The sequence below is a fragment of the Cohnella sp. SGD-V74 genome, assembly GCF_003001675.1.
In the GTDB taxonomy this organism is placed as follows: domain Bacteria; phylum Bacillota; class Bacilli; order Paenibacillales; family Paenibacillaceae; genus Cohnella.
This window is the reverse complement of record NZ_PVYW01000013.1, coordinates 115344-173014: the sequence shown is the minus strand read 5'-3', so window position 1 is coordinate 173014 and position 57671 is coordinate 115344. Positions and strand designations below refer to the sequence as shown.

Annotated in this window: 51 protein-coding genes (2 of these 51 cut by a window edge); 41 read left to right on the top strand and 10 right to left on the bottom strand. The window is 58.0% G+C overall.

The features are described from left to right. The 8 genes from B0G52_RS20185 to B0G52_RS20150 form a co-directional block, all read left to right on the top strand. A protein-coding gene (locus B0G52_RS20185) for an amidohydrolase family protein (RefSeq protein WP_094047251.1) crosses the window boundary here: on the top strand, window positions 1-1610 show its 3' portion. Its footprint begins 388 nt before the window's first position; only the last 1610 of its 1998 coding nucleotides appear in the window; its start codon lies beyond the left edge, outside the window; its stop codon occupies window positions 1608-1610. Between the two features lie 164 nt (window positions 1611-1774). Further along, the gene (locus tag B0G52_RS20180; RefSeq protein ID WP_094047184.1) at window positions 1775-2077 is read left to right on the top strand and encodes a MazG-like family protein; all 303 of its coding nucleotides are present in this window, start codon (window positions 1775-1777) and stop codon (window positions 2075-2077) included. Window positions 2078-2088: 11 nt separating this feature from the next. Next, window positions 2089-2991, top strand: a complete 903-nt coding sequence (locus B0G52_RS20175) for a DUF2232 domain-containing protein (protein ID WP_233162873.1) — start codon at window positions 2089-2091, stop codon at window positions 2989-2991. A 69-nt stretch (window positions 2992-3060) separates the two neighbouring features. Next, window positions 3061-5025: a DHH family phosphoesterase gene (locus B0G52_RS20170; RefSeq protein ID WP_094047182.1), complete on the top strand. Its 1965-nt coding sequence runs from the start codon at window positions 3061-3063 to the stop codon at window positions 5023-5025. After that, window positions 5022-5465, top strand: coding sequence for a 50S ribosomal protein L9 (gene rplI, locus B0G52_RS20165; RefSeq protein ID WP_094047181.1), 444 nt, complete (start codon window positions 5022-5024; stop codon window positions 5463-5465). Before B0G52_RS20170 ends, rplI begins: the two co-directional genes overlap by 4 nt. Before the next feature lie 4 nt (window positions 5466-5469). Continuing rightward, a complete protein-coding gene (gene dnaB, locus B0G52_RS20160) occupies window positions 5470-6846 on the top strand; it encodes a replicative DNA helicase (RefSeq protein ID WP_094047180.1) in 1377 nt (458 codons plus the stop codon). Between the two features lie 181 nt (window positions 6847-7027). Further along, window positions 7028-8314: an adenylosuccinate synthase gene (locus tag B0G52_RS20155; protein ID WP_094047179.1), complete on the top strand. Its 1287-nt coding sequence runs from the start codon at window positions 7028-7030 to the stop codon at window positions 8312-8314. A gap of 482 nt (window positions 8315-8796) precedes the next feature. Beyond that, the gene (locus tag B0G52_RS20150) at window positions 8797-9450 is read left to right on the top strand and encodes a hypothetical protein (RefSeq protein WP_094047178.1); all 654 of its coding nucleotides are present in this window, start codon (window positions 8797-8799) and stop codon (window positions 9448-9450) included. 255 nt (window positions 9451-9705) lie between these two features. Here B0G52_RS20150 and B0G52_RS20145 read toward each other — a convergent pair whose 3' ends face one another. Then, complete coding sequence (locus tag B0G52_RS20145) at window positions 9706-10269, bottom strand: GbsR/MarR family transcriptional regulator (RefSeq protein ID WP_094047177.1); 564 nt, start codon at window positions 10267-10269, stop codon at window positions 9706-9708. A gap of 268 nt (window positions 10270-10537) precedes the next feature. On the opposite strand from B0G52_RS20145, the gene proV reads away from it, so the two are divergent. The 6 genes from proV (at window position 10538) to B0G52_RS20115 (ending at window position 19472) form a co-directional block, all read left to right on the top strand. Beyond that, entirely contained in the window at window positions 10538-11746 is a 1209-nt protein-coding gene (proV, locus tag B0G52_RS20140) for a glycine betaine/L-proline ABC transporter ATP-binding protein ProV (RefSeq protein ID WP_233162854.1), read from the top strand. A 2-nt stretch (window positions 11747-11748) separates the two neighbouring features. After that, window positions 11749-12609, top strand: a complete 861-nt coding sequence (locus B0G52_RS20135) for an ABC transporter permease (RefSeq protein ID WP_094047175.1) — start codon at window positions 11749-11751, stop codon at window positions 12607-12609. Beyond that, on the top strand, window positions 12609-13511 hold the full coding sequence (locus B0G52_RS20130; protein ID WP_094047174.1) for a glycine betaine ABC transporter substrate-binding protein: 903 nt from the start codon (window positions 12609-12611) through the stop codon (window positions 13509-13511). Before B0G52_RS20135 ends, B0G52_RS20130 begins: the two co-directional genes overlap by 1 nt. Window positions 13512-13796: 285 nt before the next feature. Continuing rightward, on the top strand, window positions 13797-16829 hold the full coding sequence (locus B0G52_RS20125; RefSeq protein WP_094047173.1) for an efflux RND transporter permease subunit: 3033 nt from the start codon (window positions 13797-13799) through the stop codon (window positions 16827-16829). 220 nt (window positions 16830-17049) lie between these two features. Next, window positions 17050-17709: a hypothetical protein gene (locus tag B0G52_RS20120; RefSeq protein ID WP_094047172.1), complete on the top strand. Its 660-nt coding sequence runs from the start codon at window positions 17050-17052 to the stop codon at window positions 17707-17709. A gap of 410 nt (window positions 17710-18119) precedes the next feature. Continuing rightward, entirely contained in the window at window positions 18120-19472 is a 1353-nt protein-coding gene (locus tag B0G52_RS20115) for a M23 family metallopeptidase (RefSeq protein WP_158223798.1), read from the top strand. A 158-nt stretch (window positions 19473-19630) separates the two neighbouring features. Here the strand turns inward: B0G52_RS20115 and B0G52_RS20110 are convergent, their stop codons facing one another. Together B0G52_RS20110 and B0G52_RS20105 are read right to left on the bottom strand one after the other, a co-directional pair. Beyond that, window positions 19631-19876, bottom strand: a complete 246-nt coding sequence (locus B0G52_RS20110) for a type II toxin-antitoxin system prevent-host-death family antitoxin (protein ID WP_233162851.1) — start codon at window positions 19874-19876, stop codon at window positions 19631-19633. 200 nt (window positions 19877-20076) lie between these two features. Beyond that, the gene (locus tag B0G52_RS20105) at window positions 20077-20301 is read right to left on the bottom strand and encodes a helix-turn-helix domain-containing protein (protein ID WP_094047169.1); all 225 of its coding nucleotides are present in this window, start codon (window positions 20299-20301) and stop codon (window positions 20077-20079) included. A 113-nt stretch (window positions 20302-20414) separates the two neighbouring features. Here B0G52_RS20105 and B0G52_RS20100 point away from each other — a divergent pair, with 113 nt between their 5' ends. Together B0G52_RS20100 and B0G52_RS20095 are read left to right on the top strand one after the other, a co-directional pair. After that, window positions 20415-20687 carry a DUF6809 family protein gene (locus tag B0G52_RS20100; protein WP_094047168.1) on the top strand — a complete coding sequence of 91 codons (273 nt, stop codon included), beginning with the start codon at window positions 20415-20417 and terminating at the stop codon, window positions 20685-20687. A gap of 94 nt (window positions 20688-20781) precedes the next feature. Beyond that, window positions 20782-21588, top strand: coding sequence for an Rpn family recombination-promoting nuclease/putative transposase (locus B0G52_RS20095; protein ID WP_094047167.1), 807 nt, complete (start codon window positions 20782-20784; stop codon window positions 21586-21588). Window positions 21589-21727: 139 nt separating this feature from the next. Here the strand turns inward: B0G52_RS20095 and B0G52_RS20090 are convergent, their stop codons facing one another. Beyond that, a complete protein-coding gene (locus tag B0G52_RS20090; protein ID WP_094047166.1) occupies window positions 21728-22066 on the bottom strand; it encodes a type II toxin-antitoxin system PemK/MazF family toxin in 339 nt (112 codons plus the stop codon). Then, window positions 22059-22256, bottom strand: a complete 198-nt coding sequence (locus B0G52_RS20085) for a DUF2281 domain-containing protein (protein ID WP_094047250.1) — start codon at window positions 22254-22256, stop codon at window positions 22059-22061. Before B0G52_RS20085 ends, B0G52_RS20090 begins: the two co-directional genes overlap by 8 nt. A 252-nt stretch (window positions 22257-22508) precedes the next feature. On the opposite strand from B0G52_RS20085, the gene B0G52_RS20080 reads away from it, so the two are divergent. The 6 genes from B0G52_RS20080 (at window position 22509) to B0G52_RS20055 (ending at window position 28825) form a co-directional block, all read left to right on the top strand. Next, the gene (locus tag B0G52_RS20080) at window positions 22509-23090 is read left to right on the top strand and encodes an LOG family protein (protein WP_094047165.1); all 582 of its coding nucleotides are present in this window, start codon (window positions 22509-22511) and stop codon (window positions 23088-23090) included. Window positions 23091-23303: 213 nt separating this feature from the next. Then, window positions 23304-24044, top strand: a complete 741-nt coding sequence (gene yycF / locus B0G52_RS20075) for a response regulator YycF (RefSeq protein ID WP_094047164.1) — start codon at window positions 23304-23306, stop codon at window positions 24042-24044. Then, entirely contained in the window at window positions 24041-25864 is a 1824-nt protein-coding gene (gene walK / locus B0G52_RS20070) for a cell wall metabolism sensor histidine kinase WalK (protein ID WP_094047163.1), read from the top strand. The genes yycF and walK overlap by 4 nt, the downstream gene beginning before the upstream one ends. Then, window positions 25861-27174, top strand: coding sequence for a YycH family regulatory protein (locus B0G52_RS20065; RefSeq protein WP_094047162.1), 1314 nt, complete (start codon window positions 25861-25863; stop codon window positions 27172-27174). The genes walK and B0G52_RS20065 overlap by 4 nt, the downstream gene beginning before the upstream one ends. A 30-nt stretch (window positions 27175-27204) precedes the next feature. Next, a complete protein-coding gene (gene yycI / locus B0G52_RS20060; protein WP_094047161.1) occupies window positions 27205-27969 on the top strand; it encodes a two-component system regulatory protein YycI in 765 nt (254 codons plus the stop codon). A 55-nt stretch (window positions 27970-28024) separates the two neighbouring features. Further along, complete coding sequence (locus B0G52_RS20055; protein ID WP_094047160.1) at window positions 28025-28825, top strand: MBL fold metallo-hydrolase; 801 nt, start codon at window positions 28025-28027, stop codon at window positions 28823-28825. An 8-nt stretch (window positions 28826-28833) separates the two neighbouring features. On the opposite strand, the gene B0G52_RS20050 is transcribed toward B0G52_RS20055, so the two are convergent. Further along, window positions 28834-29034: a hypothetical protein gene (locus B0G52_RS20050; protein ID WP_094047159.1), complete on the bottom strand. Its 201-nt coding sequence runs from the start codon at window positions 29032-29034 to the stop codon at window positions 28834-28836. Window positions 29035-29246: 212 nt separating this feature from the next. Between B0G52_RS20050 and B0G52_RS20045 the strand changes: the two genes are divergently transcribed. Further along, on the top strand, window positions 29247-30572 hold the full coding sequence (locus tag B0G52_RS20045; RefSeq protein ID WP_369827099.1) for a S1C family serine protease: 1326 nt from the start codon (window positions 29247-29249) through the stop codon (window positions 30570-30572). Between the two features lie 50 nt (window positions 30573-30622). Then, window positions 30623-30790 carry a CxxH/CxxC protein gene (locus B0G52_RS20040; RefSeq protein ID WP_094047158.1) on the top strand — a complete coding sequence of 56 codons (168 nt, stop codon included), beginning with the start codon at window positions 30623-30625 and terminating at the stop codon, window positions 30788-30790. A 101-nt stretch (window positions 30791-30891) separates the two neighbouring features. On the opposite strand, the gene B0G52_RS20035 is transcribed toward B0G52_RS20040, so the two are convergent. Beyond that, a complete protein-coding gene (locus tag B0G52_RS20035) occupies window positions 30892-31545 on the bottom strand; it encodes a transposase (RefSeq protein WP_094047157.1) in 654 nt (217 codons plus the stop codon). Between the two features lie 818 nt (window positions 31546-32363). Here B0G52_RS20035 and B0G52_RS20030 point away from each other — a divergent pair. The 14 genes from B0G52_RS20030 to B0G52_RS19965 all read left to right on the top strand — a co-directional run bounded on the left by B0G52_RS20030 (window position 32364) and on the right by B0G52_RS19965 (window position 50113). After that, window positions 32364-34070, top strand: coding sequence for an AraC family transcriptional regulator (locus B0G52_RS20030; protein WP_158223797.1), 1707 nt, complete (start codon window positions 32364-32366; stop codon window positions 34068-34070). Window positions 34071-34160: 90 nt separating this feature from the next. Further along, entirely contained in the window at window positions 34161-34640 is a 480-nt protein-coding gene (locus B0G52_RS20025) for a helix-turn-helix transcriptional regulator (RefSeq protein ID WP_094047155.1), read from the top strand. A gap of 162 nt (window positions 34641-34802) precedes the next feature. After that, window positions 34803-36161, top strand: coding sequence for an aspartate aminotransferase family protein (locus B0G52_RS20020; protein WP_094047154.1), 1359 nt, complete (start codon window positions 34803-34805; stop codon window positions 36159-36161). A gap of 21 nt (window positions 36162-36182) precedes the next feature. Beyond that, window positions 36183-38093: an IucA/IucC family protein gene (locus B0G52_RS20015; RefSeq protein ID WP_094047153.1), complete on the top strand. Its 1911-nt coding sequence runs from the start codon at window positions 36183-36185 to the stop codon at window positions 38091-38093. Then, entirely contained in the window at window positions 38090-38935 is an 846-nt protein-coding gene (locus B0G52_RS20010; RefSeq protein ID WP_094047248.1) for an IucA/IucC family C-terminal-domain containing protein, read from the top strand. Before B0G52_RS20015 ends, B0G52_RS20010 begins: the two co-directional genes overlap by 4 nt. Window positions 38936-38981: 46 nt before the next feature. Then, a complete protein-coding gene (locus B0G52_RS20005; RefSeq protein WP_198960688.1) occupies window positions 38982-40244 on the top strand; it encodes an MFS transporter in 1263 nt (420 codons plus the stop codon). Continuing rightward, on the top strand, window positions 40198-42024 hold the full coding sequence (locus B0G52_RS20000; protein ID WP_094047152.1) for an IucA/IucC family protein: 1827 nt from the start codon (window positions 40198-40200) through the stop codon (window positions 42022-42024). The genes B0G52_RS20005 and B0G52_RS20000 overlap by 47 nt, the downstream gene beginning before the upstream one ends. After that, complete coding sequence (locus B0G52_RS19995) at window positions 42021-43973, top strand: IucA/IucC family protein (protein ID WP_094047151.1); 1953 nt, start codon at window positions 42021-42023, stop codon at window positions 43971-43973. The genes B0G52_RS20000 and B0G52_RS19995 overlap by 4 nt, the downstream gene beginning before the upstream one ends. 22 nt (window positions 43974-43995) lie before the next feature. Beyond that, window positions 43996-44613, top strand: a complete 618-nt coding sequence (locus B0G52_RS19990; RefSeq protein ID WP_094047150.1) for an RraA family protein — start codon at window positions 43996-43998, stop codon at window positions 44611-44613. 28 nt (window positions 44614-44641) lie between these two features. Next, entirely contained in the window at window positions 44642-45463 is an 822-nt protein-coding gene (locus B0G52_RS19985) for a helix-turn-helix transcriptional regulator (RefSeq protein ID WP_094047149.1), read from the top strand. A 47-nt stretch (window positions 45464-45510) separates the two neighbouring features. Further along, window positions 45511-46833 carry an LLM class flavin-dependent oxidoreductase gene (locus B0G52_RS19980; RefSeq protein WP_094047148.1) on the top strand — a complete coding sequence of 441 codons (1323 nt, stop codon included), beginning with the start codon at window positions 45511-45513 and terminating at the stop codon, window positions 46831-46833. Window positions 46834-46937: 104 nt separating this feature from the next. Next, window positions 46938-47966, top strand: coding sequence for an ABC transporter substrate-binding protein (locus B0G52_RS19975; RefSeq protein ID WP_369827097.1), 1029 nt, complete (start codon window positions 46938-46940; stop codon window positions 47964-47966). Between the two features lie 81 nt (window positions 47967-48047). After that, complete coding sequence (locus B0G52_RS19970) at window positions 48048-49073, top strand: FecCD family ABC transporter permease (protein ID WP_094047147.1); 1026 nt, start codon at window positions 48048-48050, stop codon at window positions 49071-49073. Beyond that, entirely contained in the window at window positions 49070-50113 is a 1044-nt protein-coding gene (locus B0G52_RS19965; RefSeq protein WP_094047146.1) for a FecCD family ABC transporter permease, read from the top strand. The genes B0G52_RS19970 and B0G52_RS19965 overlap by 4 nt, the downstream gene beginning before the upstream one ends. A gap of 3 nt (window positions 50114-50116) precedes the next feature. On the opposite strand, the gene B0G52_RS19960 is transcribed toward B0G52_RS19965, so the two are convergent. Further along, window positions 50117-50551: a threonine/serine exporter family protein gene (locus B0G52_RS19960; protein WP_094047145.1), complete on the bottom strand. Its 435-nt coding sequence runs from the start codon at window positions 50549-50551 to the stop codon at window positions 50117-50119. Window positions 50552-50570: 19 nt separating this feature from the next. Continuing rightward, entirely contained in the window at window positions 50571-51335 is a 765-nt protein-coding gene (locus tag B0G52_RS19955) for a threonine/serine exporter family protein (protein ID WP_094047144.1), read from the bottom strand. A gap of 552 nt (window positions 51336-51887) precedes the next feature. Between B0G52_RS19955 and B0G52_RS19950 the strand changes: the two genes are divergently transcribed. Together B0G52_RS19950 and B0G52_RS19945 are read left to right on the top strand one after the other, a co-directional pair. Then, entirely contained in the window at window positions 51888-53639 is a 1752-nt protein-coding gene (locus B0G52_RS19950) for an ABC transporter ATP-binding protein (RefSeq protein ID WP_094047143.1), read from the top strand. 7 nt (window positions 53640-53646) lie between these two features. Further along, on the top strand, window positions 53647-55686 hold the full coding sequence (locus tag B0G52_RS19945; RefSeq protein ID WP_369827096.1) for an ABC transporter ATP-binding protein: 2040 nt from the start codon (window positions 53647-53649) through the stop codon (window positions 55684-55686). Between the two features lie 637 nt (window positions 55687-56323). Here the strand turns inward: B0G52_RS19945 and B0G52_RS19940 are convergent. Further along, a complete protein-coding gene (locus tag B0G52_RS19940) occupies window positions 56324-56935 on the bottom strand; it encodes a class I SAM-dependent methyltransferase (protein ID WP_094047142.1) in 612 nt (203 codons plus the stop codon). A gap of 285 nt (window positions 56936-57220) precedes the next feature. Between B0G52_RS19940 and B0G52_RS19935 the strand changes: the two genes are divergently transcribed. Then, window positions 57221-57671, top strand: the beginning of a protein-coding gene (locus B0G52_RS19935) for a cache domain-containing sensor histidine kinase (RefSeq protein ID WP_094047141.1). 1373 nt of this gene lie beyond the right edge of the window; the window shows 451 of its 1824 coding nt (coding positions 1-451); it begins with the start codon at window positions 57221-57223; its stop codon lies beyond the right edge, outside the window.

The window sequence follows — 57671 nt, the reverse complement described above, 5'->3', positions numbered from 1 at the left end:
TTACCGATCGCAAGCTGAAGGGCAAGCGGGTCATCGACGCGACGGGACTCATCGTAGCGCCTGGTTTTATCGACAATCTATCCTATGATCCGAACCCGGTCGGCGTCTGGAACAAGATCGCCGACGGCGTGACGGCGAATATCGCCATGCACGGCGGAACAGCCAGCCCGGAGAAATGGTACCCGTATTACGAACGCAACAGGACGCCGCTGCATTTCGGGGCTTCGTTCTTCTACACGCAAGCGCGCAACCAGTTCAAGCTGAGCCGCTACGACACGGCCAAGCCGGAGCAGACGCAGAAGCTGGTGGATCAGGCCGAGAAGGCGTTGAACGACGGCGTGCTCGGCATCTCGTTCAGCCTGGAGTACGTTCCCGGTGTGAACGACAAGGAAATATTGCCGCTGATGAAGCTGGCGCAGAAGTATAACGTTCCGGTTTATTTCCACGCCAGATATTCGGATATGGAAGAACCGGGGACGAACATCGACGCTCTGAACGAACTGATCGGCTACGCCCGCGCCTCGGGCGCCGCTGTACATATCGACCATATCAACAGCACCGGCGGCACGTTCTCGATGCAGCAGTCGCTGCAGATGGTAGAGGACGCGATCGCGGAAGGGCTGGATATTACCGCTTGCATCTATCCTTACGATTATTGGGGTACGTACCTGAATTCGGCGAGGTTCGACGAGGGGTGGCAGGAGCGCTTCCGCATTTCCTACGAGGATCTGCAGATCGCAGGGACGGAGGAGCGGCTGACGAAGGAGACGTTCCGCAAATACCAGAAGGAAGGCAAGCTGGCGGTCGCATACGCGATTCCGAAGCAGGACGTCATCGACTCGCTGAAGGCGCCGTACGTCATGATCGGCAGCGACGCCATTCTGGAGCCGGGCTTCAACAACCATCCGCGGGCGTCGGGAACGTTCGCCCGGACGGTCGGGCTCTACGTTCGCGAGCAGCAGGTCATCTCGCTGTCGGATGCGATCGCCAAGATGTCGCTGCTTCCGGCGCAGCGGCTGGAGAAGCAAGCGCCCGCCTTGCAGAAGAAGGGCCGCATCGCCAAAGGGATGGACGCCGACATCGTCGTGTTCGACTACGACACGATCAGCGACCGCTCGACGGTGGCCAAGCCGGAGCTGGTCTCCGCGGGAATCGAGTACGTGCTCGTGAACGGCCAGGTCGCGCTCGACGAGGAAGGGCTTCATAAGGATATCCGCGTCGGCCAGCCGATCAAGAGCGAGTTCGTGCGCGTGAAGTCCAAGGGGCCGACTCTCCTCTGGGGAGAGAGCAAGCTGACGCTGCTGGAATATCGCGGCTCCAACTACGTCGACCTGGAAGCATTGGAAGGGCAAGGCTATTCGGTGGAATGGGACAAGGCCGAACGGACGGCTGCGGTATCGTCGGGAGCGGCTTCCGGGCAGGCAGCCGTACCCGATCCGGCCGTCGGAGAGCTGATCCTGGAGCGGGGCCATCGGCTCGTCTGGGAGGATGGAAGCCGCACAGAGCTGCTGTCCGTCGGAAAGCGGAACTACGTGCCGGTGTCGGCGCTGAAGGACCGCGGCTGGAAGCTGACGAAGGACGGGCAGACGTTTAAGCTGACGACCGCTTAAGACGCCATGCCGAGCGGAAAATATGGAGAACCCGGCTGCGGTCCCCGCGGCCGGGTTCTCTGTCTATTGCTTGCCGAGAGAAGCCGGAGTTATGATATAATGGAATTTGCAGCTTTCCGGGCTTATGCATCTAGGTACAGTCGAAGAGCATAGGAGGAATAGCGATGGAACGAGATTTGGACGTAGCGACTCGAACGCGCATGATCGAATGGCTGAAAACCGAAGTCGTGGACCAAATGTCCCGGTTGTTCAAAGCAATCTGGGATGGAAGCACTTCCCGGGTCGTCGACAGTCTGGCGGGACTGATCGCCAGCTCGTACATTCTGGGCCGGAGGCTCGGCATTCCGTACCGGGATCTGGACAGCGCCATTGCGGACAAGCTAGCCAAACTTAAACAAGAAGGTCACCAGCTTGAGGATCATTACAAGGATCTATCAGAGCTGTCCGAACATATCCGCAAGAGGTGAATCGGTTGAAGATGAGCTGGAAGTCGCTCGCCTGGAGCGCGGCGGCGGTATTATTGTTGCTAACCTTGGTAACGCCATTAAATGCCATTACTTTGTTTCTTGTCATGACGCCCTTCGTCGTTCTATATACGATGTTGGATTTAAGATCGTTCGTTGTGCACCTTGTTCCGATCGGGCTGGCCGTATTCCTGTTGTCGGGCGCGGCCATGGGAACGATGCTGGTGACGCTGGCTCTGTACTTCCTCGTCCCGGCGATCGCCATGGGGCACCTGTACAAGCGGGGAAGCTCGGCCAGATCGGCCGTTACGGCGGGCTTCGTCATCGTTCTGGCTCAGATGCTGCTCGTGTTGGCGCTCTTCTCCGCACTGTCCAATATCGACATGAAAGCGGAATTGACGGCCATGCTGGCGGACAACTTCAAGCAGTTCGAGACGGCCAATCTGTTCGAAGCGGGATGGGCTGCGAATGCGGCGACCCAGTTCGTCGATTATTTCATGGCGATTCTTCCGATGCTGCTGCTCGTATCGTCGTTCCTCGTTGCGATCGTCACGCACGGGTTGTCCCGACTCTCTCTGCGCAGCGTTCCGTTCGACGCCCCGGCGTTGCCCCAGGCCAAGACCTGGAAGCTGCCGAGGAGTATGGTTCTATATTTTGCGATCGCGATCATTGCCATGTATGCCATGTCGGAAGAGTCGAGCGGCTATTGGTGGATCGCCGTATCGAATCTCATTCCGATTCTGGAGCTCGCGTTCACGATCCAGGCGATCGGTTTCGTCTTCTTCTTAACGAGCGTCAAGAAATGGCCGAGGGCGATTTCTCTGCTGCTGTGTTTGCCGATTTTGTTTATACCTCATGCGTTTATCATCGGGCTGTTGGACACGGCGTTTCCTATACGGAAATATTTCGAGAAATAAGGCGTTCGTCGGATGAGCGGGCCTGCAGGGGCCGTCTTCCGATAAACATTAGACGGGAGCGGAGCGGGTATGCCCAAGTTTCTCGTGCAGCGCTGGCACGGCATGCATATTGTCTGGGCGCTGGTGCTTATATTCATGATGACCGTCGCTCTCGCCTGGTATCAGTGGCTGCTCGGGTTGCTGGGCCTGGTGCTGGGCGGGATCGTCGCCGTATACGGTATTCTCGCGGAGAAGGCGTTCCGGCGGGATCTGGACGACTACGTGCTGACGCTCTCTTACCGAATCAAGAGCGTAGGCAACGACGTGATCGGCCATCTTCCCATCGGGATCGCGATCTTCGACGAGGACCATGAGATCCAGTGGCATAACGCCTACATGTCTACGGTGATTGGCAAAGCTTCGATCGTAGGCGAGTCGCTGTTCGCGAGTTTTCCCGTGCTGCAGCCGTCGGGCAAGGATAAGGAGCCGGGTCACGAGATTACGATCGGCGGCCGGGTGTTCGAGCTTCAACTGAAGGCGAGCGAACGGGTGCTGTACGTCGTTGACATTACCGAACGCTCTACGCTGAAGAAGCGGTACGAGGAAGAGAAGCTCGCTCTCGGCATCGTCATGATGGACAATCTCGAAGAAGTGGCGCAGGGCATGGATGAGCAGCAGCGCGCGCTCATGCTGTCCAAGGTGACCGGGGAGATCAACGAATGGGCGTTGAAGTACGGTCTGCTGCTGCGCCGGCTGTCGTCGGATCGGTATATGGTCATTACGAAGCAAGGCACCTTGAAGGCTTTGGAGCAGTCGCGGTTCGAGCTGCTGGACGACGTGCGGGAAATTACGATCGAACAGAAGCTGCCGATGACGCTGAGCATCGGCTTCGCATCCGGTTCGGACGACGTGATCGAGCTCGGGCATCTCGTCCAGGGAAGTCTGGACATCGCGCTCGGCAGAGGCGGCGACCAGGCGGTCGTCAAGTTCGGTCAGCGCCAGAGCTTCTACGGCGGCAAGAGCAACGCGGTGGAGAAGCGGACGAGGGTGCGGGCCCGGGTCATCGCCCACGCGCTTCGCGACCTGATGAAGGAAAGCGACAATATTATCGTCATGGGTCACAAAATGCCGGACATGGACGCGATCGGCGCGGCGATCGGGGTGCTGAAGGCGGCGCAGCTGTACGGCAGAGAGGCCTACATCGTGCTTGAAGGCGTCAACCCTTCGATCCAGCGGATGATGGATATGCTGAAGGAGGACGAGAAGCTGATGAAGCGGTTCGTCTCCCCGGAGCAGGCGCTTAACCTGATCGGCAAGCGTTCGCTCGCCGTCGTCGTGGACACGCATCGGGCGACGATGGTCGCCGAGCCGCGATTGCTTCAGGCGACCGAACGGATCGTCATCGTCGATCATCATCGGCGCAGCGAGGAGTTCATCGACGAGGCAGTGCTCGTCTATATGGAGCCTTACGCTTCGTCGACGTGCGAGCTGGTGACCGAGCTTCTGCAATATATTCACGAACGCGTCGTGCTCGACATGCGCGAGGCGACGGCTCTGCTGGCCGGCATCACCGTCGACACGAAGAGCTTCGCCTTCCGCACGGGCTCGCGCACGTTCGAGGCGGCCTCCTTCCTCCGCCGCAACGGCGCCGATTCGGCGCTGATTCAGCGGATGCTGAAGGAAGACCTGGACGAATACATCCGCAAAGCCGAGCTGATCCGTCATGCGGAGACGTTCCGCAATTGCATCGCGATCGCGGCCGCCGATTCCGGCAAGCAGGTGCCGCAGCTGCTGATCGCGCAGGCGGCGGATACGCTGCTCAACATGACGGGGATCAAGGCGTCCTTCGTCATCGGCACGAGGCCGGACGGGCTCGTCGGGATCAGCGCCCGGTCTCTGGGACAGATCAACGTTCAGATCGTCATGGAACGGCTCGGAGGCGGCGGTCATTTCACGAACGCCGCGGCTCAGCTGCAAGGCTCGATTCCGGAAGTGACGAACAAGCTTAAGCAAGTATTACAAGAACTCGAGAAGGAAGAGGGGTTATTCGAATGAAAGTCATCTTCTTGCAAGACGTGAAAGGCCAAGGCAAGAAAGGCGAGATCAAGGAAGTGTCGGAAGGGTACGCGCGCAATTTCCTGCTGCCTAAAGGGGTCGTTCAGATCGCTACAGAGGGCGCCAAGAAAACGTTGAACCAGCAAGCGGCTTCGGCCCAGAAGAAGAAAGACAACGAGAAGAAGGACGCGCAGGAGCTTGCCGCTCGCCTCGGCGAGATGACCGTCGTCATCAAGGCGAAGGCGGGTGAAGGCGGCCGTCTGTTCGGAGCCATTACGAGCAAGCAAATCTCGGAAGCGCTCGAGAAGCTGAACATCTCGATCGACAAGAGAAAGATCGAGCTGGACGATCCGATTCGGGTGCTGGGCGTTACGAAAGTCGCGGTCAAACTGTATCCTGACGTAAAGGGCACATTAAGCGTACAAGTCGTGGAGGAATGATCCGATGAACGGAAACGTGGAGCAGCCGATGCTGTACGACCGCGTCCCGCCGCAAAATATGGAAGCGGAGCAGGCCGTGCTCGGCGCGATCCTGCTGGAAGCCGAAGCTCTCGTCTCCGCCATGGAACGTCTGAAGTCGGATGATTTCTACAGCGTGGCCCATCAGCGCATCTACGATGCGATGGTGGCTCTGAACGACGACAATCAGCCGATCGACCTCGTTACGTTAGCTTCCCGTCTTCAGGACATGGGGCAGATGGAAGAGGTCGGGGGAATTATTTATTTAACGAAGCTCGCCAACGCGGTTCCAACGGCGGCGAATGTGGAATACTATGCAACGATCGTCGAAGAGAAAGCGATTCTTCGCCGCCTGATCCGCACGGCAACGCAGATCGTCTCCAACGGCTATGCGACCGAGGACGACGTGGGCGTGCTGCTGAACGACGCCGAAGCGCGGATCATGGAGCTTTCCAACCGGCGCACGTCCACCGGGTTCATCAGTATTCGCGATGTGTTGATGGAAGTGTTCGAGCGCGTCGAGTTTCTGTATAACAACCGGGGAGGCGTAACCGGCATTCCTTCCGGTTTCGTCGATCTTGACCGGATGACCGCCGGATTTCAAAAGAACGACTTGATTATCGTCGCCGCCCGTCCATCCGTAGGGAAAACGGCCTTCGCGCTGAATGTCGCGCAGAACGTCGCCGTTCGAGCTTCGGAGACAGTGGCGATCTTCAGTCTCGAGATGTCCGCCGCCCAGCTTGTGCAGCGGATCATCTGCGCCGAATCCAACGTCGATGCCCAGCGGATGAGAACGGGCCATCTGGAAGGCGACGACTGGGAGAAGCTGTCGATGGCGATCGGCTCCTTATCGGAAGCGCAGATCTATATCGACGACACGCCGGGCATTACCGTGTCGGACATCCGGGCCAAGTGCCGGCGTCTGAAGAAGGAGAAAGGCCTCGGCATGATTCTCATCGACTACCTGCAGCTCATTCAGGGCCGCGGCAAAGCCGGAGAGAACCGTCAGCAGGAGGTTTCGGAAATTTCCCGTACGCTGAAGCAGATCGCCCGTGAGCTGGAAGTGCCGGTCATCGCGCTGTCCCAGCTGTCCCGGGGGGTAGAGCAGCGGCAGGACAAACGACCGATGATGTCCGACCTTCGGGAATCGGGCTCGATCGAGCAGGATGCCGACATCGTCGCGTTCTTGTATCGGGACGATTACTACGACAAGGAATCCGAGAAGAAGAACATCATCGAGATCATTATTGCCAAGCAGCGGAACGGCCCGGTCGGAACGGTCGAGCTCGTGTTCCTGAAAAACTTCAACAAATTCGTCAGTCTGGACCGATCGCATGGCGAAGCCTATGCCGGCAGCGCATAATCCTGTTTATTGAAGCTGAATTCCGAACATTCATATGGGCGGTTGCGGCATTGTTCGTTTTTGCGTTGACTTCCCTCGGTACAGTTGATAAACTAATCATGCTGCCTGATCGCGATTGGCGATAGTCGGGCGGCATTATCATGCCGATGTGCGCCAGACGCATTCGGATGGAGGGATTGCATTGTCAACAGTCGTTGTCGTTGGTACGCAATGGGGAGACGAGGGTAAAGGCAAGATTACCGACTATTTGGCCGAGAAGGCCGACGTCGTCGCCCGTTATCAAGGCGGGAATAACGCCGGGCATACTATTCTCATAGATAACAAGAAATACAAGTTAACAATGGTTCCATCCGGAATTTTCAATCAGAACAAGCTCTGCGTCATCGGGAACGGAATGGTCATCAATCCGGCCGCTCTCGTGGAAGAAATTCAGTACATTCAGGACAATGGATTTTCCACCGACAATTTGAAGATCAGCGACCGCGCCCACGTCATTATGCCGTATCACCTGGTGCTTGACGCCTTGGAGGAAGACCGCAAGGCGGACAACAAGATCGGCACGACTCGCAAAGGCATCGGTCCTTGCTATATGGATAAAGCGGCGCGCAACGGCATTCGGATCGCCGATCTGATGGTGCCGGAAGCGTTCGCGGAGAAGGCCCGCGCCATTATCGCGGACAAAAACCAAGTCATCACCCAAATGTACAACGGGGAAGCGCTCGATGCGGACGGCATCATCAACGAGTACCTGGAGTTGGCCGAGAAGCTTCGTCCGTACGTGACCGATACGTCGGTCGTCTTGAACGACGCGATCGACGCCGGGAAGAAAGTGCTGTTCGAAGGCGCGCAAGGCGTCATGCTCGACATCGACCAAGGAACGTATCCGTACGTGACCAGCTCGAACCCTTCGGCAGGCGGCGTGTGCATCGGCTCCGGCGTCGGCCCGTCCAAGATCAGGGAAGTCATCGGCGTGGCCAAAGCGTACACGACTCGCGTCGGAGACGGTCCGTTCCCGACCGAGCTGGACAACGAGATCGGCCAATGGATTCGCGACAAGGGACACGAGTACGGCACCGTAACGGGACGCCCTCGCCGCGTCGGCTGGTTCGACTCGGTTGTCGTCCGCCACGCCCGCCGCGTCAGCGGCATCACCGGACTCAGCCTGAACTCGTTGGACGTGCTGACCGGTCTGGACACGGTGAAGATCTGCACGGCCTACAAGTTCCGCGGCGAGCTGATGGAGCACTATCCGGCCAATCTCAAGCTGCTTGAGGAATGCGAAGCGGTATACGAAGAGCTTCCGGGCTGGCATGAGGATATCTCCGGAGCGAAGCAGATCAGCGATCTGCCGGAGACGACCCAGCGTTTCATCGCGCGCATTACCGAGCTGACGGGCATTCCGATCGCCATCTTCTCGGTCGGCCGCAACCGCGAGCAGACGAACCAGGTCGCTCAAATCTACGGATAATAAGTTAAGCGACCATACACAACAAAAGCCTCAATCCCTGCTTAGCTCAGGGGTTTGAGGCTTTTTTCTGTTCAACCCCGTTATTTGAGTAGCCTCTCCCTCAACGTCATCATGGCAGATCATTACTTTAATCGACATGAATCTACAACAAATACTAGGACTGAAGTGGTGAATTTAACAGATTTAAAATTTTTTTGGAACTAAATGAAGTTCAAAGTGTTTTAGTATATGAAAATAAAAAAAGAAATTTACTGCTGGTCCGGAACGATCATAGCCTCCAACAGAATAGTTTCTACCTATTCGACGGCTCTAGAAAGTCGATGTCATGAACATTGGCCGATTACCGACATGTTCGATCCATCCTACTCGTTTGAGCGCATTCTAATGACCAAATATAATTTGAAAATAATTGAATTATATGAAATAATTTATTATATATACAAAATTATAAATAAAATATTGAAAGGATTGAAGCCCTTACTATGTTTAAGAAAATCTTATTGCCGTTGTTCCTAGCCGTACTAGTCACTGTAGCAGGATATAATATTCCTGCGGGTCACAAAGCATCTGCATCCCCGTTGGAGTTGCAGAAGTTGGCGGTGGTTGAACAGATGAGCGCAGAAGATCAAGCGTCGTACTACTTTCAAAGAGAGTACAATGAAAAGATCGATGCAGTTCTCGCTAAAGTTTTCCCGTTGACACTAACCACGGAAGATGAGAATGGTGTTCATCCGTATCAAACGGTTAACATGGAAGCCCTTGACGAGCAAGCAAGTGCCTACTACGACACCGTTAAAGGTGAGGCAGTATTCACGCTCAACATTCTTGATGAGAATACTCCTGAGATGATTCAAATCAAGCAGGAGCTGAAAAGCCTCCTTGGTGATAAGCTTGTTGTTAAGAAAGCGAAGCACGGTCTCAAGAAGTTGAAGAAGATTAAAGTTGATGTTGCAAACGATATTCCAGGTAATATCAATACGGGGTTGAATGTTTGGGAAGAAAAGATAATTATTGAAGCCGATATCTCCTCTAAGATGCAACAAGAGCTCGTTGACAAATATGGTGATGTATTTGAGTTTAAGCCATATGAAGGTGGAATAGCTGACGAAGAGATAATGTACCGGAGCAGACGTTAATGGCAACAAACACTACAGGCGAATGCAATTCATCTGGAAAAATCCGCACACAGCGGCTGAGAAACTTCTCGTTTTTGACAGTGTTGTAGAGATCAAAGATTAGGCCTGCTCAGTGCTCAGATAGGTGTTCATATTTATAAGGACTTATGAAACGCCAACAAAACCGTCAGGGAACGAATTCAGCTCCCTGATGGTTTTTCTTGCAATTATTATGCTCTTGCTAGTACAAGTGCCTGATGTTTTCTGCATTTCGGATCAACTCTCCTCGTCCCGAGGAACCAAGTCGAAGATTTCCCCCGACTCGAGCACATCGATGAACCGGTCCAGCCATCTGTAATACCGGAGGGCGTGGGCCATTTTTGTCATATCGTACTCGATCAACCCGGCCAGCTTCTCGTTGTCCGGATCCTGCTCGCGCAGCTTCCGCAGCTCCGCCATCGACTTGTTCAGCGCCGACATGTTCACTTCCATCGACTTGCGCCACTTGATGGAGAAGTAATCGACGAAATTTTGATGCCAATCTTCCTCGACCTCGTACAGATCTTTTCTGGAGCCTTTGCCCCAGATCTTGCTGATCATCTTCAGATCGACGAGCGTGCGCATTCCTGTGCTGATGCTCGTCTTGCTGAGCCCCATCTCTTCGCCCATCTCGTCCAGCGTAACGGCCCCGTCGTGGAAATACATCATGCCGTACAAGTGGCCGATCGACGTAGTAACCCCGTATAAGTCCATATTGTTGCCGATCGAATCCACGACTCTCCGGCGCGATTTCTCTATGATTTTAATCTGCTCTTCCGATAGTCCTTCGAAAGTCGCCATGCCTTACAACTCCTATCCCCGACTCTCCATGAGCGGTCGATGATGCCTGACTTCTATTGTAGAAAAGAGTCGATCGTAAGTAAAGAATGCAGTTTGGGAGGATGTTTGAGGAAATGGGAGCATACAGTAAATAAAGTGTGTAAAGTTAAAACTGTACGCACTATACGAAGTTATATCCGTTTTGACCCTTATGAGACCGGACGTCTACACTTGTAAAAGCGGCTGTACGAGAGAAACAGGAGAGAAACAACGGAAAGGGGGATATGCGGTGACGGCGATTATAGAAGTTCAAGCATTAACGAAAGTGTTCGGCAGCGATCCTAAACGGGCGATTCGGCTGCTCGATCAAGGCTGGACCAAGGATCGAATCGCCAAAGAGACGAAGCTCACCGTCGGGGTTAACCGGGTGAGCTTCACGATCGAGCGCGGCGAAATTTTCGTCATTATGGGGTTGTCCGGCAGCGGCAAGTCGACGCTCGTTCGGTTGCTTAACCGTCTGATCGAGCCGACGTCCGGGAAGGTGCTCGTCAACGGGACGGACATCGTTCAGCTCAACGCGGAGCAGCTTCGCGAGATTCGGCGCAAGACGATCGGCATGGTGTTCCAGAAGTTCGCCTTGTTTCCCCACCGCACGGTGCTGGAAAATGCGGAATACGGCCTGGAGATCCAGGGCGTACCCAAGGAGCAGCGGAGGAAGAAGGCGATGGAGACGCTGGAGCTCGTCGGCCTCGGAGGCTGGGAGCAGAAGCGCCCGGACGAGTTGAGCGGAGGGATGCAGCAGCGCGTGGGACTGGCCCGCGGCTTGGCGAACGATCCCGATATCCTGCTCATGGACGAAGCGTTCAGCGCGCTCGACCCGCTCATTCGCAAGGAGATGCAGGATGAGCTGCTGGAGCTTCAAGCTTCGATGAAGAAAACGATTATCTTCATCACGCACGATCTGGACGAGGCGCTGCGCATCGGCGATCGGATCGCGCTCATGAAGGACGGCGCGGTCGTGCAGGTCGGCACGCCGGAACAGATTCTGACCGATCCCGCCAACGAATACGTGGAGCGCTTCGTCGAGGACGTCGACCTGTCCAAGGTGCTGACGGCGTCCCACGTCATGGTGCGCGCCGAGACGATCGCGCCGGATCGCGGCCCGAGAGTGGCCTTGCAGCTGATGCGCGACCGGGGCATCTCGAACCTGTACGTGGTCGACAAGGGCCGTCAGCTGATCGGAGCCGTGACGGCCGAAGCTTCGGCCGAAGCGGTGAAAGCGGGCAAAGGGTTGGAGGATATCCTTGTGCGCGAGGTGACGACGGTCGGACCGGACGTGCATCTGAGCGAATTGTTCGATGCGGTAAGCGTCGCGAAAATTCCGGTCGCCGTCGTCGACGACAGGGGCAGATTGCTGGGCATCATCATTCGCGGAGCGGTGCTCTCCGCCTTGAGCGGCAGCGGCGACCGAACGGGAGCGGGCGGTGATCCGACGTGAGTATGCTTTATTGGCTATCGGCGCTTGATCTGCCGAAAATTCCGATCGGCAAGTGGGTCGAAGCGATCGAGAAATGGCTGGAAGGGAACGCCGGACCGGTGTTCCAGGGCATCAAGGCGTTCATCGGCACGATCGTGAACGGATTGGCGGACGGTTTTAACGCGGTTCCTCCATTGCTGCTGATCGTGCTGTTTACCGGGTTGGCGTATTGGATCGGGCGAACGAGAATCGCGGTATTCACGCTGCTCGGCCTGTATCTCGTCTACAACCTGGGCTATTGGGAGAACACGATGGAGACGCTGGCGCTCGTCTTGACCGCTTCGATCATCTCCATCGTAATCGGGATTCCTCTGGGAATTGCCTGCGCCCGAAGCGATAAGGTACAGAAAGTCGTAACGCCCGTGCTGGACTTCATGCAGACGATGCCGGCGTTCGTCTATCTGCTGCCCGCGGTCGCCTTCTTCTCCCTGGGCGTCGTTCCGGGCGTCATCGCTTCGGTCATCTTCGGCATTCCGCCGACGATCCGTCTGACGAATCTGGGCATACGCCAAGTTCCCGCCGATCTGGTCGAAGCGGCCGACGCCTTCGGCTCGACGCCGCTGCAGAAGCTGTTCAAGCTTCAGCTTCCGATCGCCGCTCCGACGATTATGGCGGGGGTCAACCAGACGATCATGCTGTCGCTGTCGATGGTCGTCATCGCTTCGATGATCGGAGCGCAGGGCGTAGGAGCGGACGTGTACCGCGCCGTGACCCAGGCCAAGACGGGAGTCGGCTTCGAAGCGGGCTTGGCCGTAGTCGTGCTTGCGATCATCCTCGATCGGATCACGCAAAATCTGGTGAAAACTAAACGAAAAGGATTGTGATGAATTTGAAGAAAAGCGTAAATCCGTTGTTGGCAGCCGTACTGGTCTTCGCGCTCGTGCTTGCGGGATGCTCCAAAGAGAGCAACGAGGGCGGAGCGTCGGGTTCCCCGGCGAAAAATAAGGAGATTACGCTGGCCTACGTCGCGTGGGACTCCGAAATCGCCAGTACGAACGTCGTGAAGGCAGTGCTGGAGAGCAAGCTGGGCTACAAGGTCAACATGCTTCAGGTCGACGCCGGTCCGATGTACCTCGGCATCGCGGACGGCAGCGCCGACGCGATGGTGGCGGCTTGGCTGCCGAGCACGCACGGAGAGAACTATTACGAGCCGAACAAGGATAAGTTCGAGGATCTTGGCGTCAACCTCGACGGCACGAAGGTCGGGCTGACCGTTCCTTCCTACATGGACATTTCCTCGATTGAGGATTTGAACGGCGACATCGCCCAATCGCTGAACTATACGATTACGGGCATCGAGCCCGGCGCGGGCATTATGACGGCGACGAGCAAGGCGATCGAGGAATACGCCCTGAAGGATTGGAAGCTGCTGGAGAGCTCGTCCGCGGCGATGGCCAAAGTGCTCCAGGACGCGTACGCCAAGCAAGAGCCGATCGTCGTTACGGGCTGGACGCCTCACTGGATGTTCGCCGAGATGGACCTGAAGTACCTGGAAGATCCGAAGAACGTGTACGGCGGAGACGAGCAGATTCATACGCTCGTGCGGCTGGGCTTGAAGGATGACCAACCGGACGCTTACAAGTTCCTCGACCAGTTCGAGTGGACGCCGGCCGACATGGAAGAGGTCATGGTCGACATCTTCAGCGGAACAAGCGAAGAAGAAGCGGCTCGCAAGTGGGTCGAAGCCAACGAAGACAAAGTGAGCAAATGGATTGAAGGCATCTAAAGCAAATTAGCAAATCCCCCTTATCGTCATTGACCGGAAGGCTTTCGACTAAGCTTTCGGACAATCGGTAAGGGGTTTTTTGTGCGGTTTGCCGGCTCCAAGAGGGCAGCGCTTCGCCAACCGGTTTAGTCTTCAGACCAACTCTTCTCCGTCCGGAGTCCAGGTACAAATACATTCCTCCGACCATGTTGTGATTGTTGGGGAGATCTTACAATTAAATCCAGATGATTCCGCGTCGGAACCATGCGCGAACGGAACGATTATTTGGAGGAGTGGAGAGAGAGTATGAAGTTTTTTACGAATTTTTCGTTGAGGAATCCAGTGGCGATCGTGCTGATGGTCATTCTGGTTACGGTAGGCGGTATCTATTCCACGCTGCAATTCAAGCAGGAACAGCAGCCGGAGATCGCATTCCCGGGCATTCTGGTGTCGGCCGTCTATCCGGGAGCGGCGCCGAACGAGGTGCTGGATCAGGTGACGAGACCGCTGGAGCAAGCGCTGCGGAACGTCGAAGGCGTGAAGAGCGTCGCTTCGGAATCGGCCAACAGCGTAGCGCTGCTGCAGCTCAAATTCAGTTTTAACGACGACATGAAGAAGAAGCAGGAGGAAGTGAAGCAGGCGATCGGGGACGTTCGTCTGCCGGACGACGCGCAGAAGCCCGAAGTGCTCTACTACTCCACGACGAATCAACCGATCATGTATACGACGCTGTCGGCCCCGGAGGGCATGTCCCAGGAGGAACTTGCCAGCTTCGTGAAAAGCTCCGTGATCCCCGACCTGGAAGCGATCGAAGGGGTTAGCGGGGTGCAGACGGCCGGAATGAAGGACGAGGGCGTGTACATCCGTCTGGACGCGGCGAAAATGACGGAGAGAGGCATCGCCTACGAGCAGGTCGTCGGCATGCTGCAAGCGAACAACGTGAGCATTCCGCTCGGCGAAGCGACGCTGGCGGACAACCGTCTTCCCGTCTTCGTGCAGGGCGACCTGCGCACGCTGGAGAGCCTGAAGGATTGGAGTCTCCTGCCCGACGGCAGCGTGAAGCTGACGGACATCGCGCAGATCGAGCAGGGCAAGGAACTGGACGTCATCAGCTTGACGAACGGCAACCCGAGCGTATCGCTGAATATCGTTAAATCGGGCGATGCGAACACCGTGGAAGTGTCCGACAAAGTCCTTAAGGTCTATGAAGATGCCGAGAAGTCCGATCAAGTGCAGTCGCTGATTATGTACAACCGCGCGACGGACGTGAAGGAATCGGTCGATACGCTTGCCCGTGAGGGCGCGCTCGGCGCCTTGTTCGCTTCGCTCCTCATCCTGTTCTTCCTGCGGAATTTCCGGGCGACGCTCATCGCCATCGTATCGATTCCGTTGTCCATGCTGATCGCGATGATCTGCTTGAAGACGTTCACCGACGTGACGCTGAACATTATGACGCTCGGTGGATTGGCGGTAGCGACCGGCCGGGTCGTCGACGACAGCATCGTCGTGATCGAGAACATCGTGCGGCGGATCAGGGGAGAGAAGATCGGCAAGGAGCTGATTCTCTCCGCAACGGCGGAAGTCGGCCGGGCGATTACCTCGTCCACGCTGACGACGGTAGCCGTCTTCGCTCCGCTCGGCTTGCTGCAAGGCATGGTAGGCGGATACTTCCGGCCGTTCGCGTTGACCGTAGGCTTCGCGCTGCTCTCCTCGCTGCTGGTGGCGCTGACCGTCGTTCCGCTGATGGCTTGGGTGCTGATGAGAAACGCCAAGCCGAAGGAAGCACAGGAATCGGCGATGAGCCGCGGGTACAAGAAGGCGCTTCGCTGGTCGCTCGGCCATAAGACGATCGTGCTCGTCGTCTCCCTGCTGCTGTTCGCCGGCAGCCTGGTGCCGATCTTCGCCGGCAAGGTGGGCGTCGTGCTGCTGCCTCAGTCGGACTACAAATATATATTCGCTTCGCTCGAGATGCCTAAAGGGACGACGCTGGCAACGGTGAAGACGGAAGCCGACCGGTTGGACATCCTCATCAGAGAGCATGGGGACGTGGAAAATTCGAACCTGACCGTAGGAGGCGGAATGATCAGCGGCGAGAGCGAGAATAGCGCCGATTGGTTCATCGGGCTGCGCTCGGAGGCCGATCTTGACCGCTTCGTCGAAGAGATCGGCTCGAAAGTGCAGCCGCCCGAAGGGGCGAAGTTCGATCTGATCAAGGACGATATGGGCGGCGGAGGAAGAGTGGCGATCGATGTGACCGGCTCGTCGATCGAATCGGTTCGCGCGGCCACGGAGCAGATTACGGCCGCCGTACAAGCGCTGCCGGGCATAGCCGATGCCGCCAACAATCTGCAGGACGGAACGAAGGGCATCGCGATCGAGGTCAGGCAGCAGGACGCTTCGCGATACGGTCTCTCCGCGGCCCAGGCCTCGATGCTTCTCCGTCCGTTCCTCGCGGAGTCCAAGACCGGCAGGATCTTCGACGGCTCGGCGTCGCGGGATCTGTACGTTTCGCTGAACGGGGCGGCGATCTCTTCCGTACAGGATATCGGCGAATTGAAGCTGAACACGCCGGTCGGCGCCCAGATTCGGGTGAGCGAGATCGCCGACGTCAAGGAAACGCAGCTTCCGAGCGCGCTTCAGCTGAAGAACGGCGCGGAATACGCGACGGTTACGGCGAAGATCACGGACAAGAACGTCAACAAGGTCAATTCCGAATTGGGTCAGGCGCTGGAGAAGCTGCAGCTGCCGGCGGGAGTGACGTACTCCCTGGGCGGCAGCAGCGAAGAGATCGGTCAGATGATGAGCGATATGCTCATGGCGATGCTCGTCGCCGTAGGAATGGTCTATGTCGTGATGGTCATCGCGTTCCGCGAAGGCCGCGCGCCTCTGGCGGTGCTGTTCTCGCTGCCGTTCGCTCTGATCGGGGGACTGTTCGGCGTTCTGGCCAGCGGAGAGCCGCTGTCCGTGTCGAGCATGATCGGCTTCCTGATGCTGATCGGCATTGTCGTTACGAACGCGATCGTCCTGATCGAGCGCGTCCAGCAGCAGATCGAGCACGGGCTAACGATCCGCGAAGCGCTCATCGAAGCGGGAGGCACGAGGCTGCGGCCGATTCTGATGACTGCGATCGCGACGATCTGCGCGCTCATCCCGCTGGCGATCGGAATGGGCGGCGGAAGCATCATCTCGAGCGGCTTAGCGATCGTCGTCATCGGCGGCCTGACGAGCTCGACGCTGCTCACGCTGGTCGTCGTGCCGGTCATGTACGAACTGCTTTATTTCAGACGCTCGCGCAAGCAGCGGGTGACGACCGCTTCCGCGGCGGCTGAAGCAGCTTAATATACGGAGAAGGGCGGTCCCAAATCAGGGGACCGCCCTTTGCCTATGTACCTGGTCCCCGCGAAAAAATAGCGCTCGAAACGGTACTCGCTCCGTACCGCCGTCCCCTCGCTTTTTTGTCGCGACCGCCGGCAATCCGAGTCTCTCTATGAATGTTTGCAAGGAGGTTTGCCCATACTAAAAACTATGAAACTCAAAGCAGGACGTAGGAGGTACGGGAATGTTCAAGTGGATAAGCTGGGCTCTGCGGCTGGTCGCGACCGCTCTGCTGCTCAGCTTCCTATGCATATGGACGACGGGTTATATCGTTAACAGCTATATGGAAACGGTTCTTAAGCAGTTGAATCTGCCGCTGGAAGTACAGCCGCTCGCTCTTTCGGGCGTCTGGGGAACGCTGTGGGGGGCGGAACGCGCTCCGCAGAAGGAAGCGGCCGAATCGCCTCCGCGGGCGTCGCAGCAAGCGCAACGCGAGAGTCCGTCTTCCCCTTCGCCTTCGTCGCAGCCGTCCGTTGGCGGAAACGTCGGCGGCGGAAGCGATACGGACGGAGGAGAGGCGACGGACGAGGCGGTCCCGCCTCCGGAGCCGGCCGGAGCGGAGCCGGATCACGGAGAGGAGAGTCCGCCGGAAGAGGCACTGCCGGTGTTCGGGGACGAATCGTCGATCGGCCAGCTGACCGACGAACAGAGACAGTCGCTCTATGCGCTCGTCGTCTCGAAGCTGAACCCGGAGCAACTGCGGCAATTGTCGAATTCTCTGCAAGACGGGCTGACGGCGGAGGAGTTGGAGGGGCTGCAGGACATGCTGCGGACGTCGTTGACGGACGAGGAGTACATGCAGATGATGAGGCTTCTGCAAGGGGAGCCGGCACTGGAAGAATAGGCTTGGCTCTAGGGCTTAGAGCGCTTACAAAACATATGGCCGCGGGTGTTGTCAACCGGCGGCTATTTCCATTTTTCATAATTCTAATCCGTCCAAACGGTTGATAGAGTCCTAAGACCTATGCTAAAGTGAGGTACAAGCAATTGCCATAACCGGGAAGAAGAACACCGAAAGCAAGGGAAAAGGGGAAGATCATGGCCGATTTCAGGGGAACGGATCGGATCCGGAAAATCCTTGCCGCAGCGCGGCAAACCTTCCGCTTCGTTCGATTCGCGCAGAGGAACGGAAAGACCCGTACGGAGACTAACGCTAGAGAGACTCATCCTATACGCAAATACCGCAAGCCAATCATTATAGCATCAAGCAGCATCGCAGTCGCCATAGCGGCCGCAGTCGTAGGATTCAACTACGTGGAAGCGAACAAGGTGGACTACTACAAGGTTGTAGTCAACGGCGAAGTTGCGGGAGAGATCAGCAACCCGGACATAGTCGAACAACTGATCGCAGCGAAGGCGGAAGAGCTGGAGCACGCCGACACCCCCGCACAGTTGGTACTAAATGACGATCAGGTCACCTACACGGCTGAAAGGGCTTACAAGAAGAAGACCGACGATGAGGCGACGCTGAATCGTCTCCAAGACATGCTTCAAACCCACGCCGTCGGCGTCAAAGTCGTCGTAGACGGAGAAGTGGTCGGCGTCGTTCGCGACGAAGATACCGCCAAGAAGCTGCTGCAGCGGGTGAAGAACAAGTACGTTCCCGCGAGGCTCGTAGCGAAGCAGGGCGATATGGAAGTTCGTTCGCTGTCCGTGAACACCGCGGCGGCGCAAGACGAAGCGGAAGCGGCGGATACGCCCAAGAGAATCGTAACCTCCGTCTCCTTCGTCGAGAAGGTCGAGACGGTCGAATCCGACATCGACCCCGCGCAGCTGTCCGATCCGGAAGAACTGTTCAAGACGTTGACGGAAGGCGAACCGATTCCGCGGACTTATACAGTGAAGAAGGGAGATTGCATCGGCTGCATCGCGCAGAAGCTGAAAATCTCCGAAGAACTGATCTACAAGAACAATACATGGATCAAGAACGACTTCATCAACATCGGCGACGTGCTCGATCTGTCCGAAGAGGAGCCTCCGATTCTGAACGTCAACTCGGAGGAAGAAGTGACGGAGATCGAGGTCATCGAGCCGCCGATCGAATACCAGAAGAGCGATTCGATGAAGCTCGGTCAGCAGAAAGTGCTTAAGGAAGGCACGGAAGGCAGCCAACAGGTCACTTACCGTTTGCTGAAGCGCAACGGTGCGCTGATCGAAGAAGAGCAGATCGACCGCAAAGTGTTGAAAGAGCCGATCCCGACGATCATTCTGAAAGGAACGAAAGTGATCCGGGGTGAAGGCTCAGGCAAATTCATCTGGCCGGTCGCCGGCGCTCGCATCACGAGCTATATGGGCAAGCGATGGGGCAGAAGCCACAACGGCATCGATATGATCGGCAAGAGCAACATTATGGCCGCCGACGAAGGCGTCGTCGAATTCGCGGGCTACAAGTCCGGCGGACTCGGCAACGCAGTCATCATCAACCATCAGAATGGCTTCAAGACCGTCTACGGACATATGAAGAGCGTCAAGGTTAAGAAAGGGCAGATCGTTGAGAAGGGCGACGTCATCGGCATTATGGGCAGCACGGGGCGTTCCACCGGCACTCATCTGCACTTCGAAGTCCATCTGAACGGCAAGCTGAAAAACCCGACCAGTTATCTATAATCATCTTAAGCAGCTCCGTTTGCGGTTCAGATTCCGCGACGGGGCAGTTTTTTTCTGCGGGTGAAAAAAGAAGCTGAAGCTCTCTTTTCCAAGTTGGGGTTAAGTATGACGACAGTTCTCCTAATGTTCCGAAATAACGTTTGTACCTAAGAGATGTTTCATAGCTCTAGTTTTCTCGTGAAGTCGTTGTTTCTTTCCAAATTGAGTTCGAGACCGCGTAGAGGAGAATTCTTAAAAAAGTCCGTCAGACGGGTTTTGGGCGTCGTTAGTCGGTTATATTCTTCCATAGATAGAATGATAGCAGCAGATTTTCCCCGTATGTTAATGATTTGTGGTCCTTCGTCAGCCGCCATTTTAACGATCGCGCTCAACTGATTTCTCGCATCCTGAAGTTCCCATTGCAAATATATTCCCCTCCGATTCTACAAGACTGTCTAGATTATATTACACACAGGGGTTATTCGTAATCTCCTATTACAGCGGATGGCTCCGGACTGTCCGAGGCCGGGATCATGGCTTTGGAGAAGGGAATCTGAACAACCGTTGGCTGAAGGATCAGCCCTGAAATAGAATAAGCGCCGCTACCCTATAGGTATGCGGCGCTCTACTTCTTTTTAGTCGGATAAGGCTCTTTGCGGTCTGTCCGGTTCAATAAGTAGTCTATGCTGGTTTGGTGGAGATCGGCGAGTTTGATCAACGCAGAGGTTGGCAAATCCAATTCTCCAGTCTCATACCTTGAGTAGGTGGTCTGGCTGACTTTCAACAGATCGGCTATTTCTTTCTGTGTCCAGTCTTTATCTTCTCGTAACGCTCTAATTCGTGCAAACATTCAGCATCACCCAAAGCTATCTTAGTGTATGCGGAAATTGCATATTGCTTTTTATGCGTTTTTCGCATAAATTTTAAAGGGAGAAATAACCAGTTGCGGGAGGCTGGCGGAGAATGAAAAGCGTATTGAAAGATCTGTACAACGGAGACCTGTGTCCGGTAGGTCAGATCGTGTCAAAGAATACCGCCTATCGGGAAATTGGACGCAGAATCTCGGAGGAGATGGGGGCGTGGAGGAAGCGGCTGACCGAGGACGAATACAAGCAGTTGGAGAAGCTGATCGAACTGCGCGTACAGACCATTGAAATGGATCTGGCTGCTTCGTTCGAGCATGGATTCAAGCTTGGGGCTTCGTTGATGATTGAGGTGATGTCCGATGACTGTTAAATAGGACTTCAACTAAAGTTGTTGGTGATTGCTCCTTCGGTTGTGTCTACGAACCAACGCGCGTGATATACTAATGTTGAAGGAGTGATTGCAGATGAACGAACTGCTTGACCCCCGAAATGACTTTTTGTTCAAACGCATCTTCGGCAGCGAAGAGAATCGGGATGTTCTGCTCGAATTTCTGAATAAAACCTTCCTGGAAGCCGACAGACCGCCTTTAACAGAAATCATTCTGCTGAATCCTTATACGGAAAAGGACGCTCCTCGAGACAAACAGTCCATATTAGATATTCGGGGCAAAACGGCAGACGGAGAGCTTATTAATGTTGAGATGCAGCTTTTTAACAAGTACGATACCGAAAAGCGGACAATGTTCTACTGGAGCAAGTTATACAGTGGACAGCTTCAAGAGGGCCAGTCTTATAAAAAATTAAAGAAATGCGTAACCATAAATATTCTGAATTATTCGTTTTTACCGAATCGCCAGTATCATAACGTGCCCAAGCTTGACAATCATGCTGCTCCTGTGGAGAGTGGTGGGTTGGTCAACTGGTTGCTCTTCTTGAAGGGGATCGATAAATCCAACTGGGAGGTGCTGACCATGAACGAGCCCGTATTGAAAAAAGCAATGACTACGCTGGAGTTCCTTAGTCAGGACGCCGAAGCCCGTCGATTGTATGAAGACAGACAGAAGTATCTGCACGATGAAGCTTCGATGATTGAGGGGGCGTTAGCTGAGGGTGAAGCTCGTGGAGAGGCGCGAGGTGAGGCACGTGGCGAGAAAAAGAAGGCTATCGAGATGACTAAAGAGCTACTTAAGCGCGGAGTGGATATCTCCATTATAGTGGAAGCGTCCGGATTGTCAGAGGCGGAAATCGTTGTTTTGAAAAAGGAAATCTGAACAGCCGTTGGCTGAAGGATCAGCCGGTGGACTAAAAGAAGCGTCGCAACCCTACTGGTATGCGGCGCTTTATTTCTTGATAGCTGGATAAGGTTCCTTGCGGTCTGTTCGATTCTACAAGTAGTCGTTGCTTCTTAATTCATTCGTCGAGCAGATGCATGAATTGCTGTTTAACCTCTGTGAAAAGTGAAGATTTTAGATGTCCAAATTTTTTAATAACAATTTGATTCGAGAACGTATATACTTTATCCGCACGGACAGCAGACGTAGCGCGCAATAGCCCTTCATCAAGATCAGCGGCAGTTATTTGTATCGTGTATGTCTTGCTGGTCAAATTGGAAGTAATCGCAGCTACAACAAGATCAGATTGTATTTTATTGTAGTTGGTGTTAGACAAGACAAGAACGGGACGCTGTTTGGTTGCAGACAAGTCACTATATGGAAAAGGGATCAGTACAATATCTCCTTGTCTATACATTGTTCCAAACCTCATCGTCCACTGAGTTATTCCAGAATTCCATGCTGGTCAGGCTGGCGTGTTCGAGATTTTTTAATGCTTCGCGTTCTCGTTTTGTGTTCAGGTATCCAATGAAATCGGCAACTTCAATGGCGTCCTGCTCAGGTATATGGTCAATGATGCGCTTCAATTCTTCTCTGTTAATGCTCACAATATCACGTCCTTTCGGAAGAGGTACCTTTATTGTATCACAAAGCATCTCTTTTTCAGAAAGACTGCTGTTGCCCTTTCTGGTGGCAACTAAATTGCTTTACTGACATGCGAAGTTCTCAGAGCAATATGTTGACCCTGCTTACCCGACACACCTCAAGGCAAGTATAGAGAATAAGTACCGAAGTGGAATTGCCGCATTTGCTTCTGTATACTTTTTGTGGAGTACATCATTCGGATTTGAGGGATAGAAATGAAAAGTATTGCAGTGTTTTGCGGCTCCAGCATGGGGGCTTTGCCTTCCTATAGGGAAGGTGCGGTTGAACTGGGAAAGGAACTGGCCCGGCAGGGAATTACGCTCGTCTACGGAGGAGCAAGCGTGGGCATTATGGGGACGGTCGCGGATGCCGTGCTGGAAGCGGGAGGCAATGCGATCGGCGTGCTTCCGAAAATGCTGGAGGACAGGGAGATCGCCCACCGCGGCTTGACGGAGCTCATCGTCGTGAACTCCATGCACGAAAGAAAAACGAAAATGTCCGATCTGGCGGACGGATTTATCGCTTTGCCCGGCGGCCCGGGAACGATGGAAGAGTTTTTCGAGGTTTTCACTTGGGGACAGTTGGGGCTTCACGGGAAGCCTTGCGGCATTTTGAACATCGATCGGTATTTCGACTTGTTGCTGGCGTTTTTCGGGCATATGAACGAGCAGCAGTTTCTTCAGGACAAATATGCATCCATGGTTCTCTCCGATTCCAGCCCAGCGGGCCTGCTGGGCAAGTTCCGCGCTTATCAACCGCCTTCCGTGAAAACGTACATTAAAGAAGGACAAACCTAATAAAGAAGAGGAGTCCGTGAAGCCTAAGAGTTTCACGGGCTTGTTTTATTAGGGCAACGATTGAGACAACAGGCTATCCGATACGGAGAGGACCCGTTCCGCAAGAGAGCGGTTCGAGAATGGGGATGTACATACGCCATTGGGGTCTTGCCCGCATTATGTTAAGATAGGAGAATAGGATTAGCTTCCGAGAACAGGGAGGCGTTGCAGGCTATGTTGGGTAAAATTCTGGTCGTCGACGATGAACGGCCGATTGCGGATATTTTGAAGTTTAATTTGGAGAAGGAAGGCTACGAGGTCGTGTGCGCCTTCGACGGAGAAGCGGCGGTTCGGCTGGCGTTCGAGGAGGAGCCGGATCTGATTCTGCTCGACCTGATGCTGCCGATCAAGGACGGCATGGACGTCTGTCGGGAAGTGCGGACGAGACTGTCCACCCCGATCATCATGCTGACGGCCAAGGACAACGAGATCGACAAGGTGCTCGGGCTGGAGCTCGGCGCCGACGATTACGTGACGAAGCCGTTCGGAACGCGGGAGCTGCTCGCCAGGGTGAAAGCCCACTTGCGCCGGCAGCGCAAGGTGGAGACGCCCCGGTCGGACGAAGAAGCGCAGCAGGAAGCCGAGCGTCAGGGCATCCGGCTGTTCAATTTGTTTATCGATACGGATATGTATGTGGTCTATAAGAACAATCAGCCTCTCGATCTGACCCATCGGGAATTCGAGCTCGTTCATTACTTGGCGAAAAACAGCGGCAAGGTCATGACGCGCGAGCATCTGCTTCAGGCAGTGTGGGGCTTCGAATATTTCGGCGATGTGCGCACGGTGGACGTGACGATTCGCCGTCTTCGGGAGAAGCTCGAGGACGATCCGAGCCGCCCGGAGATCATTCTGACCCGGCGCGGGCTGGGCTACTTGGTGCGTAATCCGAAGATGGCGGGCGGTTATTACGGATGAGAGGCGTTCGCTTTTTCCGCAGCATTCAGATTAAGCTGATTATGATGGTGCTGCTGCTCATTCTGATCGCGGTTCAACTGATCGGGGTGTACTTCATCAGCACGATGAAAACTTCGCTGATCAACTCGTTCTCCAGCAACCTGAACGATCAGGCGAATTTGCTGACGACGATGCTCTCCTCTTCGAATTCGAACAACGAAGCGAGCCTGCAGGCGGGAGCGGAGGGGACGCTGAGCGATCTGGTCAGCAACTTCTTCACCAACAGCGGGGCCGAGGTGCAGGTGCTGGACGCCGGAGGCAAAGTGCTGGCCACCTCCAACAACACTCAATCCTATATCGGGAGAAAAAATACATCCCTGCTTGTCAGCCGGGCGCTTCAGGGCGTCCGGGACAACGAGGAAGAGATCATCGACGAGAACAACGTCCGCAACAAGGTCATCGCCAAGCCGATTTTCAGCGGCGATAAAATCGTCGGAGCGGTCTACATCGTCGCTTCGATGAACGACCTGTACCAGACGATGGAAAATATCAACCGAATCTTCGTCTCGGCGACGCTGATCGCGCTCGGATTGACGGCGGTGCTGGGCGTGCTGCTGGCTGGAACGATTACGTCGCCGATCAAGGCGCTGACCCGCCAAGCGGGGGCGGTGGCGGAAGGGCGATTCAACGAGCGGGTGCCGGTGTTCGGGAGAGACGAGATCGGCCAGCTCAGCGTCGCCTTTAACGAGATGACCGACCGGCTGAGCGACGCGCTGGCGGTAAACGAAGAAGAGAAGGAGAAGCTGGCGTCGATTCTCTCCAACATGAGCGACGGCGTGCTTGCCACCGATGAAGTCGGCAGCGTCATCGTCACCAACCGCCGGGCGCGGGCGATGCTCGGTCTGCGGGAGCCGCGGGACGGGATTACGCTGTCCGAGGCGCTCGGCATCGCGAAAGAACCGATCGCGGAGACGCTGCAGGGACGGGAATCGTCCATGCTGCTGCACCGCGAGACGGACGATGGCACGGAGGACCAGATCTACCGGGTGACGCTGACGCCGATCCGGCGGAGAGACAGAGGCGTAGCCGGAGCAATTGCGGTGCTCCAGGACGTCACCGAGGCGGAGAAGCTCGAGCAGTCGCGGCGGGAGTTCGTCGCGAACGTCTCCCACGAGCTGAGAACGCCGCTGACGACGATCAAGAGCTACGCGGAAGCGCTGGACGACGGGGCTCTGGACGAGCCGCCGCTGGCTGATCGGTTCGTCGGCGTCATTCGCAGCGAGACGGAGCGGATGATCCGGCTCGTTACCGACCTGCTCCATCTGTCCCGGTTCGATTCCCGCCGCAACCAGCTGCTGCGCCAGCACGTCGATCTGCTCGAGATGCTCGAGGAGGTCGTCGACCGGTTCTCTTTCCAACTCCGTCAGAAAGCCATCACCGTATCGGTGAAGGTCGAGGAGACGCGCAAGGTCGCTCTGTTGGATCGAGACGGCATCGACCAAGTGTTGGACAATCTCGTCTCCAATGCGATCAAATATACGTTGGACGGCGGCTCGATCGATATTACGGCCAGAACGAACGAATCGGGACAGCTGGCCATCGCGATCAAGGATACCGGGATCGGCATTCCGAAGAAGGATCTTCCTCGCATCTTCGAGAGGTTCTACCGTGTCGACAAGGCGCGTTCGCGAAATATGGGCGGCACGGGACTGGGGCTGTCGATTGCCCGGGAAATCGTGCGTGCGCACGGCGGCTCAATGACGATCGACTCCGAGATGAACGTCGGTACCGTCGTGACCGTGCTGCTGCCGATCGTGCCGGAAGGAAGTGAGAGCGCATGATCGAGAAGGGCAAATCCGTATTGCTGTTTCTGCTCGTCGTCATGAGCCTGTACCAGAGCTATTTGTTGGCCTACAGCAAGCCCTTCATGGAGGCGAAGGTGAAGACCGAGCTGAACTATGTGAAGACCGAGCCTCTCGGCACGGAGCTGGAGGTCAGAGACCTGATCTTCCCCGAACAGCTTGTCGTTCATCTGGGAGAAGACAGGCACACGGTGTTCTACCCGAGCACCGTTCCGTATTACAATCTGATTTTGGAGAAGCTGCGCAGCCGTGAGTTCAAGAGCTTGCAGCGGGACTCGGTGAACGCGGTCGATTGGGATCAGATTGCCCGGGAAAATCAGGGCGTCGAGCTGCGTTTCGGTCGTGCGATTCCGTTTGAATTGCTGCAGCGGGTGTTCCGGATCGACGGAGATTTCCTGTTCTCCCGGGATTCGATCGACCGGATCTGGGTTTACACGAGCAAGCTAAGAGACGAAGTAAGGACGTATTTCTTCAGCTCGGACGGTCGCAACGTGTACGAAGCGCAGAAGGCGGATTTGACCGTGGGCGACGTCGAAGGCTATGTCGGTTTCGGGCAGTACTGGGACCCCTACGTCATCTATGGTGAAGAGATATACATTCCGGAGAAGCCGATTTCCCGAATGCTGGCCATGGATGTGCCATACGATCGCTATACCGCGGAGCAGATGCAGGACAATCTGTTCTTCGACGCCAGCAGCGTGCGGGCGATCCCGAGCGGTACGTTCTACAACGATGCCAAACGGGCGATGAAGATCGAGCAGGGCGGCACCTGGCTGTCCTACACGGACCCGGTCGCTCCGACCGAAGGCGCCGACGAGCTCGTCGAGAACGTGATCGCCGCGGTCGGCTTCGTGAACCAGCACGGCGGCTGGAACTCCAAGCACGCGCTGGTTCAGGGGACCGACCCGGTCAAAGACAACGCAAATATCCGGTTTCAGCAATATTATCGGGACGTTCCTGTCGTATCGGGACCGGCGATGAATTTCGGCTATATGCAGATGACGCTGCAGCGGGGGCAGGTCACCTCTTACGCCCGTTCGCTGGTTCTGCTCGATCAGGAAGTGTCTAATAAGAAGATCAGGACGCTGCCCGCCGGCAGCGAGCTGCGCTCGATCCTGAAGAGCAGGGAGTCCGTGGGAGGGAAGATCGAGGCGGTATTCCCGGCCTTCCGCCCGGAAATGTTGGAGGACAAAGTCGTCCTCGTCCCGGTATGGGCCGTTCGATTGGCCGGCGGAGAAGTGGCGATCGCGGCAGATTCGACTGCGGCCGCAGCGACGAAGGACAAATAAACCAGGACAAGGCGAGGAAGGAGGACAGGGATGGACTGGAGACGGGCTAAGAGCGTGTTGATCGTATCTTTTCTGCTGCTCAATATCTTACTGGGTTATCAGCTGTGGATCGAATGGCGCGAGAGGCTGAACACGACGGTCAACTGGACGTCCCTTCCTCCGGAGACGATTCAGTTCATGCGGGAAAACAACATTCAAGTGGACGATAACGCCAAAATCCCGACCGAGACCCCGAACATGCGCGAGATCAGCTATACGTTCAAGCAGCGAGCGGAGCACGGTATTTCGAAGCGGAAGGAGATCGTATCCCCTCCGGAGACGCGCATCGTATTCGGCGAAGAGCTGTTTAAGGTATTGGGCGGAGTCATTCCGGAACTCGACAAGTACGCGCTCGACCAGCCCGGGAGCCGGGAGGGCTCCTACTTCGTCTTCAACCGGATGGAGGGCGGCTGGCCGATGTTCGATATCCACCTTACTTTGTTCTACAGCGAACAGAGAATACGCGCGTATACGCAGGACTTGATCGAGATCAAGCCGCTTGCCGGAGCCAAGGATCAGCAGGTGCTTCCGGCCGCCAAGGCTCTGGCCAAGGTGATCGAGAGAAATCTGCCGTCGGGATCGGTGATCAAGGAAGTTCGGCTCGGCTATCACGGGGAAATCTTCGATGAGTTGGAAGAGCAAGTTTCGACGCCGTCTTGGAGGGTTTTGCTGGAAAATGGCGAAGAAGTGTATTATGTGAACGCGATCAGCGCCGAAGTTACGGTGGAGAAAAGCGACGCGCCGGCCAATCCGTAGACGAACGAACCGAGGAGAAACGGCGTCAAGCCGGGGAGAGGAACAGAAAGCGATTATGGGACTTCGATTCACGGTGCTAGCCAGCGGGTCGACAGGTAATGCGACCGTCGTGTCCTCGGATGCGGCGAGCGTGTTGGTCGATGTCGGACTTAGCGGCAAGAAAATAGAAGAGTTGATGAGAGAAAGAGAGTTTTCCGGCCAGGAGCTCGACGCGATCTTCGTGACGCACGAGCATTCCGACCATATCCGGGGCTTGGGGGCTTTCGCGCGCAAGCATAAGCTTCCGATCTACGCCAATGAGAAAACCTGGGGAGCGATGAAGAAGTCGGTGGGCGACATTCCCGAAGAGAACCGGAGAGTTCTCCCGACCGACAGCGTCATGGAGATCGCCGATTTGCGGATCGAATCCTACGCCATCTCCCACGATGCGGCCGAGCCGGTCGGATACTGCTTCCAGGCCGGTGGAGCGAAGCTGAGCCTGGCGACGGATCTTGGCTATGTGAGCGACAAGGTGATGAGGCAGCTGCAGGATTCGGACGTTATGGTGCTCGAATCGAACCATGACGTCAACATGCTCCGCATGGGCCGATATCCGTGGAATACGAAACGGCGCATTCTCGGAGACATGGGCCACCTCTCCAACGAGGCGGCCGGCGAGGCGCTGTGCAGTCTATTGACCGGGAGGCTGAAGAGGGTCTATCTGGCGCATCTCAGCCAGGAGCACAACTTGATGGATTTAGCCAAACTGACCGTGAATACAGTATTAGAGAACAACGGATTTTTCTATCATAAGCATGAATTCGCGCTTTGCGATACATACTACGACCGCCCTACGCCATGGGATATCGTAGGATGAGCGCAGAATTATAATAGAAGCTGCCGGTTCAGCTCGGCCTCCATCTCGGAAGCCTTCTGCCGAATCTCCTCCGGCGTCAGAATGCCTTTGTCGACCAGAAGCTCAATCAGCGTGCTGAGAGCAAGAAGTTGCTTGTAGTTGTCGTGTTTCATCTCGGACACTTGCGAGGCAAGATCGAGGAAACGCCAGCCGAATTCCGCAGTTTTCATTGGATATCCTTCCTTTCTTTACATGTGAAAGATGAGGGGAAATCACTTGCTTGTCCTCATGGATTCTATTACTATTCTAGTCAAAACCTTAAGAAACATTCCTATTAAATTGGGTTTTGCATGATTAGATCGGCCGCGATTAGCTAGAATAGATAAGAGAAAGTTTGCAGCGGAGAGAGGGAGCGGACAGCTTCCCGAGAGAAGGACGGTGCATGGCCATGAGTTTGTTCAATGATGATTTCTATTCTACGCGAGTCAGGCGGCGCTCGCGGTATTGGCCGCGCTCCGGTTCGAGACCGGGAAGATTCCGTCCCGGATCGACGCTAAGGATCGCCTTAATCTCTTCGCTGACCAGCTCCGTCTTCGTAGCTGCGCTGTTCCTGGCATTCGGAAGCGGCAGAGGGAGCCCCGGGTCGGAAGCAAGGCCGGCGATCGTGGATGGGCAGTCGTACGTCGAAACGTCGGAGAGGATTATTTCCGCTTCCGAGAAAGTGAGGCCGGCCGTCGTCAGCATCATCAACTTGACGACCCAGGCGCTGGAGCTTCAGGAGGCCGGGGATTTCGAAGAAGGCGAGCTGCCGTACAATACGAGCATGGGCTCGGGCGTTATTTTCCAGAAGAAGAACGACAAAGCCTACATCATTACGAATGCGCATGTCATACAAGACGCGGGCGAAATTCAGGCCTTAATGGTTAACGGAGACCGGAAAAAAGCGAAGATCGTCGGGAAGGACATCATTACCGATCTGGCGGTGCTGGAAGTGAGCGCGGACGGGGTAGATTCGGTCGTGGAGCTGGGTCATTCGGATAAGCTTCGGGTCGGGGAGATGGTCATCGCGATCGGCAATCCGCTCGGCTTCGGAGATTCCCTCACGCAGGGGATCGTCTCTTCGACGAAACGGATCATTCCGGTGTCGATCAACCAGGACGGCAATTACGATTGGGAGCAGGAAGTCATCCAGACGGACGCTGCGATTAATCAAGGCAACAGCGGCGGAGCTCTGGTCGACTTGAACGGCAGGCTGGTCGGGATCAACAGCATGAAAGTAGCCGACAGAGGAGTCGAAGGCATCGGCTTCGCGATTCCGATCGATCAGGCTCTTCCCGTGCTGAACGCTCTGATGGATAAAGGCAAAGTGTCGCGACCTTACATGGGCGTATACACGATGAATCTGGGCCTGTATTTGGACGGTCTGGAGATGAGAGGCTTGGACGATCCGGAAGAGGAAGAATGGCCGGAGGATGCCGATGAATCGGACGGAGAGGCGCTCGAGCCTGCCGAACCGGTCGTCCCGGACGGAGTGAGCAAGGGCGTGATCGTACTGGAGTCCGTAGGTCCGTCGCTTGACGCGGGGCTGAAGTTCAACGATATTATCGTGGCGCTGGACGGCACGGCGATCGGAAGCACGCTGGATCTTCGCAAATACTTGTATAACTCGAAGAAAATCGGGGAATCGATGAAAGTAACCTATTATCGGGATGGCAAGAAGCAGACGCTGGACGTGAAGCTTGCGGAGAAAGCGAATGAGCAAGAATAGCGCCGACGGGAATACGAAGCAGATGTTGCAGACTGGAAGGGATTAACGGAATGTATTGCGTATGCCGCGAGCATGTGGAATTGGCGATCGATAAATTCGTGGATGAATACGAGGACGCGCCGGATCTGGTGAATTTGCAGACGACGGCGTTCTCGGCCTGGACTCCGCCCCAGCATTGCGAGTGGTGCGGCAATCCGGCGGAAATTTTAATCGTATAGCTCTTGTCCGTCCGACTTTGGTTTTCAGCCGGGTTGGAAGAGACGCTTCTGCTGCTTGTTGGCAGGGGCGTCTTTTTTGATGTATTATACTGCGTGCTTGGTCAGGAGGCGCTTTTGCGCTCGCGCAGCATCCCGTACTCGTTCAACGTGTAGATCGTCGTGCAGGCGCCGAGGATCAGCTTACTGAGCGCTTCTATCTGATTGTGGCTGTTGTTGTTGCGGAAACGATACTCGTAATAGTAGTAAAGCCGGTTCCAGTTGGATACACGTTTACCGTAATACTTGCGAATGAAGGAGCGGGCTTTCCTATACATCATCAGCATGGCTCGCCTTACGATCGGCTGCTGCTGGGCCGAGCGCTTCTCGCGCACCCAGAAATCGAGCATCGGCGTACCCTCCGACTTGTGCATGGCAAGCCGAACCTTGCGCAGCAATCTGTCGGCCGTGCGCTGTTGGATTTGCAGCGTCCGGGCAAGCTTGCGCGCAGAGCAGCGCTGACCCGAAGCGACCCAATAGAGGGTGACCATCCAGTAGCGCAGGGGCAGCTTTGTGCGATGCATCAGCGTATTGGACGTAATGGAGGTTTGCGTCTTGCAGTTGGCGCATTCGTACACATTCCGCGTTTTGATCAAGCAGTACCGCATTTCTCCGCACTTGGTACAAATAAAACCGCGCGGCCAACGAGCGGCGAATAAATAGTCCCGACAGGACTGCTCGTTCGGAAACAATGCCATAAACTTGCGAATGGACGCCATCAAATCTCTCCTCCGCCACAAGGATCAAACATTTGTTCTTATTTTCATCATACCAAACATTCGTTCTCATTTCAACTCAAATTTGCGAATAAATAGGAATTTTCACAATTTTTCTATCGGCGTGACGTCTTTGTATCTCAAAATCGGCTTACCTGAGTGAATGGCAGATAGGAGGGCGCTCGGTGCTTCGCTTCATGACGGCGGTCGGTCGACCACATGATCGGAGGGGGGATGGAGATTATCGTGGACTGGCTGCAGGCACCAAAGCATCATAGATTTCGAGGAGTGGCGATAGGCACGAATGAAGCGAAGATTCGTAGAACAGCTATAGGCACGAATAAGGCGAAGACCCCGTGAGGCGGATTTAGAGGTATGAATGGGTGGAAATTGTAGGCTGGTTACAGGCACTGTTGCATCATAGACTTCGTGTCGGTGATAAGCATGAATGGGGAGTAGGACAGACCTGAAAAGGGTTCAAAGCGGGTGAAGTGCGGCAGCAATAGGTATCTGCAGATGACTCAGGCAGGCTGAAAGTGAGATATGCAGACGGATAAAACCAGTAAAAATATGGAAGAAAATAATGGGGGGAGGGGCTGGAGAAAAAAGAAAAGAGCGGGAACGGTAATTCAAATGGGGATGCGCCGACGATTGAGACAAGACACAAACAGTATTGATAATCGTTCTCAATATGATAAACTGATCACGAAATCGTATTAGCGAAACAACCGTCTGCGGGAGGTACGAAAATGAATTTGCACAGTCATGTAATGGCGTGGAATTATGCGGCTCTCCAGTTAAATAGCGTCGGGAAGTTTGTTGTGCGACCGAGGGAAAAAGTGAGCGGGTATCGGCTGCCCGCGGGGGCGTTTCTATACGTTTCTTGCGGCAGGGCGAAGGTAAGGATCGACGACACGGAGTTTGAAGCGGACAGAGATTTCGTCTGTCATGCCGGCCGGGACTCCATTCTTCATATCGCGCAGGCCTCGCAGATTTTCGAATATTATCTGATCGGATATCAGGCGATCGACGCCGATCCGTGCAGCGGTCAACCGTCTCCGCTGCGCTGGCCCGGAGATCCGTTCAAGGAGCAGTATGGATTTATGCCGCGCACCGCGATACCGCTGCGCCAGAAAGTCGAGCAGATGCACAGGCAATGGCAGCGAGCGGGGACGCTGGAGCAGTTTCACGCCAAAGCGCTGTTTCATCAATTCGTATACGAGGTGCTTGGGGAGCTGTTGGAGGCGGGAAGGGCGGCGGAGACGACGGACCTCGTAAACCTGGCCGTTCGGCATATCGGCGCCCACTACGCCGAGCCGCTGACGCTGGAGTCTCTCGCCTCGACGCTGAACTGTACGGGCAGGCAGCTGCAGCGGCTGTTCAAGGCCAAGCTGCTGATCGGACCGATCGAATACTTGATTCAGCTTCGAATGGATAAAGCGAAGGCGCTGCTCCGACAGACGGACGTCCCGCTTAAGCAGATCGCGGAGGCGGTAGGCTACGAGGACGGCTACCACTTCAGCCGTATGTTCAAGAAGCACGCGGGCGTATCTCCCGGCCTGTACAGAGAGCAGGACCGATCTGCGGCGGGGGAGCGTCGTCGCCATTTCCCATCCCGGCCGTCGCGAAACGCCATTGCCGCCCCGGAGCCGCAGGGCTATAGTAATTTTGGAAGCAGCTTAGGCAAGCATCGGGTGATTCCGCACTTAAGAGGAGAATTGGTTCTGACGCGCAAGCCGATAAGAATCGCCGTTCTCGACTATCAATATATCGACCATCTGGCGGCGCTTGGCGAGGTTCCTGTCGGCAGCGTCATCGGCACGAGCGATAACTCGGCTTTTCCCGCCTATCTGGCGGATCGGCTGAGCGACGTTAAAGTGCTCGGCACGAAGGAGATGCCCGATCTCGAAGCGATTATCGCATCCAAGCCGGACTTGATCATCTGCACGAGGTTCCAGGAGGAGCTGTACGACAGGCTGTCCATGATCGCGCCGACGCTCATGTTCGATCGGAACGAGGATTGGCGCTTCACGCTGCTGAAGATCGGCAGAATCGTCGGCAAGACGAGAGAGGCGAGACGGCTGATCGACCGGTACCGGAAAAAGCTCGAGAAGCTGCAAGCGGCGCTGGCCAGCCATTTGGCAGGCAAGACCGTCGCTCTGGTGCGGCCGCGCGACCGAATCATTCGCTTGCACACGACGGCGCACCGCACGGCGGAGCTGCTGTATCGAGACTTGGGCTTGGCCGCGCCGGGAATGACCGTCGGAGCGGGGAATACGAGCCTCCCGATCTCGCTGGAGACACTGCCGAATTTGCATGCGGACCATCTGTTCGTGCTTGAGGACGATTCGAATCTGCAGTTGGCGGAAGAATTTCGAAGCACGCCGATCTGGCGGGAGCTGGAGGCGGTGCGGGGGAATCGGGTATACACCGCGAATACGACGCTGTGGGTCGGCTACTACGGACCGATCGCCATTGGCCGGGTTCTGGACGAAGTCGCCAAGGCATTGCTCAGACCGGCGACATAATTGAATACGAAGACAACAGGAAGGGGGCGACAACGGATAACGACGACGCCTCCTTTTTTTGTATGAACCGACGGATGCGAGGGGGAGAGCATGGGAGAAGCCAAAGTAAGGTTGATCATCGATTCCGCTCCGCGGGACGGCTCGAATCTGGGGAAGCTGATCGAATTGCACCGCATGGTGGTGGAACAGACGATGCGTCTCAACATCAACGAGTACGTCAGAATCACTTGGGAGCTGGACGGAGCGGAGAGCCGGGAAGCGCCGCCGGGAGAGGCGACGGGATGGCTGCGAAATCAGGGCGGAGCGGGAGATTTGCAGCGGAATCAGAGCAACCCGATGAGCGCGCTTAGCGGCCGACAGAGGCAGATTGCGGACATGTTGTGCGCGCACTATTCGATCAAGAGGATTTCAAGCGAGCTGTTCGTCAGCGTCAACACGGTCAAGAAGCATATTCAGAACATGAAGAGGGCGTTGAAGGTCGAGTCGTCCGGGGCCGATTTTATTTATTTGCTAAATCGATTGATGCAAGGGGGAACGTTGACGGAAACAGAGCTTACTCCAAATGAATAGTCCATATTATCCGATCGGAGAATTTACGGAACCTGTCCGCGTTGCTAATCTATATTTAGGCATATTGATAATGATTATCATTATCAAAATAAAAGGGCGATTTCCGGAGACGACGGGGAAGCCCCGGATAATCGCGAACATGCCTGAGGAGGATGGGAGAACGTGAAAGGATCCGTAACAGAGAAGTCGAGGAACGATCGCTATCTCGAAAGTCAGGCCGCACGGGAATCCAACGCCAGATCTTACCCCAGGAGAATTCCGATCGCCATTCAGGAAGCGGAGGGAGTTTACGTTAAAGACATGGACGGCAGGACGTATTACGACTGTCTTGCCGGAGCCGGGACGCTGGCGCTCGGCCACAACCATCCCGTCGTCCTGGAAGCGGTCCGGGAGATGCTCGACCAGAAGCGGCCGATGCATACGCTGGACTTGACGACCCCGGTCAAGGAGGCCTTCGTGGACGAACTGTTCGCGAGCCTGCCGGAGGAGTTCGCCAAGGATGCGCGCATTCAGTTTTGCGGACCGACGGGAGGGGATGCCGTCGAGGCGGCGATCAAGCTCGTCAAGACGGCGACCGGCCGTCGCAGCATTCTCTCTTTTCAAGGAGGGTATCACGGCTCTACGCACGCGGCGATGAGTTTGAGCGGAACGCTCGGACAGAAGGGGAACGTGCAGGGACTTATTCCCGACGTTCATTTTCTTCCGTACCCGTATTCCTACCGCTGTCCGTTCGGTGTCGGCGGAGAGGAGACGCACCGGATTTCCAGCCGATACGTCGAGCAGCTGTTGAGAGATCCCGAGAGCGGCATCGTGCCGCCTTGCGGAATGATTTTCGAAGCGGTGCAGGGTGAGGGAGGATCGATCCCCGCGCCGGTGGAGTGGATTCGCGAGATGCGGCGGATTACGCAGGAACGGGACATTCCGCTGCTTATCGACGAAGTGCAGACCGGGTTCGGCCGTACCGGCAAAATGTTCGCTTTCGAGCATGCCGGAATCATCCCGGACGTGCTGATTCTGTCCAAGGCGATCGGCGGAAGCCTGCCGCTGTCGGTCGTTGTCTATCGCAGCAAGTTCGACGTCTGGAAGCCGGCGGCGCACATCGGGACGTTCCGCGGCAACCAGTTGGCCATGGCGGCGGGACTGGCGACGCTGCGCTACATTAAGGCGAACGATCTTCCGGGTCATGCGGAGCGAGTGGGCGCTCGTCTGAGAGAGCGCCTGGAGGAGCTGCAAAGCCGCGTCGTCCAGATCGGCGACGTGCGCGGCCGGGGCCTGATGCTCGGCGTAGAGATCGTCGATGCCGGGAAAGAAGCGGATCGGCTGGGGCACAGCCCGGCGAATCCGCAACTGGCCAGCCGCATTCAGCGGGAATGTTTGCGGCGGGGACTTATTCTGGAGGTCGGCGGTCGCCATTCCGCCGTTATGCGTTTTCTGCCTCCGCTGATTGTAACGGAGACGGACATCGACGAGATCGCCCGCATTTTCGGCGAGGCCGTACACGCGGCCTGCGCGGCGGAGTGAACGGGGGAGGAGGCGGGGACTATGCTGCAGACGGAACAAAGGAAGCTGTCGGGAAAGGGGCCGCAGGCGGAACAAAGGAAGCTGCCGGAGAAGGGGCCGCAGACGGAACAAAGGAAGCTGTCCGGAAAAGAGCCGCATACGAGACAGAGAAAGCTGTCGGGGAAGGTGCTGCTGGCGGAACAGAGAGCCTCTGTAAGCGCGAGCGATCTGGCGCAGCGCGCGACCGTGAGGGCGCTGCTGAATTGCTATTTCCGAGAGAACGGAATCGCCGACCCCAGGACGAAAGATTCGGAAAAAATGGGGCTGTCGGAGCCGGGAGATACGTTCGCGGTTTCTCTGGACTTGGACGGCGGGGCAACGACGGTCGAAGGGACGCTCGTATACGTCTCCCGAATTGGGCAGCACGATTATGGAGCCGTATTCGAGGAGATACGGCAGGACGGCTCGCGCCGCGAGCTAGGCTGCGAGAGGCTGATCGCGCTGCTGCTTGAGGACGCAAGCCGGACCGTCCCGCTGGAGCGGCGGGCGGCCAATCTTGCCGCGGTCAGGGAACGCGCCGAGAGCAGCTTGCGGAACATGGGCCGCTACATCGATCGGGCAAGACAGCGGGAGGGCGCGGCGGATGCGCCGCTCGACTTTATCCGGTCGGAGCAATCGCTTCTGTATGGACATCCGTTTCATCCTTATCCGAAAAGCTCGGAGGGCTTCGCCGAGGACGAGCTTGAGCGGTACAGCCCCGAGCTGGGGGCATCGTTCCAGCTCGGTTATGCGGCCGTCCACCGGCGCTATGTCAGCGAGGAGTGGGCGGGGGAGGAGAGGCAAGCTCCTCCGGCCGATGCGGATGAGCGGGCCAGGGAGAGACTGGGGGGCAAGGCGGACGAATATGCGCTGCTTCCGATGCATCCGTGGCAGCTTGCCTTTCTCCTGCGGCAGCCGGAACTTCAGGGGCTGATCGGCCGCTCCGAGATCGTCGACTTGGGCCCGGCGGGCCCGCTCGTCTATCCGACCTCGTCGGTAAGGACGGTATGGAGCCCGGGTACGGGAGACGGCTACAAGCTGCCGCTGCACGTGAGGATCACCAATCTCGTGCGGGACAATACGCCAGAGCAGGCGAGGCGAACGCTCGACGCGGCCAAGATCGTGCGGCGGCTTGACGGCGAATCAGCCGGAGAAGGGTTCGCCATACTGGCCGAGATCGGTTGCAGCCAGGTCTCTTTTGGAACGGGGGAGGCTGCGCAGTGGCCCTCATGCTTCACGGTGATTCACAGACCGCTGCGTCTGCCGAGAGAGACGACGTTCGTGCTGGCCTCCTTGTTGGAGCCCTATCCCGGAGAGACCGTGCCGAAGCTGGTCGGAGCCATCTTGGACGGTTCGGGAGGAACGCTTCCCGATTGGTCCGAGTGGCTGGAACGCTATCTGAGCCTGTCTCTGCTGCCGCTGCTTCGTCTTGCGGCGGAGCAGGGCGTCGGCTTCGAGGCTCATCTGCAAAACTCGCTGCTGACCTTGAAGAACGGCTGGCCCGACCGCTTCTACGTTCGCGATCTCGAAGGGGTCAGCGTCGACCGCCGGAAGGCGGCCGAAGCGGGCTGGATCGGGAGCCTGGTGGACGAGAGCAGTCCGGTGCTGTACGAGGAAGCCGTGGTCTGGCATCGCACGAAATACTATTTTATTGTCAATCATCTCGGCTCGCTTATTCATGCGATTGCCGCCTATGCCCGAGAGGATGAGCGGCGCTATTGGGGCATCGTTAACCGCTTGCTCGGCAGAGAGCGGCAGCAATCGTCGGGCAGGCTGAGCGAGCTGATCGACGATTTGCTCGGCGGCGACACTCTTCCGGCCAAAGCCAATCTTAAGAGCTGCATGGCGGGCCGTGGAGAAACGCCGCTATTCGTACCTATTCCAAACCCCATCAAGGGAGACGCGCATACATGATTGAAAAGTCGGCATTCACCCCCGCGGAAGCGGAAGTTCTCTCGCAAAGTTTCGGCATGCTCACCGGCAGTCCGCCGGATTCGTCCGAACGCATTCCATGTCTCGATCTGCTGGACGAGGCTCGATGCGCGGCTTATCTGGACCGGCTGGCGGAGACGCTGCCGTCGCCTTCCCGCCTGATCGCGGCCTCGCAGTTTGCGAAGAGGTACGCTTTCGTCGCGGCGGTTCCAGCGCTGTATGCCATGACGGCGTACGGCAAGGGGGTGGATCTGGCGATCGAAAGCTGTTCACTGGACGCGTCGCCGGCCCGGATCGGGCAAGTCAGGCTGCTGGCGTCGGACGTCTCGGTCACGACTCCGAGGGCGGGGATGCGTGAGCGATGGCGTGAGGAATTAATAGCGAGGCTGTTCGCCGAACATATCGCGAGAATATGGAGAACCGTATCAAAGGCCGCAAACATTCCCCTGCCTATTTTGTGGGAGAACGCGGCGGTCCGGGTGTATTCGCTGTACGAAAAAAGAATTTCCGGCGAGGCCTGCGCCTGTGCCGATTACGATTATTTGATTCGCGGCGCGCCGGGGAAAGCGTTCGGGGAGCGGACGAATCCGCTGGGGCGGTTTTACGGGGGACGGCGGTCGTCCGCGGTAGAGGCATCTCCGAGAGGTTCCACGTCCGCGGCGTCTTCTTCGGGAAAGTCCGCGACCGCGGCTTCCCAGGGAGCGCCCGGGACCGCGCCGTCTTCGGGAGCGCCGGCCATACGCATTCGGAGAACATGCTGCTTCTACTACCAGGCGGCTCCGGATGCGGAATATTGCGACGCTTGTCCGAAAATTCCCCGGTAGCCTCCGGCCTGCATAGCAATCTATCGGAAAGGAACGTGCCGTCCCGGTGGAAAAGTGGAAACGCAACCTGTTCATTCTGTACGCGGGCCAGTTTCTGGCCATGGCTTCCACGAGCTGCGTCGCTCCGTTCCTGCCGCTTTATTTGCAGGAGATGGGGCTGACCGACCCGGGACAAGTGCGCCTATGGACGGGAATCATCTATGGCTCGAACCTGCTGACGGCATTCCTGTTCGCCCCGATCTGGGGCAGGCTGGCCGACCGTTACGGCCGCAGGCCGATGCTGATTCGCTCAGGGATCGGGATGGCGATCACGATTACGCTCATGAGCTTCGCGGCGGCCCCCGTTCATCTGCTGCTGCTCAGGCTAGTCAACGGGGTGGTGTCGGGCTTCAGCCCTTCCGCCATCGCGCTGGTCGCGACCACTACGCCCAAGGAACATAGCGGGTACGCGCTGGGCGTCCTGCACTCGGGGGCGGTCGCGGGCACGATGATCGGGCCGCTGCTGGGCGGAATCATGGCCGATCGCTTCGGCTTCAGCGCCGTTTTTCTGTATCTGGGCATCAGTATTTTTATCGCATCGTTGATCGTGATCTTCTGGGTTAAAGAGAGCTTCGAGAAAAAAGAAGTCAAGACGAGGACGCCGTTCTTCCAGGACTTCCGGACGATCGTCGGCCGCAAGTCGGTCTCTTCGCTGCTCGTCTCGGCGGCGGCAATCCGCATGGCGATGGTGGGCACGCTGCCCTTCATTCCGCTGTACGTGCAGCAGCTGGCGCCGGGGGCGAACAATCTCGTGCTGCTGGCCGGCATCACCACGGCGGCGATGGGCGTGGGCAACATGATCACGGCGCCGCAGCTCGGCAAGCTGGGAGACCGATTCGGTTCGCGTTACGTTCTGGTCGGAGCGGCGAGCGGGGCGGTTCTGTTCCTGATTCCGCAAGCGTTCGTGCAGGAGCTGTGGCAGCTGATCGCGCTGCGCGCGCTGACCGGAGCTTGTCTGGGCGGCATGATGCCGTCGGTCAACGCTCTCATGCGCCATTATGCCCCGCCGGGGATGGAGAGCAGCGCATACGGCTACTTGAACTGCGCGCTGTTCCTCGGGGGAATGGTCGGATCGGTCGGGATGGGCGCCGTCTCGTCGCAGTTCGGATTGCCGATGATTTTCGTCGGCTCCGCTCTTCTGTTGCTGATGAATAACGTCTGGATGAAATATACCGTTCTGAAACAAGAAACGAACCGAATGGAGCTGAGTGCAGGTGCACACGTTGGACAAAACGGAAGAGACCGAACGGATTCCGGTCTTCCACGCTGAACATTACGCCGAGGTCGAGCAGAGGGTGCTCTGCCAACTGATCGAGGCGGCTTTATACGAAGGGATTGCGCAATATTCTTTCGAGCCGCGGTCCGAGGGCGAACAGAGCGGAACGTATGCGATTCCCGGAATCGATTCGCGCGGCCTGCCCGTCGAATACGCATGCCGCGGCAGGCGCATGCTCAGCTTCGGCCGTCTTCGGGTGGAGCGAGGCTCGGTCGTCCGCAGAGGCGGCGAGGGCGAAACCCCGGCCGCATTGGCCGGATTCGCCGAAGAGGTGCTGGGCCGGGTCCGGAACACCGAGCAGCTCGTCCCGTTCATGGCGGAGCTGGAACGTACGCTGGCGAACGACGCCCAGGCGCAAGCCTATCGAGCCGGGCTTAACGCTCCGGGAGAAGACGCCGATTACGACGAGCTCGAAGCCTGGCTCGACGGGCATCCCTACCATCCGTGCTACAAGTCGCGGATCGGGTTCGGCCTGCGGGAGAACGCCTCGTTCGGACCGGAATTCAGCGCGGAGCTTCGCCCCGTATGGGTGGCGATTTCCCGCGCCCGGAGCCTGCTGGCTCTGTCGGCGGAGGCGGATTACGACTCGTTCCTCCGGCGGGAGCTGGGGGAGGAGACGGTTCGCAGCTTCGCCGTAAAGCTGGAGAGCCAAGGACTGAGCCTTGGGGATTACCTCCTGCTGCCCGTTCATCCGTGGCAGTGGGAGCATGTCGTGCTGCCCGGCTTCCACCGGCAGTTGGCCGACCGGGAGCTTGTCCTGCTCGGAAGCGGTCCGGACAGCTACCGCGCGCAGCAGTCGGTGCGCAGCCTGGCGAACCGTTCGAGCAAGGACAAGGCGTACCTGAAGCTGGCGCTAGGCATCGTGAACACGTCGACCCGAAGGACGCTGGCGAAGCACACGGTGCTGAACGCCCCGCTCGTATCGGATTGGCTGACGGCGCTGGCGAGCAGCGACGAGGTCGCCCGCGAGCTCGACTTCGCGCTGCTGTCGGAGTTCGCCGGCATTTCCTACGATTACGAAAAGCTGCCCCTGACGATGCAGGCATCCGCATACGGAAGCCTGGGCGCGATCTGGAGGCAGAGCGTTCACCCGCACCTGCGGCCCGGAGAGCGGGCGGTTCCGCTGAGCGCGCTGTGCCTGACCGCGGGCGACGGCAGCTTCATCGAGCCGTGGCTGCGCCGGTACGGCCTGGAGGCCTGGACGCGCCGCGTGCTGGAGGTGACGGCGACTCCGCTGATCCACATGCTGTACGCTCACGGAATCGCGATGGAGTCCCATGCCCAGAACCTGATCCTGATCCACCGCGACGGGCTTCCCGTACGGCTGGCTTTGAAGGACTTCCACGACGGGTTGCGTTTCTCCAAGCCGCATCTGACTCGTCCAGAGCTGTGCCCGGAGCTGAATCCCGAGCCGGCCCGCCATCGCGCGCTGAACCGGCATTCGTACATGCAGACCGACGATCTGGAGTCGGTTAAAGATTTTCTGCACAGCGCCTTCTTCTTCGTGTTCGCCGCCGATCTGTGCCTGTTCCTGAACGAGCGGCACGGGCTGAAGGAGGAGACGTTCTGGGAGCTGGCGGCCGGCGTGATCTACGACTATCAGGAGCGGTATCCGGAGCATGCTGCCAACTATGCCCGGTACGACTTGTTCTCGGAGACGATCCGGATCGAGCAGTTGGCGAGAAGACGTCTGTGGAAGGATGCGGAGGTCGATCCCAAAGCGGTTCCGAATCCGCTCCGCCTGTACCGCAAGGAAGGGGGCGGACGAGGATGAGCGAAAAAGGGACGGATCGTTCGGCCCAAGCCCGGCAAGAGCGGGCAGAGGCGCAGGCGGAGAGCCGGGTGATGGAGGATCTGGCGAACGCGCTGCTTGCAGAGGGGATGCTCGACGGGCACGATCGGGTTATCCTCGTCTCCCCGGCCGAATGGCGGGAGTTGATTCGGATCGACGGAGCGCTGGCGGCCGCGGATCGGCTGTTCGGGCCGCATGCGGAGGCCCATGTGTACAGATGGCGGGTGAATAACGGGGATGGGCGGGCGACCGAGCTGGTATTCCCGGTGTTCCCGGCGGTCGTTCAGCCTTACCGGCTCGCCGCGAATGCGGGAGTATACGAGCTGGCGACAGGCAATGAGGGCGAGGAAGCGCTGAGAAAAATCGGGCCGCTGGAGCTGATGACCCGGACGCTGGAGCTGCACGAGGGAAATCAGGAGGTCGACCCGGATTCGGCGAAGCGGCTGCTGGATATGATCGCGCAGACGTTGCAGCAGACGGCGTGGACGCTGGAAAACGAGCTGACCGGAGACGAAATGCCGGGACAGGACGCGCCGTCGTCGCTGCTGGCGCTGGAGCGCAAAGCGGCTTTCCGCGATCGGCCGTTCCATCCCGTCGCGAAGGTCAAGATGGGCCTCGCCGAAGCCGATTATCGCCGGTATTCGCCGGAGTTCGGGAGACGGATCTCGCTGCGATGGATGGCGGTGAGCCGCAAGCATATCGCGGCGGGCGAGGGCGCTCGCGACGCCGAACCCGCGCGGCTGCTGCTGGCGGAAGAGGAAGAGGCGCGCGTACGGGAAGAGATGGAGAAGCGGGGGCTGGCCGCGGACGACTATGTTCCGCTTCCCGTGCACCCGTGGCAGATGACAGGTTTGGCGGAGCATCTGCGGGAGGAGATGGCCGCCGGCGTATGCGTGCCGCTGGCCGCCGAGGCGGGCGTCTATCACGCCACGTCTTCGCTGCGGTCGCTTATGCCCGAGAGCGGGGAAGGGCTTCACGTCAAGCTGCCGCTCGGCCTTCATTCGCTCGGAGGGCTGCGCTATCTGTCGGCGATCAAGCTGATGAACGGAGGGCGCGCGGAGAGGCTGATGAGGTCGGCGCTGGAGAGGGATGCCGAGCTGGGGAGGCGCCTGTTCCTGTGCGACGAGACGGCTTGGTGGGCTTACTTGCCGGAGAGTCGGGACTTGTTCGCCGAGGCGCCGCGGCATCTGTCGGCGATGCTCAGGCAGTATCCGCCTGAACTGGCGGCCGATGAAGGCGTGAGGCTCGTTCCGATGTCCGCCCTGGCGGTATTCGGCTCCTCGGAAGGCGGTCACGTCTTCGACGAATGGCTGCGCTGGCGCGGGGAAGCCGAGAACGAAGCGGCCGTCGTCCGGCTGTTCGGGGAAGCGATGCTTGCTTTCTGCGCCGTCGCCCTGCGTCTGTTCCGTCTGGGCATGATGCCCGAGGTACACGGACAGAACTCCGTGCTGGTCGTGGAGCGCGGGCGGGTGAAAGGGCTGCTGCTCCGCGATCACGACGCGCTGCGCGTGCACGTGCCCTGGCTGTCGGCAAACGGACTTGCCGACCCGGAGTACCAGCTGCGGCCGAACTATCCGAACTCCCTGTACCACGACGATCCCGGCAAGCTGCTTTCCTTTTTCCAGACGCTGGGCATTCAGGTGAACGGCTACGCCGTTCTCGACAGTCTGTCCCGTTATTACGGCATCCCGGAAAAGCGGCTATGGCTGGAGCTTCGCGAGACGTTGGAGCAGGCGGTCGATTCGGCCGGGCTGACGGAAGAAGCGCGACGGACCGCCAGCCGTCATCTGTTCGAGGCGGAGGCTTGGCCGTGGAAGCAACTGATCCGTCCGCTGCTCAAGCCCCGGTCGCGGGTGGCCGGAAGCATGCCTTTCGGAATGGGGCAGGCTCCGAATCCGCTGCGGGTCCATGCCGCGTCGCTAAAACTTTAACTGTCCGAAGGGGGAGACCGTCATGATGAGAATTGAACCGAGGGTGCAGGGCGTCACGCCCGAGCTGCTGGAGCTGTATCGGGAGGTCAGTCCGTCGACGATCGGCCATCTGACCGACTTCGGATTTCTGAAGGGGCTGCGTCCGCTGTTTCGTCCGATCCGGATACTCGGCAACGCCGTGACCGTGCGCATCCCGCATATCGACGCCACCGCGATCCGCCATGCGCTGGAGCTGGCCGAGCCGGGAGACGTGCTCGTCGTGGACATGTCGGGAGACGACCAGCGGGCGTGCTGGGGAGAGTTCCGAACGTATGCGGCGCTTCGCAAGAAGCTGGCGGGAGCGATCGTATCCGGCTGCGTCTCGGACATACGGGCGTTGTCCGCGCTGGGCTTTCCCGTCTATTCGACCGGTGTCAGCGCCTTGACGACGCGTTCGCTGGAGCTGGAGGGAGAGGTGAACGTCCCGATCAGCGTCTGCGGAGCCAGCGTGAATCCCGGCGACCTGATCGTCGGGGACGACGACGGCGTCTTCGCCGTCGATCCGCGTCAGGCCGAATGGTTCGGCCTGGCGGCGCTGGAGAAGCAGCGCAAGGAAGCGAAGAAGAGGCAGGAGCTGGGCTACGGCCATCTGCAAGTGTAGTCGATAGAGCCGAAAGGGGGAAGCGCCCATGATGGACCGATCCGAATTCTCGTCGCGGCTTGCCGCATACATGTACAAACTGGAGGACGTGCAGCGAGTCGCGGCGGACGGAGACCGGCTGCGCCACGATGCGTCCATGCATGGACTGCTGCTGTTCAAGGAAGCGCAAGGAGAAATCTCGATCGGCGGGCAGAGCCGCCCCCTGAGGCGCGGCAAAGCGATTCTGCTTCCGCCCGGCTCCGCCGTCCGTCTGTCCATTCGTCCGCAGGAGCGGCTGGAATATTACGACGTTCGGTTCCGCGCGCTGCAGCCCGCCCAGGACGGGCATTACGTTCCCGCGCAGCTCGATTGTCCGGTGGAGTGCGAGACGGCTTACGTCGCGTTCGACCGGATCGAAGACATGGAGCGCAAGCGTCGAAGCGGCAACGCCTGGGACGATATGAAGGCGAACATTCTGTTCCAGGAGCTCGTGGCGGACTTGTTCCGTGACGCGGGACGGGAGAGGATGGCCGATCTCGGCCAGGCGATCCAGAGGACGCTGGAGTATATGGAGAGGCATTATCCTCTCTACATTACGCGGGAGAAGCTGGCGGATATGGCGGGTGTAAGCGCCGACTACTATTCCAAGGCGTTCAAGAAGCGGCTGAACAAAAGCCCGATCGAATATTTGACCGACATTCGCATCCGACAGGCGAAGCGTCTGCTGGCGCAATCCGGCGAGTCTCTGCGCACGATCGCCCAGAGCGTCGGCTTCAGCGACGAATTTTATTTCAGCCGGAAGTTCAAGGCGGAGATCGGCTGCTCGCCGAAAGCCTACGCCAAACAAATTCGCAAGCCGTCCCGCGGCTGATCGCCGTCAGGCCGATCGCCGCGAGTCGGCGGAAACGAGGTGTCGATATGGGCCAATCCGGCCGTCAACTGCATCTGAATCTGTTTATTTTGAGCACGGGTCATCATGAAGCGTCCTGGCGCCATCCCGAGGCTTTCCCCGAAAGGGCGACGAGTCTCGAATACTATCAGCAATTGGCCAAGACGGCGGAGCGGGGCAAGATGGATTCGGTATTTCTGGCGGAGAAGTACAGGTTGAACAGCATGGTCAAATACCGCGTCATTCCTCAGCTCGAGGCGTTCACGCTGCTGTCGGCCATCGCGGCCGTCACCGAGCGGATCGGCCTGACGGCTACCGCGTCGACGACGTACAACGAGCCGTACCATATCGCGAGGAAGTTCGCGGCGCTCGATCATATCAGCGGCGGACGCGCGGGGTGGAACATCGTCACGTCGACGGGCGACGTGACGGCGCGCAACTTCAGCAAGGAGCGTCATCCCGAGCACCGGGAGCGCTACGAGCAGGGCAAGGAGTTTGTCGAGATCGCGAAGCGGCTGTGGAGGAGTTGGGGCGAAGGGGCGCTTGTGGTGGATCGCGAATCCGGTATGTACGCCGACACCGGCAAAATCCGTCCGGCCGACTTCGCGGGCCGTTTCTATTCGGTGAGCGGCCCGCTCAACATTCCGCGCTCCCCTCAGACGTATCCGGTGCTCGTGCAGGCGGGTTCCTCGGAGGACGGCAAGGAATTCGCCGCGGAGCTGGCGGAGGTCGTCTTCACGGTGCAGAGCGCGATGGGCGGAGCGCAGACGTTCTACAAGGATTTGAAGGGACGCATGGGCAAATACGGCCGATCCGCAGAGCAACTGAAGGTGCTGCCGGGTTTTACGCCGTTCATCGGCGATACGGAGGCGGAGGCCCGCGACCGGATGAGGGAGCTGGACGAGCTGACCGTGACGGAATACGGTCTGAACACGTTGTCGGCGACGCTGCAGACCGATCTGTCCGGCTATCCGCTGGACGGACCGCTGCCTCTGGATCGGCTGCCCAAGGTGGAGGAGATCAGAGGCCAGCAGGCCAGATTCCAGCTGTATGCAGATCTCGCCCGCAGAGAGGGACTGACGATCCGCGAGCTGATCTTCCGCACCGCGGGGGGCAGAGGCCATTTTACGTATGCGGGAACTCCCGTGCAGATCGCCGACGAGATGGAGCGCTGGCTGCGGAGCGAAGCGGCCGACGGCTTTAACCTGATGCCGCCCTTGCTTCCCCGGGGCCTGGACGATTTCGTCGACAAGGTCGTCCCGGAGCTGCAGAACCGCGGCATCTATCGCACAGAATATTCCGGGCGCACGCTGAGAGAGCACCTGGGGCTGCCGTACCCGATACCGGAATAGTCCAAAAAAAAGAACTTAAATTTCCATGTTCACCGCTCGGACTTCTTTTATAATTAATAATGAGAATCAATATCAACAAACTTGCAGCAAGAGGAGGAACGGGAGTGGTCAGATTTGGAAAGCTGCCGCTGATGCTGTTGGCGGCGGTTGTCATGGCATTGTTGTTAGCGGGGTGCGGCGGGAAAGAGAACGAAGGGGCATCGTCCCCACCGGCGCAGACTCAGCAGGCGTCGCAAGCGGCGCCATCGGAAGAGGCGTCCCCGTCCCCGTCCGAGACGGTGGTCGTGGAAGAGGAAGTCAGAGTCATCGAGCACGCGATGGGCAAGACCGAGGTGAAGGGCACGCCCGAGAAGGTCGCCACGCTGTTCCAGGGAGCGACGGACGCCGCCCTGGCGCTGGGCGTCAAGCCAGTAGGCGCGGTCGAAGCCTGGATCGAGCAGCCTTGGTACAACTATATCCGCGACAAGATGGAGGGCGCGGCCAATCTCGGCTCGGAGAATCAGCCGGATCTGGAGCAGCTTATCGCGCTTAAGCCGGACGTCATCGTCGCCTCCAAGACGCGTCACGAGAAAATCTACGAGCAGCTGTCGGCGATCGCTCCTACCGTCATGACGGAGGAAGTGCATATTTGGAAAGATTCGCTCAGCCTGACGGCTGCGGCGTTGAACAAGAAGGACGAGGAAGCCAAGTTCCTGGAGGACTGGAGCGCCAAGGTCGCCGAGTTCAAGGAGAAGATGGGCGACCAGCTGAAGCTGGAGGCGGGCATCGTCGATTTCCGCGTAGACCACGCTCGAATCGTGTTCACCGGCTTCTCGGCGCTCGTGCTCGACGAGCTCGGCATCGCGCGTCCGGCCAGCCAGCAGGGCGAGGACTGGGGCGTGCAGCTCACGTCCAAGGAAAACATTCCGCAGATGGACGCCGATCTGATCTTCGACCAGACGAGCACGTCGCGCGACGACGGAAGGCTCGACCTCAGGAAGGAATGGAGCGAGCATCCGCTGTGGCAAAATCTCCGGGCCGTGAAAAACAATCGCGTGTTCGAGGTGGATACGGCCGTATGGAACAACGGCTCCGGTCCGCTGGCGGCAGTCGAGATGCTGGAAGATCTGTATGAAATCTACGAACTGAAATAAGGCGGGAATGCCGAGGCTGTCGACCGGGTCACTTGTCGGCAGTCTCCTTTCCTGTCTTTCGCGGCATGAAGGAGGTTTCACGTGGTTCCATTGTTGTCCCGAAGCTCTTACAAGACGTTCGGTTTGATCGTAGTCGCCGCGCTGCTGCTGCTCGCTTTCGCGCTGAGCGTGGCCATCGGCTCGACGAAAATCGCGCTTCCCGCGACGGTCGAATCGTTCCTGAGATACGATTCGTCTTCCAACGAGCATGTCATCATCCGCACGACCAGGTTGCCCCGGGCGGTGTACGCGGTGCTGATCGGGGGAAGCTTGGCCGTCGCCGGTGCTCTGATGCAGGCGCTGACGCGCAATCCGCTGGCGTCTCCGGGCATCTTCGGAGTGAACGCCGGCGCGGTGGCCTGCGTCGTGCTGGCGCTTAAGTTTCTACCGGTCTCCTCGATGAGCCAACTGGTATGGTTCGCGTTTATGGGCGCGGCGGTCGCTTCGCTGACGGTTTATTTTCTCGGCTCGCTGGGCAGAGGGGGCATGACGCCGATGAAGGTCTTGCTGGCCGGGGCCGCCATGACGGCGTTGTTCACCTCGATTACCCAGGGCATGCTGGTGCTGAACGAGTCGGGTCTGCAGAGCGTGCTGTTCTGGCTGGCCGGGTCCATCGCCGGCAAGGAGCTTAGCGCTCTCTACCCGGTGATGCCCTACATGCTTGGAGCCGGCGTCGCCGCCCTGGCGATGGCGCACTCGGTCAATCTCATCGCCTCCGGGGAGGAGATGGCCAAGGGGCTGGGACAGCGAACGGCGCTCGTGAAGGCGGCGATCGCGCTTGCCGTCGTCCTGCTGGCCGGCAGCTCCGTCGCGGTGGCCGGGGCCATCGGCTTCGTCGGTCTGGTCATTCCGCACATAGCCCGCTATCTGGTCGGCGTCGACTATCGCTGGGTGCTGCCTTACAGCGCCGCTCTAGGCGGCATTCTGCTGCTGCTGGCGGACATCGCCGCCCGCTTCCTGATCCAGCCCGGCGAAATTCCGCTCGGCGTCATGACGGGGCTGGTCGGCGGTCCGTTCTTCATCTACATCGCCCGCAAAGGGCTGCGCGCGAAAGGAGAAGCCAAATGAGCCGGTCCAACATTGTGCCGCTAAGACCGGGCGGTCAGCCATCTTCCTCCCGCCGGAGAATGCTGTACGTTCTTCCCGCGTTAGCGGGAATCGCGATTCTGGTTTTCTTCGTCAGCATCGGCCTGGGCAGCCGCAATACGGCTCTGCCGGACGTCGTCCGGACGCTGTTCGGCTACGGAACGGCGGAGCAGTCGCTCATCCTTCATACGCTGAGGCTGCCCAGAGCGCTGGTCGCCGTGCTTGCCGGAGCCGCGCTGAGCGTGGCGGGAGCCATTCTTCAGGGAATTATCCGCAATCCGATGGCTTCGCCCGACATCATCGGCATTACCGGGGGAGCGACGTTCGCCGCCGTGGCTTTCATTACATACCTCGGGGGTGCGGTCAGCATCAAATGGCTTCCTGCCGCGGCTTTCGCCGGAGCGGCGTTGATCTCGATCGTGATCTATCTGCTGGCTTGGAACAGAGGGGTGAGCCCGATCAGGCTCGTGCTGATCGGGGTCGGCATCTCGGCGGTGACGGGCTCGCTGACGATGCTGATGATCGTGCTGAGTCCGGTTAACGCGGCCGGCCAAGCGTACGTGTGGATGACGGGGAGCGTCTACGGCTCCTCCTGGGGGGACGTCTACTCCGTGCTGCCCTGGGTGCTCGTGCTGATCCCGCTCGCGCTGTACCTGCACCGGCACCTCAACGTGCAGGAGCTGGGGGACGAGGTGGCGACCGGGCTCGGATCTCCGGTTCAGGCGCATCGGTTCCTGCTGCTCATGGTCAGCGTGGCGCTGGCCGGGGCGGCGGTCGCGGTCGCCGGAGCGGTCGGCTTCGTCGGACTGATCGCGCCCCATATCGCCCGCAAGCTGGTCGGCCCTTCGTTCGACGGCCTCGTGCCGGCTGCCGCGATGGTCGGCGGCTTGATGGTGCTTCTCGCCGATACGATCGGCCGCACCGTCTTCCTGCCGCTGGACGTTCCGGCGGGCGTGTTCACCGCGGCGGTCGGCGCGCCGTACTTTATTTACCTGCTGTATCGCAGCCGGCACTCCGGCTAGCGGCTACAGGCGAGACCGCCGGATCGCCTGATTGATCACCTCGGACAGCACGAGTCCCATCGCAATCGCGCCGGAGATCATGAAGGCCTGCGTTCCCAGCTGCAAGGCGGCGTCGAACTCATTCTCCACCGCGCTGCGCATCGCGTTGTAGGCCAGCCCTCCGGGCACGAGCGGAATGATGCCCGACACGTTGAACACGATAATCGGCATCCGGTACAGCTTGGCCATGATCTGGCTCAGCACGGCCACGCATCCCGCCGCGAGCAGGGTGGCGATCGTCGGATTGATCGCCTGCTGCGTCAGGACGACGTACAGCGCCCAGCCAAGCATGCCGACGATGCCGCATTGGATGAGGGAGCGCTTCGGCACGTTAAAAATCAATCCGAACGCCGCGGAGGCGACGAAGCTCGTCGCGAGCTGTTCAAGTATAGTGATCATCTTGCGCGTCTCCTCCTCTTTAGTTCCATGCGGACAGCATGACCGCAATGCCCGCCCCGATCGCCGAAGCCGTCAGCAGCGCTTCGGCCCCCTTCGACAGCCCCGACACGAGATGGCCGGCCATCAGATCCCGCACGGCGTTCGTAATAAGCAGCCCCGGCACGAGCGGCATGACCGAGCCGATGATCATCAGATCCAGCTCATGGCCGAAGCCCGTGCGGGCGAACAGTATGGACAGCCCGCCAATGACCGTAGCGGACAGAAATTCCGCGAAAAACCGAATCGGCACGAGACGGTGAAGGATCAGCAGCAGGGCGAATCCCGCGCCTCCCGCCAGCATGGCCGGGAAGAAGTCGTGCCAGCCGCCCTTGAACATGATCAGGAAGCAGCCGCTGGCGATCGCGGCCGATACGACCTGCAGCCAATCCGGGTAGACGACCCGCGCCGCCTCGATTTCTTTAAGCCGGGCGATCGCTTCGGACGCGGTCAGGTCCCCGACGCCGATCCGCCGGGAGACGTCGTTCACCAAGGTGACTTTGCTCAGGTCGGTAGAACGGTCCGTGATGCGCACGAAGCGCGTGACGGGATTCGATCCGCCCATGGCGAAGATGATCCCCGTCGGCGTCACGTAGCTCTGCGAATCGGGAAATCCGCCCGCCGCGGCGATCCGGATCATCGTATCCTCGACCCGATGGGTTTCTCCCCCGCTCTGTAGAATGATTTTCCCCGCCAGCAAGCACAATTCCGCGGTCAGTCGATCATGAGATTCCGAATGGCTCGTCAAGGTCTGCTCTCTCCCGTTCTTAATCTATCTCTATTATAGCCGTAACGGGCGGGAGGAGCCGAATCCAGCGATTTTTTTCAGGCGAAGCCGGAAGTAAAAAAATTGAAATTATTTTTCGTCTGCCCGTTGACAGCGTTCAGGGGCGGATGGTAAAGTGACTCATATACTTTTGATGAACGGAAAGGGGGGTTACGAACATGCGCAGCTTTATCCATGATGCACCTAATCCGCTTAACGGCGGAATGAATCAACTGCATGGACGTAACCCTCACGCGAACGGGCACTGACAGACCGGAGAATGGCGGATTTTCCGGACAGATGTGGCGCGGCGCACGGTTACGTTACGTAATCGTGCGCCTTTTTTATCGCATTCGGGGCAATGACGGCAGTCCTAGACAGTCGGCTTCAGCCCCGTTCGCGGCGGGGATGGGCAACCATCCTCAAGGCGTATCGCTTACGGCGGTATGCCTTTTTTGTTCTTCAACGGTTCAAGCGGCTTGGGCGCCTCTGCGGCGGCAAGACGTTCTTATAGAGAAGGGTGTGAACTCCTGGATGTTTATCGTACTTAAGAAATTAAGCTGGTTTTTCAAAATGCACTGGAAAAGATACACGATCGCCATCTTCCTGCTGACGGTCGTCGGCATTATCGACATCATCCCTCCCAAGCTGATCGGCGTAGCCATCGACGGAATCCAGTCCGAGACGCTGACGGCGGCCGGCATGACGGAACTGCTCGTATTCTGGGGCGGACTGACGTTGGCGAGCTACATTCTGAGCTACATCTGGCTGTACCAACTGTTCGGAGGGGCGTTCGTGCTGGAGCGGCTGCTCCGTTCGAGGCTGATGCGGCATTTGATGAAAATGAGTCCGACGTTCTACGAGCGCAACCGGACGGGCGACCTGATGGCGCGGGCGACGAACGATCTCGGGGCGGTGGCGGTAACGGCCGGGTTCGGGATCCTGACGCTGATCGATTCGACCCTGTTCATGCTGACAATTCTCATCGTCATGGCGGCAACGATCAGCTGGAAGCTGACGCTGGCCGCGCTGCTGCCTCTGCCGATCATGGCGCTGCTGATGCAGCACTTCGGCAAGAAGATTCACGACCGGTTCATGCAGGCGCAGGATGCGTTCGGCGGCTTGAACGACCAGGTGCTGGAGTCGGTGTCCGGCGTGCGCGTCATTCGGGCGTTCGTGCAGGAGCAGGCGGACCGGAAGCGGTTCAGCGATTCTACGGACAATGTGTTCGAAAAAAATATTCGCGTCGCCAAGATCGACGCTCTGTTCGAGCCGACGGTCAAAATTTTGGTGGGCGCAAGTTACCTGATCGGCCTGTGCTACGGCGCGGTGCTCGTCTTCCGGGGCGACATTACGCTCGGCGAGATGATCTCGTTCAACATGTTCCTCGGGATGCTGATCTGGCCGATGTTCGCCATCGGCGAGCTGATCAACATCATGCAGCGCGGCAACGCGTCGCTCGACCGGATCAACGAGACTCTCGGCACGAAGCCCGACGTCAAGAGCGCGGAAGATCCGGTGGCGGTCGAGGTGCCGCAGACGATTCGCTTCGATCGGCTGACCTTCCGTTATCCTTCCTCGTCGATCGATAATCTCGTCGATATCTCGTTTACGCTGCGCCGGGGACAGACGCTGGGCGTCGTAGGCCGGACGGGAAGCGGGAAGACGACGCTGCTGAAGCAGCTGCTTCGCGAGTACCCGATGGGAGAAGGCGCGCTGACAATCGGCGGCGCTCCGATCGCCGAGGTGGAGCTGAATCGGGTGCGGAGCTGGATCGGCTACGTCCCGCAGCAGCCGATCTTGTTCAGCAAGTCGATCCGCGAGAACATCTGGTTCGGCACGGAGGATACCTCTGGAGACGAAGAGCGTCTGAACCGGGCGCTGGAGCTGGCGTCGTTCCGCAAGGACGTGGAGTTTCTGCCGGAAGGGTTGGAGACGCTCGTCGGAGAGAAGGGCGTGGCGCTGTCCGGAGGCCAGAAGCAGCGCGTCAGCATTGCGCGGGCGGTTATCGCGGACCCGGAAATTCTCATTCTCGACGACTCGCTGTCGGCAGTGGACGCCAAGACGGAGACGGAAATTCTGGAGGGCATCCGCACCGAGCGCGCGGGCAAGACGACGATCATTACGACGCACAGGCTGACCGCAGTGCAGCATGCGGACTGGATCATCGTGCTCGACGAAGGACGGATCTCGGAGGAAGGCACCCACGAGCAATTGCTGAAGCTCGGCGGATGGTACAAAGAGCAGTACGACCGGCAGCAGCTCGCTGCGGTCGTGGAGAATTAAACACAGAATGCGGGTGAGCAAAACAATGGGCATCAACGGCAAAAGACTGTTTAAATATGCATGGAACTATAAGCGGCCTATTATCGTCGCCCTGGCGCTTCTCCTGCTGGCGGTCGGCGTGGAGCTGGTCGGACCGTTCATCGCCAAGCGGATGATCGATACGAACATCATGGGTATCGAGAAGCCTTGGTACACGGTGCAGCAAGGAGAGAAGTACGCCGTGTCCTACGGGGACGGCTGGTATAAGCGGGAGGACCACTTTGCGGCGGGAGAGGCGAAGGGCGAGGAGGTGCGCATTCTGCAATCGGGCAGAAGCTACTACTTCGTTCCCGCGTCCGGCGTTCCGAATACCGGAAAGCGAGCTTTCGCGGACGGAACGCTGACGATCGGACGGGAGGACGGGAGCGTCCTCAGCTATCCGGCAACGAAGCTCACGAAGGGCGACGTCTATGAGTTTTACAAGCCGGAGTTTCGCAGCATTTTCCTGTTGGCGACGACGTATGTCGGGCTGCTGCTGATCGGCGGCGTGCTGGCCTACTGGCAGCGGCTGCTGCTTCAGGTGTCGGCCAACCGGATCGTGCGCCAGATGCGCAACGACGTGTTCCGGCACATTCAGAGGCTGCCGGTGCAGTACTTCGATAACTTGCCGGCCGGCAAGGTCGTGGCCAGGGTAACGAACGATACAGAAGCGATTCGCGAGCTGTACGTGTCGGTGCTGGCGAATTTCTTCTCGGGAATCATCTATATCGCGGCGATTATCGGAGCGTTGTTCGTGCTGGATGCGAATCTGGCGTTGATCGCGCTGCCGTTCATCCCGATTCTGTACGTCTGGATCGTCATCTACCGCAAGTTCGCGGCAAGGTACAACCACGTCATCCGTTCCCGTCTGAGCGACATCAACGGCATGATCAACGAGTCTATCCAAGGCATGCCGATCATTCAAGCTTTCCGCAAGGAAAAGGAGACGATGGGCGAGTTCCACGAGATGAACGACGAGTATTACAAGTATCAGAACAAGCTGCTCACGCTGAACTCCGTTACCTCGCACAACCTGGTCAATGTGCTGCGCAACGTGCTGTTCATGACGGTCGTCTGGATGTTCGCCGGGGATTGGCTCGGAACGGCCGTTACGGTCGGCGTCCTGTACGCGTTCATCGACTACATGAACCGGATGATGCAGCCGATCGTCGGCATCGTGAACCAGCTGTCCAACCTGGAGGTGGCGCGAGTGTCGGCGGAGCGGGTGTTCACCCTGCTCGACGAGCCGGGAATCGAAGTGTCCGACAGCCGGATGGAGCGGTACAAAGGCCATGTCGTGTTCGAGGACGTGACGTTCGGCTACAAGCCGGGCGAGGACGTGCTGAAGAATATTTCGTTCTCCGCTCGCCAGGGAGAGACGGTCGCCCTCGTCGGGCATACGGGCTCGGGCAAGAGCTCGATTCTGAACCTGCTGTTCCGCTTCTACGACGTGGAGCGGGGACGGATTCTGATCGACGGCACCGACGTGAAGGAGCTGACGAAGCAGCAGCTTCGCCAGCATATGGGCATCGTGCTGCAGGACCCGTTCCTGTTCACGGGAACGATCGCTTCGAACGTCAGCCTGGACGATCCGGCGATCTCCCGCGAGAAGGTCGAGCAGGCGCTTCGCGACGTCGGCGCGTACGACATGTTCATGCAGCTGCCGGGAGGGCTCGACGAGCCGGTTATTGAGAAGGGCAGCACGCTGTCCGCCGGACAGCGGCAGCTCATCTCCTTCGCCCGGGCGCTGGCGTTCGATCCGGCTATCCTCATCCTGGACGAAGCGACGGCCAGCATCGACACCGAGACGGAGGCGATCATCCAGGCGGCGCTCGACGTGCTGAAGCGCGGCCGGACGACGTTCGTCATCGCGCACCGGCTGTCGACGATCCGCGCGGCCGATCAGATTCTTGTGCTCGACCGCGGCAAGATCGTGGAGCGCGGCAACCACGACGAGCTGATGCAGCAGGGCGGCAAGTACTTCGCCATGTACCAGCTTCAACAGGGTGCGGCCGAGGGTGTGGCTTAAACTTCAAGGGGCATCCTGATTCCGCATTGCGGTTACCGGAAGTCTTTGTTTCCCGATTTCGGCGTACCTGAGTGAACAGCAGATAAGGAGCTGGAAGAGATAGCTGGCTTGATTCAGCTAGCCAAAACAGCATGTAAGCACTGCAAGACAAATCTGCGGTTAGACGCTGAGGGATTGACAGATGACTCAGGTAAGGCGAAACAGAGATAGATTGAGGCCAATAGTCAGTTAAAATATGGACGGAGAACAAGCCGGAATGTCGAAAGAAATGACGGCCATTTACGAAAAAAATTCGCCGCCGTTCGGACCAGTGCCCGGATTCCGAAGAGGCCTAATCGGCCATAAGCGATCGGTATCGGTTTTGAACGGCGGGGCCCATTTCTATTCGCTCGAAGCTTTCAAAGGATTAGGGAAACTGTATGTGAACGATGAACGGTTAAAATCGACCGATCCGGCGCGATCAACAAGAGATTCGCCGAATAGCCATAGCCATGGCGTGTAGTACGAATCGGTTAAAACCAATCACGCGATTCGGTCGAAGCACCTGCAACTGCAGGTGCTTTTTTGATCCCCATAGAGCCCGTCCGCCTCCGTCCATCCTTAAAGCCGTCCGCCCGATTCCTTGCAAGCTAGTTCGTTACCGATCGGTCATCGGTTTCTGCCAGGAGATCATGTAGCGGTAATAGAAACGGCGCCGGATAACCGCTCCCGGGAGGATCTCCCGTGCCGCTTGGCGAATTTCGCTCAAAGAATCTTTGGGGGCCGCCACCCGAACGCCCGATTCCTGTACTCCGCCATGAAGCCGATCCATGACGCGGATCGGGAGAACGAGAAGGCCGGAGACGACAAAGTCCATGATCGACTTGTTCGCTGCCAGACCCACTACGAGAAGCTGCCCGCCGGGTGCGAGAACTTGACGCATCTTCGACAGCGCGGCTCTCAGCTCCATATGGTGCAAAGTGGCGACGCAGGTGACGGTAGAATAGCGTTCCTCCGGGGAAGGAACGGGCATGGCCAGGAAGTCTTCGTTAATGAGCGTTGCGTTCGGAGTTGAAGAAAGTCGTTTTTGCGCGCGAGCGAGGGCTGCCGGGTCGGGTTCGATCCCGACTACCTGATGCGCAATAGGCGCGAGGCGTTGGAGCAGCAAGCCTTCGCCGCACCCGATGTCGAGAACCTGTCCGCCACGCGCCTTGGCGTTAGCGACCAATTCTTCGTGAAAGGCGGAATTGTGATTCCAATAGGTTTCCATTACGATCATCACTCCTAGAGTTCGTCGGATTCAGACAGGTTATCGGTTCGGGTATACTCTCAGCCGTGAAGTTGGTTCAAACTATATTGTAGACGTGGCCTCCATGACAAAAGTTGTCATCCGCGTTTACCTCCCGGGGGGAAAGTAATCGGCTTCGCTGCCCCAGAGTGCGCGAGGTCGTTTTTGCTGTGCAGGGATCCCAGGTCAAACCGCAACAGTCAATTTCCATTGTCCATCGGCGGCGAAATCGTTAGTATAAGAGTGAAACGGGAGGGGGCGCGTCGAATGCCGTCGAAATGGCGAGCGTATTTGCTCGGAATGCAGCTGAAGCACAAGCTGATAATCTTTTTCCTGCTTCTGGCCATCATTCCGCTCGGCGTTTTGGGAGCGTTCTCTTATTCCCAATCTTCGCGCATGATTTTGGACAAGGTTTGCCAGACGCTGCTGGAGAGCCTGTCCCAGGTCAACTACAGCATCGATTATTTCGTTCAGGACATCGAGCAGCTGTCCATGTACATCTACGGGAACGAACAGGTGCAGGAGGTTCTCGCCAAGGACGGAAACCGCGGGCCGGAGGAGAAGCACCGGGACGAGAAACGGATACAGGCCATTCTGGAATCGTTCATCGGGTTCAAAAATTGGGATATTCAGATTTACTTGCTGGGAACGAACGGGGACCGGTACTTCACCGGCGAGCTGCTGCCCAGGGAGTATAACGAGTACAACGAAAACTGGG

Bases quoted from the DNA above. Each gene is read 5' to 3' on its own strand.
- B0G52_RS20015 (WP_094047153.1), top strand. From the start codon at position 36,183: ATGCTGCAGACGGAACAAAGGAAGCTGTCGGGAAAGGGGCCGCAGGCG.
- B0G52_RS20175 (WP_233162873.1), top strand. From the start codon at position 2,089: ATGAGCTGGAAGTCGCTCGCCTGGAGCGCGGCGGCGGTATTATTGTTG.
- B0G52_RS20035 (WP_094047157.1), bottom strand. From the start codon at position 31,545: ATGGCGTCCATTCGCAAGTTTATGGCATTGTTTCCGAACGAGCAGTCC.
- B0G52_RS20050 (WP_094047159.1), bottom strand. From the start codon at position 29,034: ATGAAAACTGCGGAATTCGGCTGGCGTTTCCTCGATCTTGCCTCGCAA.
- B0G52_RS20135 (WP_094047175.1), top strand. From the start codon at position 11,749: ATGCTTTATTGGCTATCGGCGCTTGATCTGCCGAAAATTCCGATCGGC.
- B0G52_RS20105 (WP_094047169.1), bottom strand. From the start codon at position 20,301: ATGTTTGCACGAATTAGAGCGTTACGAGAAGATAAAGACTGGACACAG.
- B0G52_RS19965 (WP_094047146.1), top strand. From the start codon at position 49,070: ATGAGCCGGTCCAACATTGTGCCGCTAAGACCGGGCGGTCAGCCATCT.
- B0G52_RS20125 (WP_094047173.1), top strand. From the start codon at position 13,797: ATGAAGTTTTTTACGAATTTTTCGTTGAGGAATCCAGTGGCGATCGTG.
- B0G52_RS20150 (WP_094047178.1), top strand. From the start codon at position 8,797: ATGTTTAAGAAAATCTTATTGCCGTTGTTCCTAGCCGTACTAGTCACT.
- yycI (WP_094047161.1), top strand. From the start codon at position 27,205: ATGGACTGGAGACGGGCTAAGAGCGTGTTGATCGTATCTTTTCTGCTG.
- rplI (WP_094047181.1), top strand. From the start codon at position 5,022: ATGAAAGTCATCTTCTTGCAAGACGTGAAAGGCCAAGGCAAGAAAGGC.
- B0G52_RS19990 (WP_094047150.1), top strand. From the start codon at position 43,996: ATGATGAGAATTGAACCGAGGGTGCAGGGCGTCACGCCCGAGCTGCTG.
- B0G52_RS20180 (WP_094047184.1), top strand. From the start codon at position 1,775: ATGGAACGAGATTTGGACGTAGCGACTCGAACGCGCATGATCGAATGG.
- B0G52_RS20040 (WP_094047158.1), top strand. From the start codon at position 30,623: ATGTATTGCGTATGCCGCGAGCATGTGGAATTGGCGATCGATAAATTC.
- B0G52_RS20055 (WP_094047160.1), top strand. From the start codon at position 28,025: ATGGGACTTCGATTCACGGTGCTAGCCAGCGGGTCGACAGGTAATGCG.
- walK (WP_094047163.1), top strand. From the start codon at position 24,041: ATGAGAGGCGTTCGCTTTTTCCGCAGCATTCAGATTAAGCTGATTATG.
- B0G52_RS19985 (WP_094047149.1), top strand. From the start codon at position 44,642: ATGATGGACCGATCCGAATTCTCGTCGCGGCTTGCCGCATACATGTAC.
- B0G52_RS19940 (WP_094047142.1), bottom strand. From the start codon at position 56,935: ATGGAAACCTATTGGAATCACAATTCCGCCTTTCACGAAGAATTGGTC.
- B0G52_RS20095 (WP_094047167.1), top strand. From the start codon at position 20,782: ATGAACGAACTGCTTGACCCCCGAAATGACTTTTTGTTCAAACGCATC.
- B0G52_RS20010 (WP_094047248.1), top strand. From the start codon at position 38,090: ATGATTGAAAAGTCGGCATTCACCCCCGCGGAAGCGGAAGTTCTCTCG.
- B0G52_RS20145 (WP_094047177.1), bottom strand. From the start codon at position 10,269: ATGGCGACTTTCGAAGGACTATCGGAAGAGCAGATTAAAATCATAGAG.
- B0G52_RS19995 (WP_094047151.1), top strand. From the start codon at position 42,021: ATGAGCGAAAAAGGGACGGATCGTTCGGCCCAAGCCCGGCAAGAGCGG.
- B0G52_RS20120 (WP_094047172.1), top strand. From the start codon at position 17,050: ATGTTCAAGTGGATAAGCTGGGCTCTGCGGCTGGTCGCGACCGCTCTG.
- B0G52_RS20130 (WP_094047174.1), top strand. From the start codon at position 12,609: ATGAATTTGAAGAAAAGCGTAAATCCGTTGTTGGCAGCCGTACTGGTC.
- B0G52_RS20080 (WP_094047165.1), top strand. From the start codon at position 22,509: ATGAAAAGTATTGCAGTGTTTTGCGGCTCCAGCATGGGGGCTTTGCCT.
- B0G52_RS20045 (WP_369827099.1), top strand. From the start codon at position 29,247: ATGGCCATGAGTTTGTTCAATGATGATTTCTATTCTACGCGAGTCAGG.
- dnaB (WP_094047180.1), top strand. From the start codon at position 5,470: ATGAACGGAAACGTGGAGCAGCCGATGCTGTACGACCGCGTCCCGCCG.
- B0G52_RS20025 (WP_094047155.1), top strand. From the start codon at position 34,161: ATGGGAGAAGCCAAAGTAAGGTTGATCATCGATTCCGCTCCGCGGGAC.
- B0G52_RS20065 (WP_094047162.1), top strand. From the start codon at position 25,861: ATGATCGAGAAGGGCAAATCCGTATTGCTGTTTCTGCTCGTCGTCATG.
- B0G52_RS20100 (WP_094047168.1), top strand. From the start codon at position 20,415: ATGAAAAGCGTATTGAAAGATCTGTACAACGGAGACCTGTGTCCGGTA.
- B0G52_RS19960 (WP_094047145.1), bottom strand. From the start codon at position 50,551: ATGATCACTATACTTGAACAGCTCGCGACGAGCTTCGTCGCCTCCGCG.
- B0G52_RS19950 (WP_094047143.1), top strand. From the start codon at position 51,888: ATGTTTATCGTACTTAAGAAATTAAGCTGGTTTTTCAAAATGCACTGG.
- B0G52_RS20170 (WP_094047182.1), top strand. From the start codon at position 3,061: ATGCCCAAGTTTCTCGTGCAGCGCTGGCACGGCATGCATATTGTCTGG.
- B0G52_RS19945 (WP_369827096.1), top strand. From the start codon at position 53,647: ATGCGGGTGAGCAAAACAATGGGCATCAACGGCAAAAGACTGTTTAAA.
- B0G52_RS19980 (WP_094047148.1), top strand. From the start codon at position 45,511: ATGGGCCAATCCGGCCGTCAACTGCATCTGAATCTGTTTATTTTGAGC.
- yycF (WP_094047164.1), top strand. From the start codon at position 23,304: ATGTTGGGTAAAATTCTGGTCGTCGACGATGAACGGCCGATTGCGGAT.
- B0G52_RS20090 (WP_094047166.1), bottom strand. From the start codon at position 22,066: ATGTATAGACAAGGAGATATTGTACTGATCCCTTTTCCATATAGTGAC.